Consider the following 55,737-nt stretch of genomic DNA (forward strand, 5'->3'; position numbering starts at 1 on the left):
CAGACTGACGTCTCCGCGTGCGACGGCCTCGGCCAGGACCAGCGCGGTGAACGTCTTGGTGACGGAGCCGACCTCGAACCGGGTGGCCGGGTCCACCGACCGGCTGCCGGTGCGGTCGGCGCTGCCTCGGCACAGCAGTGACTGCTCACCGCCGCGCAGCGCCGCCACTGCCACGGCGGTGGCACCCGAGGCGCTACCCAGCAGCGGGGTGAGGCGGTCGGTGAGGTCGGCGCAGTCGGGGGGAGCGGGGCTGTCGGTGACAGTGGTGTGACGGGGGATCACGTCGCCGACCAGGTGCCGCCCAGGGCACGGGAGAGGGTGAGCGTGCTGGCGATGACGGCGACGACCGCGGTGTGCTCGTGGTCCTTGAAGGCCTGCCGGGGATCGTCGGTCACCGGCTCGGCGTCCCTGGGCAGCAGCCCGCTGGGGTGTTGCACCTGGCTGAGCCGCTCCCAGATGCGCGGATCGCATACCGGTTCGGGCAGGCAGGCGTCGACGATCAGCAGTTCGCCGAGCAGATCCCACTGGGCGACCTCCTGCCAGACGTCCGCCCACACCGGCAGCCAGGTCTGCAGGTAGGCGGCGAGCGGTTGGGGCAGGCCGTCGGGGTCGGCAGCCCAGTCGGTCAGGTGGAACACGGTGTGGGTCATGTTGTAGCCGGTCATCCAGTCGATCATCCAGGGCTCCGGAGAGGCCCCCAGCCAGGTGTCGGCGGCCAGTTCGGCCCAGTTCCGGGGTCGGCCCGAGCCGATCACCCGATGGGCGTTGGCGACGCCCAGGCGCCGATTGGGCATCATCTCGACAGCGCGGGTCGACGCCAGGGCGCTCAGGTGCTCGGCGATCCGATCCAGCCCGGCGTGCCGGTGACCGCCCCTGACGAAGTGGGCGTAGGTCTCGACCGGGTCGGTGACCATGGGGTGGCGCAGCTGCCGCTCGAACAGGAAGTCTCCATGGCGCAGTTGTGCCCAGGCCTGGTCCAGCAGTTCCCGTGACCTCTGCAGCTCCGCTGGTCGGCCCACGCCCTCGCGCAGGACGAGAGAGGTGGCCAGCGCAGTCTCCCCCAGGGGTTTGTAGGCGTTGTCGGGGTCGGCGAAGTCGACTGTTGTAGCGGGAAGGGCGCCGAAGTGCGCGCTGTCGTGCAGCCAGGACAGCGCCTGTGTTCCGATTCGCTGCGCGGTGCTCAGGACAGCGCCGTTCACAGCCCCTCCTCCTGGGACAGCCGCTCGCCGACCCGCAGGTCCAGGGCGGTGCGGGCGCTGGGGCCGCCGAACAGGCGGATGTGTCGGAGCAACGGGGCCAGGTCGACCGGCGAGTGCACCCCGTGGGAGTGTCCCAGGGCGAGCCAGCGTGCGGTGCGGGCCGCTGTGCGGTAGTCGCGGCGCAGCATCGAGCGCACCGTGCCCCTGGCCAGGGCCCGGGCATGGCGCTGTGCGGCCTCGTGCACGGGGCTGTCCAGTCCTGGCAGGGCCAGTGGCGCGAGTTGGGCCATCCATCCGGACCATTCCTGCCAGTGGAAGTCGTCCTCGGGGACCAGGTGTCGATCCGGCATCGGCACGACACGCTCGGGGTCGGGTGCGCACCGGTCCAGGAGCTCGGCGGCTGCCCAGTCGCGCCAGGCCACGGCGGACGCGGCGGTCGACCCGTCGGCCCCGGAGCCGCTGGGGTCGGGTGCTGAGAAGAGTTGGAATGCCTGGGCCAGGGCCACGGCTTCCTCCAGTTCGGCGCACAGCGGGACGGCGGCCAGCTGGTAGGGGGCGAAGAGGTCTGCGCCGATCACGCGGGCCGCTGCCAGGTCGGGTTTCGAGGCGCCCACCGGGTCCGGCCGCGGCGCGTCCGTGCCCTCGACCGCTTCCAGCACGGCGAGGGCACGAACGGCCATCCGCTCGGCGGCCTGGGAAATCTCTTCCTCAGGGGTGGCGTCGTAGACGGACATCAGCGAGTCAGGCTCCGATCCCGCTGGGCGCGATCAGGGCCACGCTGTCGGTCACCGGCCCTTCGGCGGCTTGGGCGACAGCAGAAGGCCCAGGAGCAGCAGGCCCCCGCCGATGTCCTCCGGCGCGTAGAGCGGGGCGTCGCTGACCGGCGCCTCCGTCTCCACCATCAGCGCCGTCATCGCACTGTACTCCGCCGGGGTCACGCACGTTCCCTCGATGGGGTGGATCGTTTCCTGAGTAAGCATCATGCCTCCTCGAACAACAGACGCACCGCCGGATCCGGCGGTGTTCCCACAACCACCGACCATAGATTGGATACGAACAACCTGCATCATGTGCGTGTCGCTGCACAGCCACGGGTGGTCCAGATCGCTGAACCCGCGATGCACTGAGAGTCGCCGACCTTATGCGCGCGGTCCCCCTGGCGATAGCGTGCGGCCAGCACGGCTGAGCCCAGACCCCGCCCAGCCGAACCGCACATCGGGCACAGGCCTGCATTGCCGCAACGGGGTCGCTGAGCGGGGCATCGTGGAGGCTACGCCCTATGGGACAGAGCCGTTCGGGCAGCAGCCCGACTTCTGGGTATCGAGTGACGTCCTGCCGGACGGTCAGCTCGTCTGTCGCGTCTTCGGTGACCTGGACGCGGACACCGTCCGAACGGCGGAAGATGCGATAACGACGTCACTCCTGGAGAGCCCGCGCTTGCTGGTGATCGACTTCGCGCACTGCAGCTTCTTCGACTCCAGCGGCCTGGGCATGCTGATCCGCCTGCGCAATCGACCCACCGAGACCATCGACATGACCATCCGCCTCAGCGGCTTACCTCTCACCATGTCCCGGATCTTCAGCTTCACAGGCGCTGACTCGATCTTCACCACCTGGCCGACCGTCGCCGATGCACTCGCCAGCGGCACCGCACCTGACTGACCATCAGTCCGTGCTCTCCGCCGGCGCATTCGAGTTCAACCTCAGGCGGAGTGCTCCTGCTGCTCCGGCTGCGCAGCAGGGTGAACCAGGAATGGAGCGGCGCCCGATGGAAGGGAGTCAGGAGAAGGCCCGAAGCGGCACCGGGTCGGTACCGCCCTTCGGCCTGTTTGCGACTACTCGGGGCCAGCGGCGTCCTGGGTCACACTCCTCGTAAGGTCTTGGAGGTCCTTCCAGCCCAGTTCCTCGCCGTGGGCGGCCAGTTGTTTGCGCATGAACGTCTTCGGGTTGAGGTCCTCGAAGTCGAAATCCTGGAGCTCCGGGCCGAGTTCACCGCGGATGTCCTGTTTGGCCCTGTCCGAGAATTCTCTGACGGCCTGGAGGATCCTCATGGCATCGGCGATCAGCTTGGGAAGCTTGTCCGGACCGAAAATGATCACTGCCAGGATCGCCAGTGCCACCAGCTTGAAGGCACTGATGTCGAACATCGGTCATCCCAGCCCGTTGGGACGGGTGGACCGGGTCCGCGCGGCTGCCGTCAGCAGAGGGAGAAGGGCGACGATGGCGAGCCCCTGCCCGGCCAGGGCCCAGAGCTTGTCGGTGGACCAGATCGGCTCGTACATGTCCGGAAAGGGACCGAACGCGCCCAGGTCCACATAGCGGTACACCAGGATCGCACCCAGGCCCGCGACCGCGGTCAGCACCGCGAACAGATCGCCCGGGAACCGGCGCACGACCAGCACCAGAACCACCGCCAGGGCAGCGGCGCCGGCCTCGACGCGGAACAGCGTGCCCTCACTGATGGTGGCCGTCACCGCGTCGTACTGGCCGGCGAGCCGGGCGTGCACGGCCGCGTCGACGGCCAGCCCGAGAGCGGCCAGGCTGCGCAGGATCGCGTGGAATGCGGCCATGACAGCCTTCCTAACGCACGGTCAGGGTGCCGTGCATGAACTGGTGGATGGTGCAGATGTAGGGGTAGCTGCCGGGCTTGGTCGGCGCGGTGAAGCTGCCGGACTTGCCGGGAGCGATGTCGCCGGTGTCGAAGGACTTGTCGCCGGCGGTCACCGTGTGGGTGCTGGAGTCATGGTTGACCACGGTCACCGTCTGTCCCGGACTGACCGTCAGCGCGCTGGGCGCAAAAGTGAAATCGGAGATCACGATCTGCGTTCCGGTGGGACTGGACGCGGCGACCGTGTCCGTGGAACTGGCCACACCCGACGCCACGGCACCGGCAGAGGTGGAACCGCCACCGGATGACCCGGAACTGGAGCATCCGGCCAGGCCCAGCATCAGAGCGCCAACAACCACCGCCACCTGCCGCGCCACTTTTGAAACGGCCACGCTGTCACGACCTACCCTTGTCGACGGATCGGCCCGCCGTATCGCGAGCCATTGATCACTATTCGCAGCCGGGCTTCGGACGGATGGGCCCCGAGCGGCCGACAGCCGCAGGATCACCCGCACGAGTGACATCCAAGGCCGTACGGGTGCGGATGCGGCGGCCGGTCATCGGTTGAACGGCGCGAGGGTCCCCCGCGGATCGAAGAGGACCGGGATCCCGGTGATCCAGGGCAGCGCTCCGATCGGCGGTCAGCGCCTTCCGAACAGCCGGGGTGCCATAGTGCAGTTCACGCTCCGGTGATCAGGGCTGGGCCGAGACGTTCGCGGTAAGCAGGCGCAGCAGGTGACGCGCCTGTTCGAACTGGGACGGGGTCAGGCCCATGGCCTCACCGATGGCGGTGGGGACGGCCCGGGCTTGCTCGCGCAGGTCCCGACCCTGCTCCGTGAGGGTCACCAGGACGGTCCGTTCGTCTTCCGGGCGGCGCTCGCGGCTGAGCAGGCCGGCCGACTCCAGGCGCTTGATCAGCGGGGTGAGCGTGCCGTAGTCGAGGTTGAGCGCGGCGCCGATGTCCTTGATCGGCACCGTGCCGTGTTCCCACAGCACCAGCAGCACCAGGTACTGCGGATAGGTCAGCCCGAGGGCTTCGAGCAACGGCCGGTAGCGCTGGGTCACCGCGCGGGAGGCCGCGTACAGCGCGAAGCACAACTGGTCGTTGAGCAGCAGGGAGTGGGCTTGCTGCTCAGTGGGGGTCTCAAGGCTGCCCACAACGGTTCACTCCTTCGCTCGGTCCAGGTCCTCGGCAACCGTCACAGGGTATTCCGGCGACGGCAGGAGTTCAACGCATGCGATTAACTTGTGCACAAGGTAATCGTGCCATAGCCTTCTTGGTACCGGGCAGAACGCCTTCGCGATCCGACACCACAGGAGCTCGCCATGACCGACTACACGCCGACCGCTCCGGTCCTCGAGCAGGCCGCGGCCGACTTCGCCGCCGCCACCGCCAACCCGCCCTACCTGTTCGACCTCGGTCCGGCCGAGGGCCGCAAGGCCGTGGACGAGGTGCAGTCCGGCGAGATCGCCGAACCGCAGGTGGACGAGGAGTGGATCACCGTCCCGGGTGGTCCGACCGGCCAGGTCCGCGCCCGGATCGTCAAGCCCGCGGGCTCGACCGGCGCCCTCCCTGTGGTCATCTACATCCACGGCGCAGGATGGGTGTTCGGCAACGCCCACACCCACGACCGCCTGGTGCGCGAACTCGCCGTCGGCACCGGATCGGCGGTCGTCTTCCCCGAGTACGACCTCTCCCCCGAGCAGCGGTACCCGACCGCGATCGAGCAGAACTACGCCGTGGCCCGCTGGGTCGTCACCGAAGGCGCCACCAAGGGTCTGGACGCCTCACGCATCGCCGCCGCCGGCGATTCGGTCGGCGGGAACATGACCGCCGCCCTGACCCTGATGGCCAAGGAGCGCGGCGACATCCCGCTGCTCGCGCAGGTGCTGTTCTACCCGGTCACCGACGCCTCCTTCGACACCGAGTCGTACCGGCAGTTCGCCACCGGGTACTTCCTGCGCCGTGACGCGATGCAGTGGTTCTGGGACCAGTACACGACCGACCCGGACCAGCGCGCCCAGATCACCGCGAGCCCGCTGCGCGCCACCGTCGAGCAACTCGCGGGCCTGCCGCAGGCCCTGGTGATCACCGGTGAGGCGGATGTGCTGCGCGACGAGGGCGAGGGCTACGCCAACAAGCTCCGCCAGGCCGGGGTCCCGGTCACCGCCACCCGCTACCAGGGCGTCATCCATGACTTCGTGATGCTCAACGCGCTGCGCAGCACCCACGCCGCCGAGGCCGCGATCACCCAGGCCATCGGCTTCCTGCGCGCCGCGCTCGGCACGGCGTAACACGCAGGGCAGCGGACCGGGCACGCGCGGACGCGCGTGCCCGGGAGCGCCGCTGTGCAGGGGGTACCGCTGTGCAGCGGCAGAGGGATCCGCTCCGCCGTTCAGGCCCGCTCAGGCCCCTGCCGCGTAGCGCCAGAAGTCGCGCATGATCTCCGGTGGGGTCGGGCTGGCCATTCCGAGTTGGGTGAACATCAGGGCGACCGTGCCGGTGGCGGGGGTCAGGTGCGCGGTCGTGCCGGTGCCGCCGACCCAGCCGTAACGGCCCGGCACGATCCAGGGGTTGACCGGGTCGACGTCCACCGAGCCGCCGTAGCCCCAGCCCTGGCCCTCCAGGAACAGGTCGCCGGCCACGCGTTGGTCCCGCGTCAGCTGATCGGTCGTCATCCGCCGCACCGCCCCCTCCGACAGCAACCGACGGCCGCCCGCCGCCCCCTCGGCCAGCAGCATCCGGGCGAAGGCGTACCAGTCGTCCACCGTGCCGACCAGGCCGCCGCCCCCCGACGGGAAGGCCGGCGGCCTGCTCCACTGGCCGTCCGGGGCATCAGCGAGCACCGGGGAGCCGGCTGCGTCCGGCTGGTAGTAGCTGGCGAACCGGGACAGCTTGGCAGGCGGCACCTCGAAGGCGGTGTCCACCATGCCGAGCGGCTCGAACAGCCGCTCGGCCAGGAACTCGGGCAACGGACGGCCGGTGACCCTGGCGACCAGCACACCCTGCAGGTCCGAGCAGGTGTTGTAGAGCCAGGCCTCGCCCGGCTGGTGCAGCAGCGGAACCCCCGCCAGCTTCGCCATCCACACCTCCGGAGCCGGATTCGCTTGCGGGAACGGCGGCGCCGGATGCACCTCACTGAACAGCAGGGCCACCGCCGGCCGACTGAAATCGGCGGAGAAGCCGTACCCGGCACGGAAGCTGAGCAGGTCCTCCACGGTGATCGCCCGATTCGCCGGCACCACGTCGTCGACCGCACTGTCCGGGGTCCGTACGACGCAGGGGGACGCCACCTCCGGAAGCCACGGCGCGACCGGATCCTCCAGGCCGATCCGGCCCTCGTCGACCAGCATCATCACCGCCGCGGCGACGATCGGCTTGGTAATGGAGGCCAACCGAAAGATCGTGTCCCTGGCCATCGGGGCGCTGCCCTCGACATCGACCGAACCGACAGCCGCCACCTCCACCCGGTCACCACGAGCCACCAGGCCCACCGCGCCCGGGGCCCCTCCGGGGCCGACATGGTCCTGCAGCACGCCGTCCAGATCGCTCATCACTCCGCCTCGACCCTCGCCTCAGGTGTGTGGTCACACACTAGGACTCCCGCCGACACCACAACTCATCGCTCTCACCGGACACCCGTGGTCGGTTCGGGAACGGTCAACCCCGGGGCAGGATGCGGGGGAACCCGAAGCGGGCGAGCAGGCTGAGGTCCCCGAAGCGAGTGAGGGCGTGGATCCGGTCCCCCTGCAGGGTGAGCACGGTGAGGCCGCTGGCTCGCCATATCGGCGCGCTCGGGTCAGGGAGGTACAGGACCAGGGCGGGCTGGCCGTTGGCCCGGGTGGGGAGGAACTTGAGCTCCTGGCCGCCCAGGTGCTCCAGGAGGAACTCGGAGATCGCCCTCGGTCCGCGATGCTCGTCGGGTTCCGGGGGCATGGTGAGCCTGGCGTCGTCGGTCAGCAGGGCCACCAGTTCGTCGAGGTCGAAGCGCTCGAAGGCACTGACGAACCGGTCGACGACGGCAGCCTCGGCCGGGGACCTGGGCACCGGCACGTCATGCGGGTCCTGCCCGGGTCGCAGGCCGGCGCGGGCCCGGATGAGCGCGCTGTTGACGGCGGTCTGGGTGGTGCCGAGGATGTCGGCGGCCTCGGCCGCCGGGAAGCCCAGCACGTCCCGGAGCACCAGGACCGCCCGCTGCTGCGGCGGCAGGTGCTGCAGGCCGGCCACGAACGACAGGGCGATCGACTCGCGGGCGTCGTACCGCGCCTCCGGTCCCGGGGTCAGCTCGTCCGGATCATCCGGGTAGGGCTCCAGCCACCACGGTTCGTCGGACCGCACCGGCCCACTCCATCCCGAGCGCTGACCGGACAGGTCGGCCGGCTGCGGGCGGCGGGATTCGCCGCGCAGGTAGTTGAGCGAGCGGTTGGTGGCGATCCGGTACAGCCACGCCCGCAGCGAACGGCCGTCGAACCGGCCGATCGAATGCCATGCGGCCAACAGAGCCTCCTGAAGCACGTCCTCCGCGTCCTGGACCGAGCCGAGAATCCGGTAGCAGTGCGCCTGCAGCTCGCGCCGGTACGGGTCGACGAGTTCGCCGAAGGCCTCACTGTCGCCGGCCTGGGCCAGGGCGAGGGTCGCCTCGGTCATGGTGGGACCTGTCCTTTCACGCGGCCACGGGGACAACTGCTCCTGACAGTGCAACACCGCCCGCGGCCCGGATTCATCGCTGCGCGGTCGGCGAGTCGGCGCGATGGCCGGTGCTTCAACAGATGAGGACCTGACCAGTGAACACCGGAGACAGACATGACCTCAGTGGACCCCAGGAACGACATCCGCGGCCGCACACCCGGGCCGCCCGGCACCGTGCACAGGTGGCGGGCGTTCTCGCTGCTCGCCGTGGCGGGCTTCATGACAGCGGTCGACATTCTGATCGTCAACGTCGCCCTGCCGACGATCGGTGCCCAGCTGCACTTCGCCGAGTCGGACCTGCAGTGGGTGGTGACCGCGTACGCGCTCACCTTCGGCGGTTTCCTGCTGCTCGGCGGCCGGGCCGCCGACCTGCTCGGCCGCAGGCGCACGTTCACCGCCGGCCTGGCGCTGTTCACCGCGGCCTCGCTCGCCTGCGCCCTGGCCACCGGCAGCACGTTCCTGATCGTCATGCGCGGCGTCCAGGGGCTGGGATCGGCGGTGCTGCTGCCGGCCGCACTGTCGATCGTGATGAGCATGTTCCCCGAGGGCGCCGAGCGCAACAAGGCACTCGGGATCTGGGGTGCGGTCGGCGCCAGCGGGGCGACCGTCGGTGTGCTGGCCGGCGGTGCGCTGACCCGGTACGCGGGCTGGCCGTACATCTTCTACCTGAACGTCGCGGTGGGCGGGATCGCGCTGCTGCTGGTCCGGCGGCTGGTACCGGAGAGCCGGGTGCACGGTGCCCGCCGCCGCTACGACCCGCTCGGCGCCGTCACGGTGACCGGCGCACTGGTGCTCGCGGTGTACGCGATCTCGCAGGCGCCGGACGTCGGGTGGACGGCCGGCAGGACCCTGGCGCTGCTGGCGTCCGCCGCCGCGCTGCTGGCGGCGTTCGTGGTCGTCGAGGCCAGGGCGGAGGCTCCGCTGCTGCCGCTGCGGCTGTTCCGGCTGAAGACCCTGGCCGGCTCCAATGCGGTCGGCTTCCTGCTCGGGGCCGGGTTCTACGGCTACATCTTCATCGGCACCCTGTACATGCAGCAGGTGCTCGGCTACTCCCCCATGACCACGGGCCTGGCCTGGCTGACCGTCGGCCTGACCGGGGTGGTGCTCGCCGCCCCGGCACAGCTCCTGGTCACCCGCGCTTCGGTCAGGCTGGTGATGGCGGCCGGGATGACCGTGACCGGCGCCGGGATCCTGTGGGCGACCCAGGCTCCCGCGCACGGGAGCTTCTGGGCGAACCTGGCCGGCCCGTTCTTCCTGACCGGGGCCGTCACCTGGGTGTTCATTCCGGTGTCGATCGGAGCACTGGTCGGCGTCACCGAGCGTGACGCCGGCATCGCCTCCGGGCTCATCGACTCCTCCCAGCAGCTCGGCGGCGCCATCGGGATCGCCGTCGCCTCGACCGTGGCGGTCTCGCACTCGCGTCTCCTGCTCGGCCGCGGCAGCGCCGGCACCGACGCGCTCACCAGCGGATTCCACTGGGCGTTGTGGGTCTGCGGTTTCCTCGGCCTGGCCGCCGTCCCCGTCGCACTCCTCCTGGTCCGCCCTCCGAAGACCGCCCCGAGCGCCGAGGCCGCCGAACGACCGCGGGCCCAGGCACCCGCCTCGGCCGACTGAGCGGTGTCGGCGCGTCCGCGCCGGACCGGCCCGTGATCACGACATCAACCACCGGGAAAGAGAAGGACACATGCGCAGACTCATCGAATCGACCCTCGTCTCGCTGGACGGCGTTGTCGAAGCGCCCGAACAGTGGGCCGGCTTCGACGCCGAAGCCGCGGCGTTCTCCTTGACGGAACTGGCCAACTACGACGCGTTCGTCATGGGCCGGGTGACCTACGAGAAGTTCTATGCGAACTGGGGCCAGATCACCGGCAACCCCTACATCGACCTCATCAACACCATGCCCAAGTACGTCGCGTCCCGGTCGCTGACCGAGACGGCGTGGAACGCCACCCTCCTCGGACCCGACGCGTCCGAGGCGATCGCCCGACTGAAGGAGCAGCCCGGCAAGGACCTCATCAAATACGGCACCAGCCGCTTCGACGACACGCTCCTGCGGGACCACCTGATCGACGAGTTCCGCTTCTGGTTCGTCCCGGTCGTGGTCGGTGCGGGGCAGCGGCTGTTCGAGGACGTGGACACCTCCGGGCTCCGCCTCAGGCTCACCGACGAAAGGCGGCTGGAGAACGGTTCGGTCATCCTCAGCTACGAGCCCCGCTGACTCACCAGACCCACCACCCGCGCCTGGCCGACGCTCTGACGGGCAGGCGCCCAGCTCTGGTCAGTCGCCCCGGACCGCTCGGCCGCCGCCTCCTACCCGACGTCAGGTCGTGTCATCAGTGGCGAACGCAGGTGCAGTTCCAGGCTGGGACCGGTCAGCGGCACTGTGCTCCAGATCGCCGACGCGGTCCCCGCCTCGGCGTCGACGGCCAGCCGGACGCGGTGCGGGGTGGTGATGACGTAGAGATCGGCGACGAACGTGCTGCCCTGCCAGGCGCCGGCCGCGACGACGGGCCGGCCTAGCGGGGAGCTCTCCCGCCAGGTGCCGTGCCCGACTTCGACGTCGAGGAGCGACTCGAACCGTACGAGCCATCCGCCGTCGGTGGGATCGATGGTCACCGTGGTCCCGTCGGGCAGGGCCGAGCCCTCGGCGGAGGCGTCGAGCGTCGCGCCCGCCGAACGCCCCGGGTCGGCGGAACCCGGCACCGGCGACAACGACAGTCGCCGCAGCCGATCGGCGAGGATCTCGTCGTCCTGGGCGCTTCCCACCTGCTCCACTCCGGGCAGCAGGCACTCCCAGATGGCGTCGAGTACCTCTTGGGACTCCCCTTGGGCGGTCACGGCGACCACGAGATCGTGCGAGGGGACCACCACACACTGCTGTCCGAAGGAGCCGTGGCCGTGGTAGCCGTGACGCGACATCCAGAACTGGTAGCCGTAGCCGTGGGCGAAGTCCGCCTGGTCGGATCCGTCCAGGATCCACTCGCTGTCGATGTGCCGACTGGTCGCGAGCTCCACCCATGCGCGCGGGACGAGTTGCTCGTCACCGAAGCGGCCGCCGCACAGCAGTAGTTCGCCGAAGGCGGCAATGGCCTCGGTCGTGAGGTGCAGTCCGTGGAATCCGAAGGCGGCACCGCTCTTCACCCGGTCCCATTCGGCGTGGTCGACGCCCATCGGCTTGAACAGCCGCTCGTCGAGGAACTCCGGGAGACCGCGACCCGTGACCCGCTCCACCATTCGGGCCAGGATGAAGGTGGTCGAGTTGTCGTAGGTGTGCCGCGCTCCCTCGGCCGCGGCGAACGGCAGGCTCAGGAAGCCTTTCACCAGGTCGTCGGGTTCCAGCTCCCAGGCTTCGGCGAGGCTGTCCGTGGGGTGCCCGGCCGTCATGGACAGCAGGTGGTGAACGGTGATGCGGCTGCCCTGCTCGGAGATGCCGGCCGGGACGTGGTCGGGCAGCACGTCCACCACCCGGTCGTCCAGCGATAGCAGCCCGTCGGCGACCGCGAGCCCCACGGCGATCGAGGTGAACGACTTCGTCAGCGAGTAGAGGAGATGCGGACGTTCGGCCGAGTACGGCGCCCACCAGCCTTCGGCGACGACGTGACCGCGGTGCACCACCATGACGGAGTGGCACTCCCCCGAGCGTGCTTCGAGCCGGTCCAGCAGCGCGGCGATCGAACGGGACGAGATCCCCGAGGCAGCCGGTGCCGAACGTGGCAGCAGGGCGCGTTGAGCAGACATTCCGACTCCCTGACGCTGGGGGTGGATCGATGCCGGCGAAGTGCGGAGAGCAGGGGCTGCCGGCCCGGGCATGGTACGGCCAGGCCGAGTCAAGGTTCCAAGGGGTTTTCCTCCATGGGTCGACGGCGGCGTCAGTACTCGCGGGGGCGGCGCGGACCAACGCGCCTGCGCGACGGGTGATGCAGATCACTTCTGTTCAGGTCACAGAAAGGAGGGCTGTCTTGTCTCCGGTAGTAGAGGCGAAACGCATACGTCAGGAGGGTGATGGTCATGCGGGTGTTCGTAGCGGGCGGGACCGGGGTCCTGGGACAGGTTCTGGTGCCGCAGCTCGTGGCACGGGGCCACCAGGTGACAGCGACAACGACGAGCGAGGCCAAGCTCGACCTGGCGCGCCGGCTGGGCGCCACCGGTGTGGTGATGGACGGCCTGGATCCGGGCTCGGTCGGCGAGGCAGTGGCCAAGGCCCGGCCTGAGGTGATCGTGCATCAGATGACGGCGATCTCCATGGCGCACGCGGGCAAGCCCGACATCAAGCACCCCGACCGCTGGTTCGCCCTGACCAACCGGCTGCGCCGGGAGGGTACCGATCACCTGCTCGCTGCGGCCGAGGCCAGCGGGGTGTCCCATGTCGTGGCGCAGGGCTATGCCAGCTGGAACGGCATTCGCGAGGGCGGCTGGATCAAGACCGAGGAGGACCCGCTGGACCTGCTGGTCGGAACCGCGGCGCAGTTCGGGCTGGAGACCCTGCGCTACGCCGAGGACGCCGTTCTCCGGGCCGGTGGTGCGGTGCTGCGGTACGGCGCGTTCTACGGTCCGGGCGCCATCGACGACCAGGTGGTACTGCTTCGCAAGCGGCAGTACCCGCTGATGGGCCGCGGTACCGGCTTCAGCTCCTGGATCCACCTGCACGACGCGGCCGGCGCCACCGTCCTGGCTGTGGAGCAGAAGGCGCGCGGCGTGTTCAACATCGTCGACGACGAACCGGCCCCGGCAAGCGAGTGGCTTCCCTACCTCGCGGAATGCGCGGGGGCGAAGCGCCCGATGCGCGTGCCGGTGTGGCTGGGCCGACTGCTGGCCGGGGACCAGGCCGTGGTGATGATGACTCAAGGACGCGGGTTCTCCAACACCAAGGCCAAGCAGCAGTTGGGCTGGCAGCTGCGCTACCCGTCGTGGCGCCAGGGCTTCAAGGAGGAGCTGGCTTGAGCCCCAGGGCTCTCTCCCTGGACGACGACGGCACATGGCGCAGCGCGGCGGAATCTCGACGCCCACGGTCTTTTGCCGCCCCCTGGGCTCCTCGTAACCTGGGCCCCCAGGGGGGAATGACATGCCATCAGTGCGCCGGTACCGTCCGATCCGCCGGTTCCGTCCGATCCGCCGCAAGCGTCTGATGCGCGTCACCTGGCCGGGCGGCCCACGCCAGAGGGCGTACTTTTTCGCGCTGCTGCCCGCTTCGTTCATCAGTTCCGGGCTGGCCGGCGAGCTCACAAGGAACGCCGGGGCAACGGGCCTGCTGGTGTTCTTCCTTGTCCTCACGGACGTACCCACGGCCTTTCTGGTCCGCTTCGGCCTCACCGGTCTCTACGTGGGGCCCAACCACATCCGGATCCGCCGGCCGCTGCACACCCGAACGTACCTGCGCTCCATGCTGGTATCGGCCACCGCGCAGGCGCACCCCGACGGCCCCCGGCCCGACATCCGCAAGCGCCGGATCACGATCGTGCTCCACCTGGCCGACGGGAAGCAGGTCAGCAGCACATACGCAGTGGAAACATTCCACCTGGCAACCAGCAATCCAAGACCCTTGGAGCAGTACGCCGAGATCCGGGACCTCCTGGACCTCCTGTGTGAGGGGTCACCGGAACAGCGAACGTTCAGCGTGAATGGAAAACGCGGCTTCCAGTGAATTCATGGCGCAATTCTGCGCAGCACGGTGCCCGGGGCCGAAATATCCCGCGAGGTCCGGTCGACAACGACTGACTGACGCGATCATCCTGCAGCACTCCGGATCTCCGGGATACCCCCGAGCGGTGGGCACACATGCGTCGATCGGGGGGTGGACAGACCGATTGGGGGGCTGTGGTCCTGGTCGGTCCCGGACCGGGCCGGTGCTGACGGGAACTCAGTGCCAGTTGGGAGCCGTCTTCGAGGCTCCGGGGGCGACACCCCCGAATGGTGGGGCACACTCCGCGGCACGCGTCGCGAGGGGCCGGAATCCCGCCCCACTCGGCCTTTTCTGCTCCATTCGGCCGCCGGTATGCGCATTATCACAAACCACTTGCCCGGACATTCCGTCCGCGTGTACATATCAGCACGGATGTCTGAACCCGGCATTTCACCGCAGGCGGTCGGCCATCCTCGCCCTCATCGTGAACTCATCCTTGGAGTCGTCATTTCCGACGCCCTGCCCCCGCGCAATCGCCGCCGCCGGATAGCGGCCATCACCTCCGTCTCGCTCGCCATGGTCGCAGGCGCCATGGTCCTGGCCCCGTCCTCCCAGGCCGCGGTCCCCGCGCCCTCCGCACGGACCCTGGTCGGCACCAGCCCGCAGTGGGCCGCCGCCTCCGCCGACAAGGGCGCGACGCCGTCGAGCGAGCAGCTCACCGCCCGCGTCTACCTGGCCGGTCAGGACCCGGCCGGGTTGGCCGCCTACGCCAAGGCCGTCTCCACCGCGGGCACCGCACAGTACGACCGGTTCCTGACGCCCGCCCAGGTGCAGCAGCGCTTCGGTGCGACCCCGGCCCAGATCGCCGCGGTGCACGCCTGGGCGACCGGCGCGGGACTCCAGATCGCCGGCAGCAGCGCCCACTACGTCGATGTGCACGGCACCGCCGCCGCGGTGAACCGGGCCTTCGGCACCCACCTGCACGAGTACGCCGTCCAGGGCGAACTGCGCCAGGCACCCAGCAGCGACGCCGTGCTCCCCGCCTCCGTCGCCAGCGCGATCCTCGGTGTGACGGGCCTCAGCCAGAACGCCCCGCGGAACCGTCCGCAGTCCATCTCGGTGAACGCGTCCGAGGCACAGACCGCGGCCGGCACGGCGAAGCCCAAGCCGAAGCCCGGTCTGCCCACGGTGGCGACCTGCTCCGACTACTGGGGCCAGAAGACGGTCAGCGGAGCGCCCAGGGGCTACACCGCGAAGACCAGCTTCGACCAGTGCTCCTTCACCCCCGCCCAACTGCGCAAGGCCTACGGCGTGACCGCCTCCGGCCTCACCGGCAAGGGCGCCCGGGTCGCGATCGTGGACGCCTACGGCTCCTCCACCATGCTGGCCGACGCCAACCGCTTCGCCACCGCCCACGGCGACCGGGCCTTCCGCAAGGGCCAGTACACCGAGGTGGTCGACCCCGCCGCATGGACCAGGACCGGTCCCAAGGACGGTTGCGGCGGCGCAGCGGGCTGGGCCGGCGAGGAGTCGCTGGACGTCGAGATGGTGCACGGGATGGCGCCGGACGCCGATGTCGTCTACGTCGGCGCCAACTCCTGCTCGGACCAGGACCTGTTGGCGGCGCTCAGCACGATCGTCGACAAGCACCTGGCCGACGTCGTCTCCAACTCGTGGTCCGGGCTGATGCACTCGACCTCGGGTGACGAGACCCCGGCCCAGGTCGCCGCGTACGAGCAGATCTTCCAGCAGGGCGCGGTCGAGGGCATCGGGTTCGACTTCTCGTCCGGCGACTGCGGCGACGAGTCCCCGGCCGCCGCGGCCACCGGAACCAACTGCGACCCGACCAGCACCCGGGCGCAGACCGGGTTCCCGTCCTCGGACACCTGGGTGACCGATGTCGGCGGCACCGCACTGGCCGTCAGGAACAAGGCGGGGGCCTACGGCTTCGAGACCGACATGGGCACCCAGCGCTCCGTGCTGAGCGCGGACGGCAAGAGCTGGACCCCGTTCCCCGGCACCTTCTACTTCGGCGGCGGCGGCGGCACCAGCGAGGACTTCGCCCAGCCGTGGTACCAGGGCACGGTCGTCCCCAGCACTCTGTCGCACACCCTGATGACCGGCGCGACCAGCAAGACCGCCCAGCGGGTCACCCCGGACGTCGCCATGAACGGCGACCTCTACACCTCGGTCCTGGTCGGCATGTCCGACGGCGCGCCCTACAGCGAGGGCGGCTACGGCGGCACCAGCGTCTCCGCCCCGGAGTTCAGCGGCGTCCAGGCCGACGCCATCCAGGTCCGCCACGGCCGCCCGATCGGCTTCGCCAACCCGGAGCTGTACGAGCGCTTCGGCAGCAAGTCCTTCACCGATGTGGTCAACCACACGCTGGGCAAGGGCAAGCAGCCGTTGAACGCGGTTGCCGACCTGGGCGTCGTCAGCGGCAGCCTCCGGATCCGCCTGGTGGCCTTCGGCCGCGACTACGGTCTCGCCGCGACCAAGGGCTTCGACAACGCGACCGGTGTCGGCTCGCCGACCGAGGCGTACCTCAACTCCTTCCGGTAGTACCGCGGGGAGTCCCCGGAAACGGCGCTGATCCGGCGCCCGGCCCGGGTGCCGGCGGACCCGTCCCCGTCGGCACCCGGGCTACCGTGCCCTCTCACCGCGCCCCAGCGGCGGCAGGGGCAGGCCATGTGTCGGTCAGGCCGGCTACCCGCATGGTGATGTTCAGCCGCCCGCTGCGCAGTCCGGTGGCGGGGTCGCCGGTGCCGGGGCGGACCTTGGGGACGCCGTGGTAGGCGTAGCGGGAAGGACCGCCGAAGACGAAGAGGTCACCGGAGGCGAGTTCGACGTCGGTGTAGGGGCGGGTACGGGTCTCGGTGTTGCCGAAGCGGAAGACGCAGCTGTCGCCGACGGTCAGCGAGACCACGGGTGCGGACGACTCCTCGTCCTTGTCCTGGTGCATGCCCATGGTGGCCTGTCCGTCGTAGAAGTTGATCAGTGCGGTGTCCGGGGTGTAGGCGTCCGCGGCCTCCCGGTCATCGTAGGCGCGCAGGACCGCGCGGCGCCCGAGCAGCACCATCCAGTGCGGGAACGGGGCGACCCGGGCACCGTTCACGTCACCTGCGGTCCGGGTGTACCGGTACGGCTGCCAGTGCCAGCCCACGCACACCGTCTGCACCGACATGACGCCGCCGCGCGGCAGCCGGGTGTGCCGGATCGGCACCGGCCCCGCGGCCCAGCCGCGACACGCGGCCACGAGTCGGCGCTGCTCCTCAAGGGTGAGCCAGTTCGGCACGTGCACCGCGCCGGGCGCCACCTGGGTGACCGGACGCGGGATCAGAGCGCTCATCTCTGCTCCAGCAGGCGGGGTGAGTGGGGCGGGCCGGGTGGGGGTCATGACGCGTCGTGGAAGACCAGCCCCAGGGCGTGACGGCGCCCGGAGCGCACGGTGCTGACCCCGTGCCGCATCGGTCCGTTCGACCAACCCCTGCTGCCGGCCACCGGCCGGTCGCGGGTGGTGAACACCAGGCCGTGCCCCTGCGGCAGGGTCGTGGCCCAACCGCGGGTCTGCGCGCGGGCGCGCTGCTGGGTCATCAGGAACTCCCCGCCGGTGAAGTCCCTGCCCGGAGCGTCGAGTCCGACCACGACCTGCAGCGGGAAGAGCATCTCGCCGAACACGTCGCGGTGCAGCGCGTTCCAGTCGCCGGGGCCGTAGCGCAGCAGGATCTGCGCGGACCTGGCCTGGCCGGCCTCGTGGCACATCCGCAGCCATTGCTGGAGGGTGTTGGGCCAGGGGGCGGGCCTGCCCAGCCTGGCCGCCCAGTCCCGGGCGATGGGCAGCAGCCTGGGGTAGAAGGCTTCGCGCAGGTCGCGGACCAGGCCGGGCAGGTCGTGGGTGAAGTAGCGGTACTGGCCCGAGCCGAAGCGGTGACGCGCCATGTCCACCGTGGTGCGGAACCGGTCGGGCTCGTCGTAGAGGGCCGCGATGGCGGCGCACTCGTCCGGTGTCAGGAGCTGTCCGATCAGGGCGTGGCCGTGCTCGTCGAGCGCCCCGGCCAGGGCCTCCCAGTCGGTGCCGGCGACCCGGCCGGCGACCGGAGCTGCGGGCTGCGTGGTCTGCATCATGGTGGCGGTCTCTCCTTGGTCCTGTGCCGGCGCAGGGCGGTGGGCGTGGCGGCGCGTCAGATGAGGGCGGGCTGCAGGGCACCCTCGTGGGTGAGCAGCCAGACCTTGCGCTCGACGCCGGCGGCGTAGCCGCGCATCGAGCCGTCGGCGCCGATGACGCGGTGACAGGGCCGCACCAGCAGCAGCGGGTTGGCACCGATCGCCGCGCCCAGGGCCTGCACGCGCTCGCGGGACAGGCCCAGCTGCGCGGTCAGGGAACCGTAGCTGGTCGTGGTCCCGGATGCGATCGAGTCCAAGGCGCGCCACACCCGTTGCTGGAAGTCCGTGCCGACCGGGGCGAGCGGGAGCTCGAAGCGGGTGCGCTCGCCCGCGAAGTACTCCTCCAGCTGGCCGGTGGCGTCCGCGAACGGTCCGCTGTCACGTCTCCAGCCGGGCTCGGCAATCGGGGCACGGCGCTGGCCCGACATGGACAGCCCGGTCAGGACGAACCCGCTGCCGGTTTCCTCCCCGACCAGGAGCAGGTCTCCCAGCGGGCTGGTGATCGTCGTCCAGGCGGTCATCGTGGCCTCCCTCTCGTCATAGGTTCCACCTGCCACAATGCCGCTTGGCGAGCCTGGGTGCTGGCGGGAATCGGACATGGCGCTGGGCCCGTCCGAGCACCGCTCCAGGGCACCGCTCCAGGGCAAGTTACTGAGCACGGAACCGGCCTGCCTATCCCCCGTCGACCTCCTGGTCGACGGCTTCGTTGGCGCGCTCGATCTCGGACATGTGCTCCTCAGCCCAGGTCCGCAGCCCGGCAAGCGCGGCTTCCAGGGACAGCCCGAGTCCGGTGAGTCGGTAGAAGACCCGCGGCGGCACGCTCGGTTCGACCCGACGCGACACCAGCCCGTCGCGGGTCAGGCTGCGCAGCGTCACGGACAGCATCTTCTGCGAGACGCCGGGCATCCGGCGCCTCAGCTCGGCGAAGCGCACCTCGTCCGGTGCGGCATCGGCGAGCGTCTTGACGGCCATGGACGTCCACTTGGTACCGATGCGGTCCAGCAACTGCCGCGTCGGGCATTCGGGATCGAACAGATCCCCGCGAACCCCGCGACCGGCTGCCCGGGCTCCTCGGGTGGTCACCTGTGGCTCACCACCTTCCCGGAAAGTGCCGTCTAGGCAGCGGACGGACAGTTACCTATCGTTCTGTAGTAACCAATGGTAATCACCCAGGGGAACCGTCATGCCTGTCACCACCACACCCCAACTGCGCCGCATCGCGACCAACGGCGTCCAGTTGAACGTCGCGATAGCCGGGGACGGACCCGCGGTCCTCCTACTGCACGGCTTCCCGCACACCTGGCAACTCTGGAGCGGCATCATGGGCCGCCTGGCCGGGCAGCACCGGGTCATCGCCCCGGACCTGCGAGGCTTCGGTGCCAGTACCCGCGCGATCGAGGGATACGACGCAGGCACCCTCGCCACCGACATCGAAGGACTGCTCGACGCACTCGGCGAGCCCTCGGCAGCGGTGGTCGGCATCGACGCGGGCGCCGCCCCCGCCGTCCTGCTCGCTCTGCGCAGGCCCGACCTCGTCCGGCGCCTGGTCGTGATGGAGGCACTGCTCGGCCGCCTGCCCGGAGCCGAACACGTCGTCGCGGGCGGCGCCCCGTGGTGGTTCGGCTTCCACGCCGTCCCCGGCCTCGCGGAGACCGTCCTGGCCGGCAACGAGGCCCCGTACATCGACTTCTTCCTCGACTCGGGGACGCTCGGGCGAGGAGTACCCGACGAGATCCGTGCTGCCTTCGTCCACGCGTACACCGGCAGCGAGGCGCTGCGCTGCGCGTTCTCCTACTACCGGGCCCTGCCCACCAGCGCGCAGCAGATCCAGGACGCCGTCGCGACAGCTCGGCTGACCATGCCCACCATGGCCATCGGCTCCCACCCCGTCGGCACCGGACTCAAACACCAACTCCGCCCCATCGCCGACGACCTGGTCGCACACCATCTCCAGGACTGCGGCCACATCATCCCCCTCGACCGCCCCGACGCGCTGCTCGCGCTCCTTGCCCCCTTCCTGCGACGCAGTGCGTTCGGGCCTGGTCGACCGGTTGCCGGTTGCCCAGGAACCCGGGCATCCGCTGGTCCTGACCGCCGAGCCGGGGCGATACTCCGGTGCTGATCGTGGACCTGTCCTCGCCGAGGGTGACGTCCCGTTAGAACTCGTTGATGTACAGCTCACCGTCAGTGCCGATGACCAGTGCGTCAACGCGTCCGGGACCCCGGCTCCCCGTGGTTATCCCGTGGTCGGTCACACCGCCCAGACTCTCCCAACCTGACCACCCGCCGTCGAACCACTTGTGGTAGACGGCGGCGTCCTGTCCGCGGTGGAAGAGATCGATGCGTCCCGGCGCCCATGAGCAGGCGGCTACTCCCTGTTCGGTGACGCCGCCGATGTCCTCCCAGCCGGACCAGCCGGCGCCGTCGGCAGCGGTCCACTTGTGATGGATTCCGAGGTCGTCTCCGACGACGAAGACACCGACCCGGCCGCCTCCCCAGGTCTGCGCCGCGGGCGTCAGCTGCCGGGGGAAGTGGCCGCCCAGGCTTTCCCAGTCGGACCATCCGTTCCGGTATCGCTTGTGGAGCAGCGAGAAGTCGATGCCCGAGATGCAGAACACGTCAAGCCGTCCATCGCTGTCGACGCAGGCGGCCGGGGAACTGCCCAGAATCGGGCCGCCAGGTGGGCCGCCGCCCAGATCCTCCCAGTCCGACCACGGGTACGGACGCTGCATCGACCGGTGCAGCAGACCGGTCGCGGCGTTCACAAACAGATCGTGGCGGTCGCCGTCCTGCCAAGCGGTGAGCGCGGGCGATCCGATGATCGCGCGCCCCTGCGGCTGCCCGATGTCGCTGAAGGGCGACCAGTAGTCGTTCCCCAGATACGGCTGCTCCCACAGATCGCCGCTGTAGGGACTCTTGTCCTCCTGGCAGACGACGTCCAGGACGCCGCCGTAGCCGGATGCGGCAGGTGCACTGGCCGGGTGAAAGACACCTGGGCCGAAGGTGGTTCGCTTCCATCCAGACCAGCCCATGGAACGGCGTCCTTCCTTCGGCGCGGCCAAGGGTGAACGGCGCATATCCTATCCAACCAGGCGGCCCAGCATTGTGCGATCGGGATGTTCGCCACTCAAACGATGATCGTCGCGGTGTGCCTGGCGACCGGGCGGGCGCCGGTGCTGCCGTTCAGGCCCCTGCCGCGTAGCGCCAGAAGTCCCGCATGATCTCCGGTGGGGTCGGGCTGGCCATTCCGAGCACGGACGGCCGGTGACCCTGGCGACCAGCACGCCCTGCAGGTCCGAGGGACTGCCGCCGACGCCCCGACTCATCGCTCTGCGTCCGCGGCGTCGCCGATCAGTACGGCGATGCCGTCCAGCAGGCGGGCCAGGCCGAACTCGAACAACGTGTCCAGGTCGAGCGAGTGCTCGGGGACGCTGGCGAGCAGCGGCAGTGCGGCGGCAAGGCGGGGGGAGGTGAGGGCCGGGGTGCCGTGTCGGTCCATCCACTCGGTGTCGTCGATGCCGGTGTCCTGGACTGCCTCGGCCTCCGTCTCCAGGTTCGCGGCGAGCCCACGGACGTGGGCGGCCAGCACCGCGTGCACATGGATCATCGTGACCGGGTCCAGGCCCAGGCCGTCCAGAGCTCGGAGGACCCACTCGCCGTGGGCCAGCGCCCGGGGCGAGAGCAGGGGACGGGTGAACGAGGTGGCCTGGGCCAGCCAGGGATGGCGGCGGAACATAGCCCACTGCATGCGCGCCGCAGCGTCCAGCCGGGCGCGCCAACCGTGTGGCGGGGGTTCGGGCAGCGGGAACTCGGCGAAGGCCGCATCGGCCATCATCAGCAGCAGTTGTGCCTTGCCCGGGACGTGGCGGTACAGAGCCATCGTGGTCACGCCCAGGTCCGCCGCGGTCCGGCGCAGGGACAGCGCGGTCAGCCCGTCGGCGTCGGCCAGGGCGGTGGCAGTGCGGACGATGGCTGCCACGGACAGCCGCTGCGGCCCGGCCGCTGTGCGGCCCGGCCGGGGGTCGGGCGGGACGGGCCCCTCGACAACGGTGCCGACGCCCGGCACCGCGCGGGCCGACCCCTCCTGGCACAGCACTGCCAGTACCTTGCTGGCCGTGGCCATCGCCACACCGTGCTCGCGCACGATCTGACGCGTCGACGGCAGCCGCTCACCCGCGGTCAGCTCGCCGGAGACGATGCGCTCGCGCAGCTCCGCGGCGATCCGCAGATAGGGGGACGAGGTATCGGTCACACGACCTCCTCGGACGGCCGACCTAGTGCACCTCGGTCGCTGACCAGGAACCGGCAACCGACTGTACTAGTGCATGTATACGCCTGCATACCCCACTCCCTACGGTGAGGGAACCAGCCGGGGAACACCCGGCCACGAGCCCACCCAGGAGTACCGGATGAACACCACCGCCGACCACCCGACCCCCGTCCGCCGCACCCTCGACCTGGAGGGCCGCCGACTGTCCGTTCTCGACTTCGGCGGCGCCGGCCGCCCCCTGCTCGCCCTGCACGGCCACCTGGACCAGGGGGCCGCGTTCGCACCCCTCGCCCACGCACTGGGCCCCCGATGGCGGGTCATCGCACCGGACCAGCGCGGCCACGGGGCCTCGGACCGGGCCGCCGACTACACTCGCGAGGGGTACCTCGCCGACGCCCTCGCCGTGCTGGACCACCTGGGACTGGAGCGCGCCGTCGTCCTCGGCCACTCGCTCGGCGGCTTGAACGCCTATCAACTGGCGGCCCGTCACCCGCACCGCGTCGACGCCCTCGTGCTTGAGGACGCCGGCGCGGTGATGGGGGTCGACGACGGCAAGAACCCCTTCCTCTTCCTCAGCGGCAGCCCCTATCGGGCGGCCACCCGCGAGGAGCTGATCCATGGTCTCGGGCCGGCCGGGCCGATCTTCGCCGACGCCCTGATGGCCCTGCCGGACGGCACCTGGCGACTGCCGTTCCATCCCCAGGACATGATCGACTCCGAGGAGCTCAGTGAGGGCGACCACTGGGCCGACTGGCTGGCCACCGACTGCCCCGCACTGCTGGTCTATGGAGCACGCAGCCAGGTCGTCAGCCAGGCCCTGGCACAGGAGATGCTGCAGCGCAGGCCCAGCGCCCGCGCCGTCCAGCTGGACACCGACCACTTCGTACACGCCACCCGCCCCGACGAATTCGCCGACGCAGTACGCACCTTCCTCAAACAACTCCCCCAGGACGACGGGGACGCGGTCGGCGGCAACGCCGATCGGTACGACGCATGAGGGGTCGTCGGTCGTGGCACCGTCAGATACGGCGGATCGCGTAGATCGAGCCGATCTCGGACATCTTCTCGAACTTCACCACGGTGCCGGTGTGCGGGGCGTGGAACAGCAGGCCGCCCCCGGCGTAGATGCCGACATGGGAGTCGTTGTTGAAGAAGACCAGGTCGCCGACCTTGATGTCGGCGAGGCTGACCGAGGTGCCCTTGTCGATCTGATCGTAGGTGGTGCGGCCGATGGCCACCCCGGCCTGGGCGAAGGCCCACTGGGTCAGGCCCGAGCAGTCCCAGCGGTCCGGGCCGGTGCCCCCGCGCTGGTAGGGGTCGCCCTGCTGGGTCTCGGCGGCGGCCAGCGCTGCCATGCCGACCGAGCTGCCCGGCGCGCTGGGGCCGCTCGCACCGCTGGTGCTGCTACCCCCGCCGCTCGCACCGCCTGAGCCAGCGCCCGAGCCTGAGCCGTGGCCGGCCGCGATGTTCTGGGCGCTGGACTTGGCCTGGGCATCCGCCGCGTCCTGAGCGGTCTTGAGCGCGGCGGCCTGAGCGGCGGTCAGCGAATCCAGCTCGGCCTTCGCCGCGTCCAGCCGCTGCTGCATGGTGGCCCTGGCAGCCGCCAGTTGCTTGCTGGTCGCGTCCAGCTGCTTCAGTTTGGCCTCGGCGTCGGCCTTCGTCCGGTCCAGGGTCGCCTGCTCGGCCTTGAGGTCGGCGAGGATGGCGGCCTGACTGTCGGCGACCCGGCTCTGCGCGGACGCCTGGTTGAGGTAGTCCGTCGGGTCCGAGGAGAGCATCAGCTGGACCGAGGGGTCGATCGCCCCGCTGCGGTACTGCGCGCTGGCGATGGCGCCGAGGACGGAGGCCTTGGCGGTGACCGAAGCCTGCTGCCGGGCCACCTGGTCCTGCAGTGTGTTGATCTGCTTCTGCAGCGCCTGCTGGTCGGACTGGGCCTTGTCGTACTGCTGAACCGCCGCGTCCGCGTCGTTGTTCAGCTTGTCGATCTGTGCCTTGAGCTGGGCGGTGGTCTGCTTCGGCGCCGCCTGCGCCGACTGGCCGCCGGTCGCGGACAGGGCAACAGTGGTGGCCGCGGCAGCCGTGAGCACGGATATGCGGGCGCGACCGGGATTCCTGGGACGACGATGGGACGCCACGAAGGCGAGCTCCTTCTTCCTACGTCCGCCTACCGGGTGAGCTGACGGGTTCGGGCTGGAAGACGCGCCCTACAACGCCTCACCGGCGGACCGGCCTGACGTCGATTCACCCCGAGGGAACATGGTTCCCCGGCTCCGAAACTGACGGACAGCCACTGCGGTCACTCCCATGGCACGGAAGCGGCACTGCCGTACGGTCGGACTCGGCGGAAACCCCCGCGGCCCCCCGGAACGGGAGGACGACTTCGCGGTGGTTCGACCGCAGACACTAGTGACCCGACCGAGACCCGATCAATTGCCCGCGTGAAAGGCATCCGATTCCCCTGGAATGCACCCCGGAATTCCTTACGCGCGGTAACCGCAGGATGACCGCGGAACAATCACGCAGCAGTCAAACCGGACATACAATCCAGGGTTCCAGGATCACAGCGTGACAAGACGCATATCCCAACCGGCCTCCTGGCCGGCTGCTACCAAAGGTATCCGTCCACGGGAACGGGCCTGGCCGGACGCTGGTCGACGCCGACCAGTTCGAGCAGGTCCCGTTCGAGGTTGACGGCCAGGGCAGTGATGGGGACGTCCTGGGTACGGTTGGCGAAGGGCTCCTCGGTGGATGCACCGACCCGCTCGACCATGCGGAAGAACAGGGTGATCAGCAGTGCGGAGGGAATGACCAGCCAGCGGTAGGAAGTCAATGCGCTGATCGCGGCGAAGGGGAACACCACCACGTAGGAGTGCACGAACAACCGGCTCAGATAGTCGTGCGGCCGCGGGATCGGCGTGTTGCTCATCCGCTCGGCGAGCGCCTGCTGGGTGGACAGACCGGCCAGGGCGGTCTCCATCTGGAAGTTGTCCAGGCCGGACAGGATGCCGAGGCCGTATCCGCGGAAGATGGCCTGGCTCTGCAGCCGGGCCAGCACGGCGGGGCGGTTGTCCGCCGCCAGCACCAGCTCGGCCTCCTCGGGGGACAGCAGCCGGGTGAGCTCGAGGGTGGCGTCCTGCCGCCGCAGCAGTCGGGCCAGGCTGTACGCCCACGCTGCCTGCCGGTTGGCGAACTCGTGCTGCCAGGCCCGGACGGTGTCGGGGTCGATCGCGGGGTCGGCGAGTTTGGCATCGGTGACGCTGCGGGCGACCCGGATCAACGTCCGTGACTGTCCCGTCAGTTGGGCCCAGATGCCACTCGCCTCCCACCAGCGCTGGTAGGCCGTGTTGGCACGGAAGGCGAGCAGGATCGCCAACGCGGTTCCCAGCACGGTGGCGAGCAGCGAGGGCAGCGCGAGCCAGCCGATGCCGGCCTGGTCGACTAGCAGGTAGGCCGCCGTGCTGCTCACCGCCGCGAGCCCCAGATCGAACCGGACGAACGGAAGAGTTCTGCTGACGTTGAAGCTTCCCTTGACGATCACCGTGCCAGCCTAGCCGCGTCACGTCGCCACAGGCCACGGGAGACAGTTCGTTTCCAGCGAAACCCGCCCCGCGGCACGTGCGCCTTACAGCAAACCTGAATTGACATATCATCACCTGAGCGACATCCGTGGGCACGGAGATCCACCACGGCCCAGGTCAGTCACGCGGGCCGCGCAGGGCGATCAGGACGACCCCCGCCAGCAGGACCAGCACCACGAACAGTCCCGCGCCGGTGTCGTGGCCCGGCCTGGTGACCCAGATCCAGGGTGTCCGCCAGGCTGCGGCCAGAGCGAACTCCGCGACCACCGTGTAGGCCAGCGGTCCGACCCACGACACCGCGCCGCCGAGGGCAGCGGCCGACAGCAGACCGATGCCGGTCAGCCCGGCGACGCTGCGCAGCAGTTCCCAGCATCCCCCCGGAAGGTGCGCACCCGCCGCGCCCGCGGCCAGCAGGCCCACCACAGCGCCCGTCAGCGCCAGCGCACTGCCGACCCGCAGGTACGGCAGCCACCGCCCGGTGCTGCGCTCGCTCTCGCCGAAGGGGTTGCGGGCCGCCACGGCGACCACCGACGCGGCCGCCGCCTCGATCAGCAGCGGCGTCTGCTGCGCGGCCGCGCCGTCGCCGACAACCCAGTGCAGCAGCAGCACGCAGCGCAGCGCGATCCCGCAGCCGACCAGCGCCAGCAGCGCGCCGGGCACCTGACGGCTCAGCAGATGCAGTCGGACCAACCGCACGGCTGCGCCGCGGCGAAGGGCCCGGCCTCCTGCCGCCCCCATGGTCAGCGCGCTCACGGCAGCTGGTCCAGGGTGATCCGGCCGGCCCGAAGGTCCGCGAGGTGGGCCGTCAGCCAGGCGTGCCTGGTGGCGGCGGGCAGCGCGGCGAACCGCTGCCCGGCGGCCTGGACCGGGGTGCCCGGTCCCGACAGCCCGGCCGGGGCGGCCTGCACGGCCACCAGCACGGCCAGTTCGTCGGACGGCACGCCGACCGCCTGCAGCAGTCCCTCGGACACCGCCTGCTGGGCCGGCCCGGCGTGACCGACCAGGCCGTCCACCACCGGGACCGCCACCAGTGGAAGCACCTGGGCGTGCAGGTACGCGGCGCTGGACCACAGCTGCACCGCGGAGCAGCAGCCGCGGCCCTGTCCGCCCGGGCCCAGCCACACCGCGCCGTCGTAGCCGAAGTCGAAGGAGACCTGCGCGACCGGTGGCGTCCCGGTGATCCGGGCGGCGGCCACCTGCGGGAAGCGCTCCGGGGCGGCCACCTGGTCCATGCGCACCGGGGCACCCGGCAGCCCGGCGACCTCGCGCCGCAGCGGGTCCAGCGCCGCGGTGGCGGCCGGCAGATAGCGGCGGTAGACCGGGTTGAGGCAGACCGGCACCGCGCCCGACGAGCAGACCAGGACGGCGGGAATCGGGCGGTCGTCCGCGGCATCGTGCAGGGCCGGGACGACCACTCCGGTGGCGGTGGACTTCGCCGTGCCGACCAGGACGGCGGCGGTCACCGAGGCGGCCAGCCCGACGGCAACCACCGCTGCCGCGGCCCGGCGCAGCCCGATCGCGCCGCAACTGCGCTGCACGCCCAGCAGACCTAGCGCCGCCACCGCGGCGCCGCCCATGAAGAGGATCCTGGTGATCGACAGATCGGGCAGGTACGGGGTGAACACCCCGGCGTCGGGGCGCAGCGCCTCCAGCGAGTACATGGGCGAGACGGTGGGTGACAGCAACGCGAAGGTGCCGCCGCTGCGCAGGGTCTGCCGCAGCATCAGGGCGACGACGATGGCGGCCAGGGGCGCGGTGAACCGGCTGGGCAGCAGCGTTCCGGCGGCGAACCCGGCGGCGCCGAAGGCGAGCACGGCGACCTCGGTGACCGCGACCGGCCACCACAGCGGCCGACCCGCGGCGCCCTGGGCGGCGGTCACCCCGTAGAGCACTGCCACGCACAGCAGGTTGGCCAGCAGCGCCCAGCACAGCGCCGCCGTACAGGTGGTCAGCCGGGCCGCCCAGCGTGGCAGGGCGGTGGCCTCCACCTGCTCGTCGGTGCCCCGTCTGCGGTCGCGGCCGCCCGCCCAGGCGGCGGCGCCGATCACGAAGGGGGCGAAGTCGTCCGCGGCCGAGCCCTGACGGAGTATCAGCGCCCGTGAGCCCCACAGCGGGGGCAGGACCATGGTGCTGCGGTAGGTGTCCAGCCAGAAGACCAGGACCGCCAGCGGCAGGATCCACAGCATCGGGCTGCGGCGGAGCTCCAGCCGCAGCAGCCGGCCGGCGCTGGTCCTCAGCACGCCCGGCAGCGCGATCCGGCGGGGCGCCCTGGCGGGCAGCAGCACGGCGCTCATGAGCGGGCCTCCGCGAGCACCGCGCTGTAGCCGCGTTCCAGCGGGGCGTCGCCGGTGCCGTGTCCCTCACCGCGGGCGGTGAGCTGTTCCGGCGTGCCCTGGAAGGCGATGCGCCCCTGGTGCATCAGGACGACCTCGCCGCAGGCGGCCCCGACGTCCTCGACCAGGTGGGTGCTGACCACCACGGTCGCCCGGGTGCCGAGGTCGCGCAGCAGGGTGCGGAACTCGACCCGCTGCTCGGGGTCGAGCCCGGCCGTGGGCTCGTCGAAGAGCAGCAGTTCGGGATCGTTGACGATGGCCTGGGCGATCCCGGCGCGACGGAGCATGCCTCCCGACAGGGTGCGCAGTTTGGACTTGGCCTTGTCCCCCAGGCCGACCCGCTCCACGGCCGCGGCCACCGCGGCGGGTACCCGGGCCGGGGGCACCTCCTTGAGCAGGGCGAAGTACTCCACGAAATCCACCACGGTGAACCCCGGGTAGTAGCCCAGGTCCTGCGGCAGGTAGCCGAGCCGGCGCCGGATCTCGCGGCGCGGGCCCGCCGCGCCGGGATCTCGCTCCAGCAGCCGCAGGGTACCCGAGCTGGGCGGGATGACGGTGGCGATCATGCGCAGCAGCGAGGTCTTGCCGGCGCCGTTGGGCCCCAGCAGCCCCAGCACCCCGGGCCCGGTGCGCAGGTCCACGCCGTCCACCGCCCGGGTGCGGCCGAACCGCCTGGTCAGGTCGTTGATCTCGACGTTCATGAGAGTCCCTTCGGAGTTCTGGTCATCACCAGCACGACAACGGAGCAGCCGGCCGCCAGGGCCAGGCAGGGCAGGACGAAGGCGGAACCGGTGACGGCCTCGGCGACCCGCCCGGTGGCGGACTGCCCGGACAGCACCGCGATGGCCCAGGCGCCCATGCCCGCGGCGGCACCCGCGTTGGGCGAGCGCGCCGTCGTCGCCACGGCCAGCGCCAGGGCCGAGACCGCGGTCATCGGTGCCAGCCAGCCGAAGGCGACCGCGGCGGCGGCGCCCGAGACGGCGGAGGCCAGCAGTCCCAGCGCGGCGTCCAGGGCGAAGACCGCCAGCACCCGGGCCAGCAGCACGCTGCGGTCGCTCACGGCCATGCTCCGGGACAGCTCCCACGCCGGGTCGAGCCCGGGACCGTAGGCATAGGCGACGGCGACCGCGGCGAGCGCCGGCGCGGCCAGCGCCACCACCGGCTGGCCCGTGCCGACCGAGGCGACCGCACCCAGGGCGAACACCAGCACACTGGCGACCAGCCAGGGCAGCAGCAGGGACGGCGTGGTCAGCAGGGCCCTGGCGAGCCCCGGGGAGCGCAGCGCCCTGGCGGCCAGCCGCTCACACGGACCGGGCCGCCGTCGCCACACCTCGGACGCGACTCCCAGCCAGACCCGTTCGAGGTCCGGTTCCGGCCCGTCCGGAACCCGTCCTGGCGCAGAGTTCACAGCCCCTCCTCCCGCGCCGCGCGTCCGAGGAGCGCAGCCTGCATCAGCCGCCGGACCCGATGGGCCCGGCTCTTGACCGTGCCCGAGGGCACGCCCAGCCGTTGCGCCACCTCGTGCACCGGCTGGTCCTGTACGTAGTAGAGGTGCCAGACCTCACGTTCGGTGCTGGTCGCCGGCCCCAACGCCGCCACGGCCGCGGCCAGTTCGGCGCGGTTCACCACGGTGTCGGCCACGTCGCCGACCGGGTCGGGGCCGCGCAGGGCGGCGAGGACCAGGTCGTCGACCGGGCTGGGATCGCGGCCGTGCCGGCGCAACCAGGCCGCGGCCTGGCGGTGCGCTATCACCCACAGCCACCCGCCCGCTGAGCCCACCGGCCGGTAGCCGGCGGCGCTGCGCCAGACCGCCAGGAAGGTCTCCTGGAGCACGTCCTCCACATCCTGGGACGCCAGCACTCGGCCCAACCGTGCCGCCAGCCACGGGGCATGACGGTGGAACAGCTCTCGCAGCGCCCCGTCGTCGCCGCCGGCCAGGCGGGCGATCAGCTCGTCGTCGTCCATCACCACCTCTATTGCGCCGCACCGGGGTTCGGTTCACCAGATCCGGATGAATCCGCGCGCCGGGCTCGGAACCCGATCACCGGCCGGCACGTCGAAGCGGCATGACAGTACAGCGGAGGACACGCGTGTCGGGACTGCTGTTGGCCACGGCGCTGACCGTGCTGACGGGGTGCGGGAGCGCGAACGGCGGCGGCGGGAACAACGACAGGTCGGCCGACGGGACGCTGGTGCGGGTGTCCGCGGCGGCCGCCGTGGCACCGGCGGCGGACCGGCAGGCCGCGGCGGACGGCGGGACCGTCCTCGGTCTGGATCTGCTCCGGCAGTTGGCCGGCTCGAACAACCAGGCCGGCAAGCAGAACCTCGCGGTCTCCCCCGCCAGCCTGCAAGGCGCGCTGGCGCTACTGCTGCCCGGCGCGCAGGGGGCGACCGCCGACGAGATCCGCAAGCTGCTCGGCACCCGGCTCTCCGCCGCCGAGTACGCCACCGCACTGGGCACGCTGCGCAGGGACGAGCAGGCCCAGGCCGCCAAGGACCACAACCAGCTCAGCTATGCCGACGACCTCTGGGCCCAGCAGGGCCTGAAGCTGGACCAGACCTATCTGCGGACGCTGGCCACGGCCTTCGCGACAGGCGTGCACACCGCGGACTTCGCACACCACGCCGACCAGGCCACCGACGCGATCAATGCGACGGTCTCCCAGGAGACCCGAAAGATGATCACCAAGCTCTTCGACCGGGGCGCCCTGGGTTCCGACACCCGGCTGGTGCTGACCGACGCGCTCTACCTGCACGCCGACTGGGCATCGCCGTTCGACCCCCACCAGACCTCCCAGGCCGACTTCCACCTCGCGGACGGCAGCACCGTCCCGGTGGAGACCATGAGGTCGGAGCACTACGTCAGCACCGCCTCGATCCCCGGCTGGCAGGCTGCCGAACTCCCCTACCAGGGCGGACACCTGGCGATGGACCTGCTGCTTCCCGACTCCGCGACCAGCACCCGACTGCCCACCGGCGCACAGCTGGCAGCGGCCGTCGCCGCGCTGGGCAGCTCTCAGCAGCAGGCGGGGATCCGTCTGCCGAAGTTCCACTTCGAGTACGGTGGCGAGCTGAGCGGGGCGTTGCGCGCCCTGGGCATGCGGACCGCCTTCACCGGCGACGCGGACCTCGGCGCGATCACCACCGACCACACCCCCCTCCAGGTCAGCACGGTGGTCCAGCGCACCAAGGTGGACGTGGACGAGCAGGGAACCACGGCCGCTGCCGCGACCGGCGTCGGCGTGGGGATGGGCGCGGTCGCCCCGGCGCGGATCCAGCTGGACTTCGACCACCCGTTCGTCTTCGCCGTCCGCGACACCACCACCGGCCAGATCCTCTTCCTCGGCCAGGTCCTCGACCCGCTCGCGAGCTGATCCGCCTCGATCGGTCCGACGCCCGGGCATCGGCAGCGGTCCGCCGCTGACCTCGGCCTCGCCGAGGGCAGCGGCGTCCGGGCCCCTCAGCTGCTGATGATCTGCAGCACCGGCGGGTAGGCCGCGTTCTCCCGGCTGTTGAGGAGCACCGCCAGGCCCACGGCGCCCAGCGGTTCCCAGACCGCCAGCGAGGCCGTACCGTCGCCACCTGTCGCGGTGACGGCGGCGGCGACCGCGGTGGTGACGTCGAGTCCGATCCAGTCCGCGGCGGTGGAGATCTGGCCGGTGCCCAGCGCGGTGCCCAGGGCGGGAGCGGTGTTCCAGGTCACCGCCGACTCGGTCCAGGTGTCGCTCGCCGTGGCGAAGGCCTGCAGGGTGGTCTGGGTGCCGCCCGAGTCGGCGACGTTGCCGTGGGTCCACAGCACCGCCCGGGAGACCGTTCCGGTGACCGCCGAGGCGTCGAACGCGAACAGCGCCCGGCGCGAGTAGCCGCTGGCGGTGCTGTTGGTGTTCTTCACCGTCAGCGTGGTCGCGGTCCCGTAGTTGACGGTGTTGTAGGCGCTGCCGTCCCGGACGTAGGTGTCCGCGGTGGGCGCGAGCAGGGTCAGTGCGGAGGCGGTGAGGGCGGTGCCCGAGGTGCTCAGCGTCGCCGTGCGGGAGGCGCCGTGGCTGCCGCCGACCTCTGCGAGCAGCGTGATCGCCCCGCCGGACGAGGACAGCACCGAGATGCCGCTGCCCGCGGTGGCCGAGGTGTAGCCGGAGCGGGCGACGGTCACCTGCACCGTCGAGGCCAGGCGGGAGGGGTCGGCGACGGTCACCGTCAGGGTGCCGCTCTGCTCGACCATCAGCACCGAGCACGGTGCGTTCACCGTGATGGGTCCCGCGGTGCCGGCGGCGAAGAAGTTGGCGGCGGTGACGCCCGAGGCGGTGTCGGTGACGGCCTGCGCCGTGGCGCTGTTGGCCAGCACGCTGACCGTCGGCGCGGCGGCGCGGGCCGCGGTGGCCGCGGCGGTTGCGCCGGGCATCAGCAGGTAGCTGTAGGAGCCGGCCGTCGGATCGGTGCCGTGGTCGAACCAGAGGGTGAGGTAACGGCGGGTCACCTCGGTGGTCATGTCGTTGGAGTTGATGTCGGACCAGGCCCCGGTCCGAGCCTCGCGCAGGGCGTTGACGGTGGCCCCGCCGGGGAACACATAGCCGCCGAAACCCGCGATCGCGATCGAGCTCGCCGCAGTGAACTGCGAGGACCAGCCGACCGTGGTGGACTGCGAGGTGCCGTTGACGGTGAGCGCGTGGGTGCCGGTCGCACCCAGGTTGCGGTTGTCGATCACGGTCTCCACCGCGACACCGTCGGTGCAGCTGATCCCGGCGCCCAGGCACATCACCGAGTCGTCCAGGAAGAACCAGGACTTCTTCCCGGTCAGGGTGCTGGACAGGCCCCGGACGTCCTGGCCGATCGCCGCGTAGCTGCCGTCGGTGGCGCCCCCGGCCCAGACCGCGGCCGGGTGGGCCGCGCCCCAGACACCGCCCGCACCGTCCGCCAGTGCCAGCGTCGACACCGTGGTGCCGGGCAGCCGGTAGGGGTTGACGGTGGGCCAGAAGGCGTCCGAGTACTGCCCGTTGCCGTAGCCGGCGCCCCACCAGTAGAGCATGCCGTTGTTGGTGTGCCAGCCGCGGACGTTCTCCCCGTTGCCATTCTCGTAGAAGGTGGTGCGGGCCGAGCACATGCTCACCGCGGCGGCCCAGCCGCTGCGGCGGTGCACGGCGCGGTCCATGGCGAAGACCCGGTGGCCCGAGGGCTCGGCCGAGGCGGTGACCGTAGAGTCGTTCAGCAGCGTCTGGGCGCGGGCGAGCTCCGGCACTCCCTGGGTGGCGTCGGACAGGTAGGGGCTGTAGTAGTCGCGCTGCATCCAGCCCTTGACCGTCGCCAGCCACTGCGCACTCTGGGTGCTGGAGGCCACTCCCGAGTCGGCCAGGCGCAGGATGTCGGCGATCAGGGTGTGTCCGCGCCGGTGGTCGTCCTGCTGGATCTGCAGCGGGTCGGTGACGGCCAGGCCCCGGCTGATGGCCCGCCCCACCACTCCGTCCATCACCAGGCCGTTGAAGAGGAAGGGCGCATAGGCGTTGGCGACCGAGTCGAAGACGTTCTGCTGCCCGGCGTCGGTGACCGCCCAGGTGGAGCCGGACAGCAGCCAGAGCATCCGGCTCAGGCCGCCGAGCATCACCTCGCCGTAGGAGCCGGTGTAGGGGACGTAGGTGTGCTGGACGAAGGAGCCGTCGGCGTAGAGCCCGTCGCCGGTGAGCACGTAGGGGAAGACCGGGGAGAGCGCGGCAGTGGCGGTCGCCAGCTTGGCGGAGCTCTTGCCGAGGACACCGCGCAGCGCGATCACCCGGCACAGGTCCACCCGGTTGGCCCCGGTACTGGTCCCGCTGTAGGAGGAAACGGCGGAGTCCGGTACGTAGTGGTCGACGGCGGCGCAGTAGTTCGCGATCTCGGTGGAGCTCAACTGGGAGTACATCAGCACACAGGTGTCCAGCAGCGCCTCCGGACTGCCGATCTGCCAGTCCCACCAGTTGTTGTAGGTGGTCGCGGAGGCGGTGTAGGCGTTGGCGCAGAGGAAGTCCAGACCGCTGGTCACCGCCGACGCCAGGGTCGCGTCGCCGGTCAGGCCGGTGCCCGGCTGGACGTAGGCCAGGGCCATGGTCTTCAGGCGGTTGTAGCTGGAGGTGATGTTCGCCGAGACGCTGCCCAGCGGCAGATCGCTCCAGAGCGAGCTGCCGCTGGTGGTCATGGCGCCCTGGTAGGTCGAGGCCTGGGTTCCGATGGTGGACAGCGCGGAGGCGAAGGGGGCCGCCGTGGCGTCGAAGCCGGTGCCGGTCAGCAGCTCCAACCAGCGCCCGCGCAGGGTGTCGTAGGCGTCGTCGGCCCAGGCGTGCGGCGCGGACACCCACTGGGCCGTGCTCGCCAGCGCCGTGGTGGCTGCGCCCAGCTGAAGGATCCGTCGTCGGGTGAAGTGCGTACTCATGGGGGTCTCCTCGCCGATGCGTCCGCAGGCCCGGAGCCTCCCGCTCCGATTGACGAGAAGGTAAGCGCCTTCCAGCGACACGTCAACGGATTCGACGGAATGTCAGGCAATCGGTTACCAGCCGACCGCGCCGTGGATCGCTGTGAATCACCACATCTACCGGGCTTCTTCCTCGCAGGTATTGACGAACCATGAGTCGAAAAGCTTGAATCTCGCCATCTCGTGTAACCGATTGCCTGCACCGCTACCACCAAGGAGACCAGCCTCCTCGTGTCCGAGAAGCTGACCGCAATGATCGCCATGCGCCCCGATCTCGTCGCCAGCGTGCTCCCCGAGCCGCTGATGGCCCGGCTGAGTGCGACCGCACGGATCGAACGCGTGCTGGCGGCCACCGACTTCGCCGAGCCGGAGGTCCTGCACACACTCGCCGGGACCGACGTGCTGATCACCGGTTGGGGCTGCCCGGTGGTCGAGGACTGGGTCCTGGACGCCGCGCCGAAACTGCGCGCCGTGGTCCACGCGGCCGGCTCGGTCAAGGAGTTGGTCAGCCCAACAGTCTGGGACCGCGGGGTCCTGGTCTCCTCCGCGGCCGCCGTCAACGCTCTGCCGGTGGCCCAGTACACCGTCAGCGCCGTGCTGCTGGCGGGCAAGCGGGCCTTCCGGCTCGCCAACGAGTACGTCTCGACCGGCTTCAGGGACTACTCGGTCCAGCCCGACACCGGCAACCACGGCCGCACGGTCGGGGTGGTCGGCGCCTCCCGCACCGGTCGGCTGGTGCTCGCCATGCTCGCCGGACACGGGTTCCGACTGCTGGTGAGCGACCCGACCATCACCGAGGCACAGGCCGCCGCGCTGGTTCCGGACGGCCGGGTCGAACTGGTCGAGCTCGACGACCTGCTCATGCGCAGCGACGTGGTCACCGTGCACGCCCCGCTGCTCCCCGGCACCCGCGGCCTGCTGGACGCCCGCAGGCTGGCGCTGCTGCCGGACCGCGCCGTACTGGTCAACACCGCGCGCGGAGCCCTGATCGACGCCGAGGCACTGGTCGCCGAATGTGCCTCGGGCCGCATCGACGCAGTCCTCGACGTCACCGACCCCGAACCGTTGCCACACGGACACCCGCTGCTCACCCTGCCGAACGTGCTGGTCACCCCCCATGTCGCCGGTGCGATGGGGAGCGAGGTGAGCCGCCTGGGCGAATTCGCCGTGGCCGAGGTCGAGCGGCTCGCGACCGGACTGCCGCTGCTCGGCCTGGTCGCCGCCGAGGAACTGGCGACCACCGCCTGAACCCGAACCGCACCGACCCGATGCCCGACCCGATGCCCGCTCCGACCCTCACCCCGATGCTCCGCCCCTCGTGCTCCACCCCCTCGAAAGGAACAGCCATGAACAAGCCGAACCTGAACACCGTCGCCCCGCTCACCCGCAGATCCCTGCTGCGCACCACCGGCCTGCTGGGAATCGCCGCCGTCCCCGCCGTGTCCCTGCTCAGCGGCTGCGCCACCGGCGGCAGCGACGCCTCCTCCGGCACCTCCCCCGCCGCCGCCGGCGCCACCAGCGCGGCCAACCCGCTCGGTGTCGACACCTCAGCGCCGCTGGAGGTCTACGTCTTCAAGGGCGGCTACGGCGACGACTACGCCAAGTTCGACGAGGCCATCTACAAGAAGTCCTTCCCCAAGGCGACCATCACCCACAACGGCATCCAGCAGGTCCAGACCGAGCTGCAGCCGCGCTTCGTCGCCGGCAACCCGCCCGCGGTCATCGACAACAGCGGTGCCAGCGCCATGGTGCTGGGCACCCTGGTCGGCAACGGCCAGGTCACCGATCTCAGCGACCTGCTCAAGGCCCCCTCGATCGACGACCCGTCCAAGACCGTCGCCGACACCCTGCTGCCCGGGGCGCTGACCGCGACCACCTTCGACGGCAAGGTGATGGCACTGCCCTACGTCTACACCGCCTACGGCTTCTGGTACTCCCAGTCGCTGTTCCAGAAGAACGGCTGGGAGTGGCCGACCACCTGGTCCGGACTGGTCACCCTGGCCGGGAAGATCAAGGCGGCCGGGATCTCCCCCTTCGCCTACGGCGGCCAGACCGCCCCCGACTACTTCATGCAGCCGCTGATCAGCCTCGCGGTGAAGCTCGGCGGCGTGAGCACGGTCACCGACATCGACAACCTCAAGGCCGGCGCCTGGCAGTCCGAGCCCATGCAGCAGGCCGCCCAGGCGATAGCCGCGCTGGTCAAGAACGGCTGGATGATGTCCGGCAGCGCCGGTCTGACGCACACCCAGGCACAGACCTCCTGGGTCCAGGGCAAGGCGGCGATCTACCCCAGCGGCTCCTGGATCGAGGCCGAGATGAAGGGCATCACGCCCGACGGCTTCGACATGGTCCTGGGCACCCTCCCCTCGCTCACCGCCGCCGACCAGCTGCCGGTCACCGCGCTCTACACCGGCGCCAGCGAGAAGTACATCGTCCCGGCCCAGTCCAAGAACGTCCGCGGCGGCCTGGAGTTCCTGCGCATCATGCTGTCCCAGTCGGCGGCCACCCACTTCTCCGAGCTCACCCACGCGCCGACGGTGGTCAAGGGCGCGGCCTCCGGGCAGGACTTCGGCTCGACCGCGTTCGGCTCGGTCACCAAGGCGATCACCGCCGCCGGGGACAACACCTTCATGTACCTCTTCCCCAGCTGGTACCCGACCATGGCCACGGCCCTGAAGACCGAGATCGGCAACCTGCTGGCCGGGCGCAGCGACGCGGCGGGCTTCCTGAAGAAGATGCAGGCCACGGCCGACGCCGTGACCGCCGACTCCTCCATCAAGAAGTACACCCGCTGACAGTCCTGACGAAGAACGGAGTTCGCTGCCATGGGGCACGGAAAGTACCGCATCATCACGCTGTTCCTGGCAGCGCCGCTCACGCTCTACGGGGTGTTCGTGCTGTCCCCGTTCGCCCAGGCCTTCTACATCTCGCTGACCAGCTGGACCGGTTTCACCGCCGCCCAGCCCTTCGTGGGCCTGGCCAACTACCGCAAGCTGGCCTCGGATCCGGGCTTCTGGACGGCCCTGGAGCACAATGCGCTGCTGCTGGTGGCCGTCCCGCTGGTGACCATCGCGCTGGGGCTGTTCTTCGCGAGCACGCTCAACGTGGGTGCCTCGGCCGGGACGGTCAAGGGGGTGCGCGGCGCCGGGCCCTACCAGAAGCTGTTCTTCCTACCGCACATCCTGCCCGCCGTCATCACCGCGGTGCTCTGGCAGTTCCTGTACAACCCGCAGCTGGGGCCGATCAACTCGGCCCTGGACGCGGTCGGCCTGGGCAGCCTCAAGGCCACCTGGCTGGGCGACCCGGCGGTGGCCCTGTGGTCCCTGGCCGCGATCATGGTCTGGACCGGGGTCGGCTTCTACGTGGTGCTGTTCAGCGCCGCCATGCAGTCCATCCCCAAGGACATCTACGAGGCCGCCGACCTGGACGGCTCCTCCCGGGCCCAGGCCATGTGGCGGATCACCCTGCCGCTGCTGCGGGAGACCGTCCAGGTCGCCTGGATCTACCTGGGCATCGCCGCACTGGACGCCTTCGCGCTGTTCGAGGTGCTGCTGCCGGACGGCGGCCCCGACAACTCCACCAATGTGGTGGCCCAGTACCTCTACCAGGCGGCCTTCCAGAACGGGGAGTTCGGCTACGCGTCGGCCATCGGCGTGGTGCTGTGCCTGCTGACCCTGCTCATGGCCGCGGCCACCTTCGGGCTGTCGCGCCGCGAGACCATCGAATTCTGAGGAGGCCGCAATGACCGACACCACCACCCCTCCGCTGTCGGCGGAGCCCGACGCCGGCCCGCGGTCCGACTCGCCGGGTGATTCGCAGGCTGCCGGAAGCAGTCCGCACCGGCCTGCCGGGCGGCTGTCCCGCCGCCTCGGCACCGGGGCCACCCAGGGATTCCTGGGCGTCTGGGCGCTGCTGGCCGCCGTCCCGCTGCTCTGGGCCCTGGTCAGCGCCTTCAAGACCAACAACGAGCTGTTCGCCAGCCCCTGGAAGCTGCCCGCGACCTGGCACTTTGACAACTTCGTCCGGGCCTGGACCAAGGCGGACATCGGCGAGTACTTCGTCAACACCGTGATCGTGGTGGTCGGCGCGCTGGTGCTGACCATGCTGCTCGGCTCCATGGCCGCCTATGTGCTGGCCCGGTTCCGCTTCCCCGGCAACCGCGTCATCTACTACGCCTTCGTGGCCGGGATGACCTTCCCGGTGTTCCTGGCCCTGGTCCCGCTGTTCTTCGTGGTGAAGAACCTGAACCTGCTCAGCAGCTACCCGGGGCTGATCCTGGTCTACACCGCCTACGCGCTGCCGTTCACGGTCTTCTTCCTCACCGGCTTCTTCCGCACCCTGCCCACCTCGGTGGCCGAGGCCGCCGTCATCGACGGCTGCTCGCAGGAGGGCGTGTTCTTCCGGATCATGCTGCCGATGGCCAAGCCGGGGCTGGTCAGCGTCGCCATCTTCAACTTCCTCGGCATGTGGAACCAGTACCTGCTGCCGCTGGTGCTCAACTCCGACCAGCACAAGTACCTGCTCTCCCAGGGCCTGGCCGCACTCGCCGTGCAGCAGGGCTACGCCAACGACTGGAGCGCGCTGTTCGCCGGACTGGTCATCGCGGCGCTCCCGGTGGTCGCGCTCTACCTCGCCCTGGCCAAGAAGGTGCAGACCGGACTCAGCGTGGGACTGCTCAAGTGATCACTCATCCCTATACTCCCGGTATGCCGGATGCCTCTGAGCCATCGCCGACCCCCGCCCGCGCCGCCACCGTGCGCGACGTCGCCGCCAGGGCCGGGGTCTCCACCGCGACCGTCTCCCGGGTGCTCACCGGAAACCGGCCGGTCTCCGCCGAGGTGCGGCGCCGGGTCCGCAAGGCCATCGAGGACCTGGACTACGTGGTCAACGAGCAGGCCCGCTCCCTGTCGGTGGCCAACTCGCGCACGGTGGCGATCCTGCTCGCCGACATCACCTGGCCGTTCCACAACCAGGTCGCCAGGGGCGTGGAGCAGGAGGCCGTGGCCGAGGACCGGATGTGCCTGGTGTGCACCACCATGGACGACCCGGACCGGGAGATGGCACTGATCGAGCTGCTTCGGAAGCGCAACACCGAGGCCGTGGTGCTGATCGGCGGGGTGCGGGACTCCCCCGAGTACCGGACCAGGATCGGCAGGCTCGCCCAGGCCCTGGACGGCGCGGGCTCGCGACTGGTGTTCTGCGGACGCCCGACGCCGGACCCGGCGCTGCCGATCACCGTGGTCGAGTACGACAACGAGGGCGGCGCCTTCGCCGCCGTCTGCCATCTGCTGTCCCTGGGCCACCGGCGGATCGCCTTCCTCGGCGGTCCGCCCGGCTACACCACCACCGCCCCGCGGCTGGCCGGCTACCGGCGCGCACTGCGGGACTTCGGGGTCGAGCCCGACCCGGCGCTGGTGCGGCACTGCCGCCCCGACGGTGAACCCTCCCGGCAGTTCGGGTACCGCACCGTCCAGGCGCTGGTCGAGCAGGGCCCGCTGCCGTTCACCGCCCTGTTCTGCTACGACGACCTGGTCGCCGCCGGCGCCATGGCAGCTCTGCGGGAGGCCGGAGTCGACGTCCCCGGCGACATCTCGGTGGTCGGCTACAACGACGAGCCGACGGCCCTGGACGTGGTCCCCGGCCTCACCACCGTGCACGTCCCGCACCTGGAGCTCGGACGCACCGCGATGCGACTGGCCCTGCACCGGGACGACCCGATGACCATGGCGATGCGTCAGAACACCGTCCTGGGAACCCACCTGGTGATCCGCGGCACCGTTCGGCGACCCGCGTCCTGAAAGGACACCCTCCGCACCATGTCCCGACGGACGACGCCCCGACCGCAGTTGCTCCTCCCGGACCACGACCACCGGATCTCCCCCCGCACCGGCTGGACCAGGACGCACTGGGAGGCCGTCGCCGACCACTGGCTCGGCACCGCCCGGCAGTACGCCTCACCCGGCGGCGCCCGCTTCGCCCTCCCGGGCCGTGCGTCGTACTCCGGACCGGACAGCGACGCCCTGGAGGGCTTCGCCCGCACCTTCCTGCTCGCCGCCGCCCGGATCGCCGGCGCCCGGGAGGACGACCCGGCGGCGCTGCGCCTGGCCGAGCAGTACGGCCGCGGACTCGCCGCCGGAACCGACCCCACCAACCCCGAGTACTGGCTGCCCGGCGAGGACTGCATACCCCTGCAGCGACGGCGGACCCAGCCCACGGTGGAGGCGGCCAACATCGCCCTGGCCCTGCACCTGTCCCGGCGCAGACTGTGGGACCGCCTGGACCCGCCGGTCCAGCAGCGCATCGCCGACTGGCTGGACCATCATGCCCGACTCGAGGTCTGGCCCAACAACTGGCTGCTGTTCAGCGCGGTGATCGCCGCCTTCCTGGAGTCCACCGGCCGCGACGCCCCCGACCGCACCGACGCGGTGCGCCGGGTGGAGTCCTGGCACCTGGGCGAGGGCTGGTACACCGACGGCTGGCAGCGCAACGTCGACCACTACAACGCCTGGGTGATCCACCCCTTCCTGTGGGCCTGGTACGACCTGGTCGGCGCCGACCGCGATCCCTCGGCCGCCGCACTGTGGCGCGGCAGGCTGGACAGCTTCCTGCACTCCTACCCCCGACTGTTCGGCTCCGACGGCGCTCCGCTGCACCAGGGCAGGTCCCTCGCCTACCGCACGGCGACCCTGGCTCCGGTGTGGCTGGGCGCGATGCTCGACCTCGGACCGCTGGCCCCCGGCGCCGCCCGCCGGCTGGCCTCCGGCACCCTGGCCCACTTCACCGGACACGGAGTGGGGACGGCCGGGCCACTGCCGCTCGGCTGGTTCGGCGAACACCTGCCGATGACCCAGTCCTACAGCGGCCCCGGCTCCCCCTACTTCGCCGGCCTGGGCTTCCTCGGCCTCGCCCTGGACGCCGACCACCCGGTGTGGACAGCCACCGAACAGGCCCAGCCCTCGGAGACCTCCGACGCCGCCTTCTCCCTGCCCGGGCCCGGCTGGCTGGTGCACAGCTCCGTCCGCGACGGAATCGTCCGGCTGGTCAACCACGGCAGCGACCACGCCTACGAGACCCCGCCGGGCGACGACCCGGACGACCCCCACTACGCCAAGTTCGGCTACTCGACCAGCACCGCCCCCGGTACCGGCCCGGGCGCCGCCGGAGAGGAGGACAACCGCTTCGCCCTCCTGGACCACCGGGGCCGGCCCAGCCGCCGCGGCCCGATCCTGGCGCACCGGACCGCGGGCCCGATCGCCGGCTCGGTGCACCGCCCGCAGCGCGAAGGCACACCGCTGCCCGGTGCCCGGTGCGTCACCGTCTCCCTGGTCGACGGGCCCTACGAGCTGCGCTGCCACCTGCTCAGCGCCCCCCGGGCGTATCCGGTGCGCGAGGGCGGCCATGCCGTGGCCGCTGACGCACCGCCGGCCGCGGGCACCACTGCGGAGGGGCTGGCCTGGGTCCGACGGGCGGACGGCCTCACCGCAGCGCTGCTGCCGGTGCACGGCTACCCGGCCGGAGCCGCGGGCGTGGTCCGGCAGCAGAACGCCAATGCCCTCGGGCCGCACGCCGCAGTCCCGGTGCTGGTCGGCAGCCACGACGCCGGAGCCGGCAGCGATCTGTACGTCTCCGTGCATCTGCTCTCATCGATACCGGATCAATTCGATCCCGACGCCCTGGCCCTGGAGCTGCGCTCGGCGGCCGCCGTGACGGTCGACGGCACCACGGTCACCGTCGGCTGGCGCGCAGGCCGCACCGACACCGTTGACCTGGCCACCTTCTGCCCGACCCGTTCAGCGCAGGACGACCGGTCCTGACCTCGTGCAAACGTGCACCGTGGACCATCGCCGTCCACCGGACCCGATCCCACTCCCGTCTCCGACCGCTCCGATTCCCGTGCACTCCCCCGCCCTGGCCGCCGCCGGCCTGACGCTCGCAACCGGCATGCCTTGGTCGGCGGTGAAGGCTTGACGAGGTGTCAGGACGCCCAAGTGCGGGCCTGGGTCCTGAAGACCTCCGGGTCGCTGTGCACCGGCAGCACGCACAGCAGGTGTCCGCCGGGGGCGCGCAGGACGTGGCACTCCAGCCACTGCGCTACTTGGGTGGCACCGAGGGCGAGCAGGCGCGCAGTCTCGGCTTCGACGTCGTCGGTTTCGATGTCGAGGTGGAATCGAGGTGCGTCATCGACCGCCTGGATCGCGGTGACCAGCCCTGGCAGGGCGTCGTGGACCACGGTGAACTGCGGTTCGGCGGGTACTGGCTGAGCCGGCGCACCGAGGGCGGCGGACCAGAAGGAGGCCGCCCGGGCGACCTCGGCTTCGGGAGTGTCGATCAGGATGGCGTAGACGCGGCTCCGATGCATGGGCCGCACGGTATCGGCCGCGCGGTCCCGTTGCCCAGGTCGGCCCAGGGGTCCAGGGGTTCAGGGCGTCGAGGCGTCCGCGCTCAGGCGCCGGCTGACGCTGCGTCATGGACGCGCCGGAGTTCGAGCACGGGGATGGTGCGGATGCCGGCCGTCTTGCGCTCGTACTCGGCGAAGCCGGGGTAGCGGCTCGCCTGCTCGGCGTAGAGCCGGTCGCGCTCGGCGCCGGTCACCTCGTGGACGGTCACCGGGTAGGTCTCGGTGCCGCGCTCGACGCTGCCTTCGCCGGCGGCGGTCAGGTTGCGGTACCAGTCAGGATCCGTGGGCGCTCCGCCCTTGCTCGCGAAGACGTAGACGCGGTCCTGGTCGGTCTCGTGCGGCAGGTACATCATCGGGGCGATGTGCCCCTTCCCGCTCTTGCGGCCGCGGTGGTGGACCAGGACCAGCGGCGCGTCCTCGAAGGGCCCGCCGACCCTGCCCCCGTTCGCCCGGAACTCCTCGATGACCTGCTCGTTCCAGTTCACTGCTGCACTCATGTCACGTCTCCTCAGGACCGTTGCCGCACCTCGGCGACCGGGGCTTGGATCTCCATCATGACGCCGCCGCTGCGTCCCCGGTCCGCGGCGTGCCGACGTCCGCCGCCAGGCGGGTGAGCCACTCGCGCAGCAGGTGCTGCTCGGCGCCGGTGAGGACGTCGGTGTCGGCCGGGAGGGCGGCGCGCAGTGCGCGGGCTGCCGCGGCGGGGCCGGACTCGGTGGCGGGGAGCGTCGGTTCCAGGCGGGTGACGGCGGCGACCATGGCCTCGCGCAGCAGGGTCAGCAGCGCCGGATCGCGGCGTTCCGCGGGGGTGGAGTGCCAGGTGGTGACCGCGCCCAGGCCGGTGGCCTGGATGACCTGGGCGGCCATTTCCTCGTCGACCCGCAGCCACCCGCCGGCCGCCAGCCGGCGCACCCGGCCGTGGAGGATCTCCAGGCCCGCACGGTGTCCCAGGTCAGCCCCGCGGCCGGTGGCCCTGGTCATCACCGCGAACAGCTCGGGGTGGGTGACCCCGAACTCGACCACCGTGTCCCAGCCGCGGCGCAGCTCCTCCATCGGGTCCTGCCCGTCGGGGTCGAGGTGGGCGCGCTTGCTCTCCAGGAACTGTGCGTAGCCGTGCTCCGCGACGGCTTCGAGGAGCCCTTCCTTGTCGCCGAAGAGGCGGTAGATCGCCGGCGGCTGCATCCCGGCCGCGGCGGCGACCGCGCGGGTGCTCACCGCGTCGGGGCCGCCGGTCTCCAGGAGTTCGACGGCGGCCTCGACGATGCGGCGACGGGGGCTGTCGGTGGTGTCGCGCGTTGCCATGGACCGATGATACCGAGGATGTGGTTCCGCTGGTATTTCCAGTGCTACCATTTTCATGTTTCCACTGGAACCAGCATCGGGAGAACCCATGATCATCGTGACCGGAGCCACCGGACAGCTCGGCCGCCGCACCGTCGAACTGCTCCTGCAGCGCGTCCCGGCCGACCGCGTCGGCGTCAGCGTCCGCGACCCCCGCAAGGCCCAGGACCTCGCCGACCGCGGCGTCCGGGTACGGCAGGGCGACTTCGACGACCCCGACTCGCTCCGGCACGCCTTCGAGGGGGCGGAGCAACTGCTCCTGGTCTCGCTCGACCGCACCGGCGAGGAGTGCGTCACCGGCCACCGCGCCGCCGTCGACGCCGCCGTGCAGGCCGGCGTCGGCCGCATCCTCTACACCAGCCAGATGGGCGCCGCCCACGACTCCCGTTTCCAGGCCTGCCGCGACCACGCCGCCACCGAGGACCTGCTGCGCGCCACCGGCCTGCCCTGGACCGCGCTGCGCAACGGCTTCTACGCGAGCAGCGCCCTGCAGTTCCTGCGCTCCGCCCGCCACAGCGGCGACATCGCCCTGCCCGCCGACGGCCCCGTCGCCTGGACCGGCCACGACGACCTCGCCGAGGCCACGGCGGCGATCCTGCTCGACGAGGGCCGCTTCCAGGGACCCACCCCGCCGCTCACCGGCCCGGAGGCGCTCGACTTCGAAGCCATCGCCGAGATCGCGGCCCGGGCCACCGGCCGCCCCTTCAAGCGCACCGTCCTCGGCGACGACGACTTCCGCGAGCAGACCCTGGCACACGGCGCCCCAGCCCCGATCGCCGACCTGCTGCTGAGCATCTTCGCCGCGGCGCGCAACGGCGAGTTCACCGCCGTCGACCCGACGCTGGCCGAACTGATAGGCCGTCGGCCCGCCGACTTCCGCACCCTGCTGGAGCACGAATGGGCCGAGTGACTCCGCCGCCCCGTCGTGCTCAGCGCCAGGGGTCGAGGGCGTGCTTGCCGGTGGTGCGGCCTTCTTCGAGCTGCCGCAACACCTCGGGCCCCAGGGCCAGCGGGTGGATGTGCGGAGTGCCGGGCGGGTAGACGCCCTGGTCGATGAGCACATCGAGTTCGACGAGCAACTCCTCGAAGGCGGCCGGGACCGCGGCTGCCCAGTTGAAGATGTGCAGCCCCCTGACCTGGGCCTGATGGGTGAACAGAAGGTCGCGGGTGGAGATCTCCGCGTGTCCGGAAGCGGCGCCGAAGATGACGATGCGTCCGGTGAACGGCCTGGCCACCGCCAGGCTGGTGCCGAAGGTGGCCTGTCCCACGGATTCCAGGACGAGGTCGACGCCGCCGGTCAGTCGCAGGATCTCCGCGGCGAGTTCGGGGTGTCGGCTGTCCAGGACCACGTCGGCCCCCAGGGCCCGGACGGTGGCGTGCTTGGCCGGGGAGGCCGTGGCGATGACACGGGCACCGTAGTGGCGGGCGAGGCGGACCGCGGCCTGGCCCACCCCTCCGGCCGCCGCGTACACCAGCACCACCTCGCCCGGCTTGATCTCGCCGATCGGCTTCAGCGCCGCCAGCGCGGTCGCCCAGTTCAGCACCAGGCCAAGGGATGCGGCATCGCTCCAGCCGGACGGCACACGGAGCACGCCGGCGGCGTGCATGGTCATGTACTGCGCGAACGCGCCGGCACCGACCCCCACGACGTGAGTGCCGAGCGGAAGCGGGCTCCGAACGTCCGGAGCGACGGCCACGATCTCGCCGGCGGCCTCGAAGCCTGCCGGATAGGGCGCCTGCGGCCCGCCTTCGTAGCTGCCGCGACTCTGCATCACATCCGCGAAGTTGACCCCGGCGGCCCCCACCCGCACCAGGTACTCACCGGGCCCCGGAACGGGGCGGGCCCGGCCGGTCGTCAGGGTCAGGTCCCCGGGGCCCTGGTCCGACTGCTGGACCAGGGCCGTCATCGTCAACTGCTGCTCATCGGTACTCATGGGCAGACCGTAGGAGGCTGACACTTGCGTCAAGGTCAACAGGCATTCACGAACCGGCCGAACGGGCCTTGCGGAGGAAGGCGTCGAGGGCCGCCTGCTGGTCGCTGAGGACGGCGATGCGCGCGGCGAGGCGGTCACGGTGGCGCTGCACCTCGACCAGGAACTCCGGACACACCCCGCCGGGTTCGTCGGTGAGGTGCGGCAGAAGCTCCCTGATGAGCCGCACAGGCAGCCCAGAGGCCAGCAACTCCCTGATGACCAGCACCCGTTCGATGGTCGGGCGGCAGTAGTCACGGAACCCGTTGGCGCACCGGCCGGAGACGATCAGGCCCTCGGCCTCGTAGTACCGCAGCGCGCGTGCGCTGACACCGCTGACCCTGGAAGCTTCGCTGATCTGCACATCCGGCGACAACGACCAGGCACACCGGGATCTTCCAGCACCCCGTCCAGCAGCGGCATTCGCTATCGTCGAACGCCGCACGAGTCAACTCCCGAAAGGCAGGCGAATGGCGGATCTGGGCGTCGGGGACTGGGGCAACTTCTCGCTGGTCGTCGGCGGGGCGAGCGCCGCGCTGACAGGACTGCTGTTCGTCGCGGTGTCGTTCAACGCCCCGCGCATCGCGGAACACCCGGCGCTGAGGGCCTCCGCCGGTCAGACCCTGGTCCTGTTCGTGCTCCCGCTCCTGTCCTCGATCCTGCTGATGGTGCCGGGCCAGCCCAGCTGGGTGCTCGGCCTGGAGCTGACGGTGCTGGCGGCGGCGGCCGGCACGGTGCTGATCGTCGTCGGGCGCGACAAGGCCGCCGGCGCCGACCGTGCCGACCACTCCGCGACCGCCCGGTTCCTGCGCCTGCTGGACCACTCCTCGCCCAACCTGCTCACGGTTCTGTTCCTGCTCACCGGCGGTGCAACGGTGCTGGCCGGGCACGGCGGCGGCCTGTACTGGCTCGTTCCCTCAGCCGTGGTCGCCCTGGTGGGCGGCGTGATCAATGCCTGGCTCTTCCTCACCCGGCTGACCTGACACCCCCGCTACTCGCCGGTGCTGCCGTCGGCGAGTTCGCAGGCGATGTCCAGGTGGCCGCAGTGGCGTGCGTACTCCTGCAGGACGTAGCAGAGCGTCCAGGCCAGCGTCGGCGGCGGCTGCACGTCGTCGTCCTGGAAGCGGCCGCCCACCCGGGCGACATCGGTGAGCGTGCTCCGGCGGACGATGGCGCGGGTGCGGTCGCCGCCCTCGTGCAGGGCGGCCAGGAGCCCGGCGGCAGAGTCCTCGGGCCGGACCTGCCAGTGCCCGTCGTCGTCACTGTCCCCGAGCGGGTCGGACAGCGGCTCGGCCAGGAAGCCCCAGACCAGCCACCGTCGCTCCATGTACACCAGGTGCTTGAGCAGTTGCAGCGGGGACCATCCCGAAGGAAGCCGACTGCTGCGCAGCTCCTCCTCACTCAACCCCCGGACCTTGCGGGTGACCGTGGAGCGGTAGTAGTCGAGAAAGCCCAGAAGCAGCGTGGCCGAGTCGTCCTGACTGCGCTCCGGCTTGTCCACATCGGTGCTCACGCCCCGAGCATCCCACGGCGGGAGCACCGGGCCGGCGGCGCCACCGTTCAGCTCGGGGGTGCCGGGTTGTCGTAGATGTTGTCCGGGGTGACGATCTCGGTGATCGCCCGGGCGAGGAGCGTGGACGGCTCCTGGCCCCCGTAGCTGATGTCGGTGTTGAGCAGAAGCACCAGGGTGGCCTTCTGCGAGGGCAGGTGGACGGTCACGCTCTGGTAGCCGGGCGTGGAGCCGTTGTGCCCGATCCATCCGCTGGTCTCGAAGATGCCCAGACCGTAGCTGGTGCCGGGCAGGCCGGTCGGAAGCACCTTGAGCCGCTCCGCCTGGGTCTGCGCACTGAGCAGCGTTCCGGTGGCGACGATCTCGGCCCAGCGGCGCAGGTCCTGGAGGTCGGAGATCATCGCCCCGGCTGCCCAGGCCCAGCTGCCGTTCCAGTCGGTGGTGTCCGCGACGGCGCCGCTCAGCGTCTGGTTGGTGTAGCCGTGTGCGTGCGGCCAGGGGATCTCGGCACCCTGGGGCAGCAGCGTGTGGTGCAGCCCGGACGGGCGGAGCACCCGCTGGTGGATGAAGTCGGCCAGGCCCAGGCCGCTGACCTTCTCGACCACCAGGCCGAGCAGGATGAGGTTGGTGTTGGAGTACTGGAACTTCTCGCCGGGCCCGAAGGTGTTCTCGTTCTTGAAGCCGTACGCCAGCAGTTCCCTCGGGGTGAACGAGCGACTCGGATCGCTCAACAGGTCCTGCACGAAGTCCGGGTCCGCGGTGTACGGGAACAGCCCGCTGCGCATCTCGGCGAGCTGACGCAGCGTGATCAGGCCGCCGCAGGGGACGCCGTCGAGATGGGCGGAGATCGGGTCGTCGAGCCGGACCGTGCCCTGGTCGACGAGTTGGAGCAGCGCGGTGACCGTGAAGGTCTTGGTCTCGCTTCCGATCCGCATGAACAGGTCGGTGGTCATCGGTCGGCCGGTGGCGGTGTCGGCGACGCCGGTCGCGCGGGTGTAGCTTCCCCTGCCCGGCAGCCACACGCCGGCGATGACGCCGGGAATGCCGGCCTGCCGGCGGACGTCCTCGATGACCGTGTCCAGCCGAGCGGTCAGCTCCGGGCCGAGTCCGCCGGGCGGGCAGTCGTCCTCGCCGTACCGGGCGCCGCTCTTGGCGAGTGCCGCCGCGGTGGAACTCAGCCCCATGGGGGCCAGCACCGCCGCCGCGAGGAGTGCCGCCGTGAACCCACGGCGGGAGGGGGCGTTCTGCATGTGGGACGCTTCTTCCGGGTCAGGGCAGGGGCGCAGATGGCAACGTCACCATCCGGACCACGGCCGACGGTCCCCGTCCGGTACGCGTCCCGGCGAGTCCACCCGTTTGGAGCTACGCGCCCGCCCGCCTGCGCCCCGGTCCAGGAGGGCGCGGGCGGGCGGGCGGAGAACCCCTACGGCCGGGTCAGCCCAGCTTCGGGGCGGCCAGCCGGACCAACTGCAGGGCCTGTGCCGGGAACCAGGCTCCTGCAGCCGGGTCGACCTGGCCCCACAGCGGGTCGAACTGCGCCTGCGCGGTGGCGTCCGTCGGCCAGCCGGGCTGGGTGTAGGCCGTGTAGTCCCAGGCCCGTACCCCGCCGGCGGCGTCGCACTGGCCGTCGGACTGCCCCGGTGTCTTGACCCACAGGTCCGCGTCGAGCAGCGGCACGCCGGTACTGGCCGTGGGCCGCACGCCGAGCCCCGCGCCGGTCGGGTTGCACCAGTTCCCCTGCATCAGCGCGGCGACCGTGGCCGGGCTCTGGTCGTACGGTGAGGCACCGTACGCCGCCATGGTGTTGGGGCCCTGTCCGTTGCGGCTGGTGTCGACCACGTAGTGCGTGGTGGGCACCGCGCCGCCCAGGTTCTGGGTGTACCAGGCCGTGGTCTGGCTCCAGGTGCTGAAGTCGTCGACGGTGGCCGGGTAGTACTGGCTGGCGCAGTACTCCGGGTGGCCGAAGGCCCAGTGCGCGGGGTCGGTGACCATGGCGATGCAGTCGGAGATCCACGAGCCGTAGTCCTGGGACTCGGCGTTGGTACGGAAGTTGGAGACGTTCAGGAAGAACCCCTGCGTCTGCTGCACGCCCGCCGCCAGCAGCCGTGAGGTGATGTTGCCGACGGCCTGCCAGTGCGCGTTGGTTCCGTCCAGGTAGACGCTGGTGTTCGGGTCCTTCTCCAACGCGCCGGCCGCGTAGCCGACCTCCCCGGTCCGCTCGGCGTCGGTGTAGGGGTAGGCGCTGGTGGGGAGGTTGCAGTCGGACGGCTCGTTGCCCAGCGCGTCCGGCTCGACCAGCAGCACGGCGTGCGCACGGCCCACGGCCGAGGCCACCGCGTCGATCCAGCTCTGGTACGCCGCCTGGTCGGCGGCGCCGCCCGCGGAGTACTCGGAGCAGTCGCGTCCGGGGATGTCGTAGACCACGAACACCGGCTCGGCCCGTTCCAGCGCGGCTTCGGCCAGGGTGGTCCGTACCTGCCGGCCGACCTGCGCGGGTGTGCCTCCGGTGAGCCACACGGCGGACGGAACGGTCTCCATCTCGGTCAGCAGCTTGGCGTCCTTGAGGTCGCCGGACTTCACCAGCCCGGCGATCTGCTGCACCGAGCCGTCCGCGGGCGGCGGCACGAAGAACCGGGTGCCCGGGCTGATCGTGTGTCCGGTGGACACGGCCGTGGAGGCCGAGGCCGAGCCCGGCGCGAGCACCGTCAGACCGAGGCCCAGGACGAGCGCCGCAGCAGCGGCCACACGCCTTCGCACACTGCGAGGTTGCACGATGACTCCTAGGGTGGGAGAGGTGAACTGGAAGCGCTTCCAGTCATGACAGGCCTTCAGAATCTGCACGAGATAGTGCTTGCCCACCCATCTGCTGTCAATGACTTGAACAAAGAACTGGAAGCGCTTCCAGTACCGTGGCCGCCGCGGGTAAGATCCCCCTGTGTCCACACCGCCCAAGCGCCGCCCCACACTCGACGAGGTCGCGCAGACCGCCGGGGTCTCCCGTGCGGCCGCCTCCCGTGCCATCAACAGCAGCGGGAACGTCAGCCCGGCGACCCGCCAGGCCGTGGAGCGCGCGGTGCGCGAACTGGACTACGTCCCCAACCGCAGCGCCCGCGCCCTGGCCACCCAGCAGGCTGGCGCGGTGGTCCTGGCCGTCTCCCACCACGACCCGGAGCTGTTCGCCGACCCCTTCTTCGCCCAGGTCATCGTCGGCGTCAGCGCCGAGCTGGAGCGCACCGACCTGGTGCTGATGCTGGTCCTCGCAGCCTCCGAGCACGGCCGCACCCGGCTCGAACGCATCCTCCGCTCCCGCCGTGCGGACGGACTGATGCTGCTCTCCCTCCACGGTGACGACCCGCTGCACCGCCTCGCCGGCAAGCTGGACCTGCCCGTCGTCTACGGCGGACGCCCGTTGGACGCCGAACCGCAGTGGTACGTGGACGCCGACAACCGCGGCGGTGCCCGGCTCGCGACCGAGCACCTGATCGCCCTCGGCCGCCGCCGCATCGCCACCGTCACCGGCCTGCTGGACACCGACGCCGCCGTGCAACGCCGCCGCGGTTACCGCGAGGCCCTGGCCGTCGCCGGCCTGGACACCACCCGCACCGTGGAAGCCGATTTCACCGAGGCCGGCGGCTACGCCGCGACCAGGCACCTGCTTGACCGGCACCCCGACCTGGACGCCGTCTTCGCCGCCTCCGACAACATGGCCGCCGGCGCCCTGCGCGCCCTGCACGAGAGCGGACGCAGGGTCCCCGAGGACGTGGCGGTGGTCGGCTTCGACGACGCGCCGGTCTCCCGACTCACCACCCCGCAGCTGTCCACGGTCCAGCAGCCGATCCGCCAACTGGGCCGCGAGATGGCCCGCATGCTGGTGACCCTCATCGAGGGCGAGGAGCCCACCCCCCTCATCCTGCCCACGAAGCTGCTGGTACGAGGAAGCTCCCTCCCCGCCCACGCTCCCACGCGGACGCTCGATGCGACGGACGTGCCGCAGGCCTAGAATCGCCACTGTGGCGGAACCATCTGCGTTCTCGCGGGTGCGGCTGGCGGAACTGCTCGCGGTGCTGTCGCTCGGCGCGGACCTGGGCATGGGCCAGCCCATGGAGCATGTGCTGCGGCAGTGCCTGGTGGCGCTTCGGCTGGCGGGCGAGCTGGGTCTCGACGAGGAGGACCGGGAGGTCGTCTACTACGGTTCGCTGGTCTCCTGGGTCGGCTGCCATGTGGACGCCTACGAGCAGGCCAAGTGGTTCGGCGACGACACCGTGCTGAAGGCCGACTTCCGACGCACCGACTTCTCCGGGCCCGTCGCCGAGGCACGGTTCATGCTGCGGCACCTCGGCGGGGGTGGTCCGACCCTGGGGCCGACATTCACTTCGGCCGCAGAGCGGGCCCGGCTCGGACTGGCCTTCCTGCGGGTCGGCCGCCGCGACGCCGCCGCGATCCTCAGCAACCACTGGCAGGCCGCCGACGCCCTCGCCGCCCAGCTGGGCCTCACGCCAGGGGTTCGGGCCTGCGTGGAGCAGACCTTCGAGCGTTGGGACGGCCGCGGCGCCCCGAAGGGGGCCCGGGGCGAGCAGATCCTGCTCACCGCCAGGCTGGTGAACCTGGCCGACGTGGTGGTGGCCTACCACCGTTCGGCGGGCACTCAGGCTGCAGTCGCGGTGGCGCGCGAGCGGCGCGGCACCCAGTTCGACCCGGCGGTGGTGGACGCCTTCACCGCGTGCGCCGAGGAGCTGATGGCGGATCTCGACGGCGGCTGGGACCAGGTGCAGCGTGCCGCCCCGGCCCCCGGCACACCGCTCACCGAGGCCGAGCTGGACGCGGCCCTGCTCGCCGTCGCCGATTTCGTCGACGTCAAGTCCCCTTGGACGATCGGCCATTCGCGCGGGGTGGCGGAACTGGCGCAAGCTGCCGCTTGGATCGTCGGTCTGCCCGACCCGGCACGCGACACCCTGCGCCGCGCCGCGCTGGTGCACGACCTGGGACGGCTGGGTGTGCCCAACTCGGTCTGGGACAAGCCCGGACCGCTCTCCCTCGCCGAGACCGAGCGGGTCCGACTGCACCCGTACCTGACCGAGCGGATGCTGGCGTGCTCGCCCGCGCTGGCACCGATCGCGGCCGTCGCGGTGCAGCACCACGAGCGGCTGGACGGCTCCGGCTATCCGCGCGGCCTGTCCGGCGCGGCGCTGACCCCGGAGGGCCGGCTGCTGGCCGCGGCCGACCTGTACCAGGCGCACACCGAAGAGCGTGCGTACCGGCGCGCGGGCACTCCGGAGGAGGCCGCCGCGCTGCTGCGCGCCGAGGTGCGTGCGGGCCGGATCGACGCCGGCGCGGCCGAGGCGGTGCTGGGCGCAGCGGGCCACCGCAGGCCGCGGCGCGGCACCTGGCCCGCCGGGCTGACCACCCGCGAGGTGGAGGTGCTGCGGCTGCTCGCCCGCGGCCTGTCCACCCGTCGGGTCGCCGAGGTGCTGCACATCTCCCCGCGCACCGCCGGGCACCACATCGAGCACATCTACGCCAAGACCGGCGCCACCAACCGGGCCCTGGCGGGCCTGTTCGCCGCCCGCCACGGGCTCGGCCCGAGCACGGACCCGGCCACGGAGCCGGGCTCAGCCCGCGACGACGGCCTCGGCGCCGGCGCCCGCGACGACTGACGGCGCGAGCACGGCCGACGGCTCGACGGTGGCCGGCGGTTCGGGCTGGTAACCGGCGCACAGCAGCCGCACCCAGCCGATCCGGCCCTCGGCCGCCAGCTCGTAGTAGACCTGCTGCTCGACCAGGTAGTCCGCGCCCTCGCGTCGTACCCGCAGCTGGTAGGCGACGTGGCGGCGCCGGGCGACGTCGCGGTCGGCCAGCATCCGCAGTCCCCGGATCTCGGCGGCCGGACCGAACCAGTGGCCCAGTACGAACTGGTCGACCACCTCGGCCGGGTCCCCGGACTGCCAGTGGCGGCCCGGTGTCAGCGCCTGGAAGTCCACCGCGGGGTCCAGCAGCGCGGTCAGCGCCTCCCGGTCCTTGGCGGCCAGTGCCTGGGCGAAGCGTTCTCCTGCGGTACCGGTCATGGCGTCGGCTCCTCTTCGTGTCGGTCCACTCGTCCCCGTGCTGGTTCGAGAATCCGCCGCGAAGCCGCCCGGCACATGGGGCGAGTTCCCCATCTTCGGCAGCGGTGGGGGCAGCGGTGCGCTGCTGCTGCACCGGGGCTCGCGGGAGTCGCCCTGTTTACCCCGCGGGGTTTCGGGTTACCCGTACGTGTGCCGCGCGAGCGTCCCCGGCTCCGCTGCCGGCAGCGGATGCTGCGCGGCCCCAGGGGTGGCATCGCGCCAGCCCCCAGCACCACTCTGCGAGGTCGATCGCATGACTGATGTCCCGGCCACTACTACCGACTCCGGCGCTCCGGTCGAGAGCGACGAGCATTCGCTGACCGTCGGGCCCGACGGTCCACTGCTGTTGCAGGACGGATACCTGATCGAACAGATGGCCCAGTTCAACCGGGAGCGCATCCCGGAGCGCCAGCCCCATGCCAAGGGCAGCGGCGCCTTCGGCCACTTCGAGGTCACCGCTGACGTGAGCGCCCACACCAAGGCCGCCGTCTTCCAGCCGGGTGTGCGCACCGAGGTGCTGGCCCGGTTCTCGACCGTGGCCGGCGAGCGCGGAAGCCCGGACACCTGGCGCGACCCGCGCGGATTCGCCCTGAAGTTCTACACGACACAGGGCAACTACGACATGGTCGGAAACGACACCCCGGTCTTCTTCATCAAGGACCCGATGAAGTTCCAGCACTTCATCCGCTCCCAGAAGCGGCGGGCCGACAACAACCTGCGCGACCACGACATGCAGTGGGACTTCTGGACCCTCTCCCCCGAGACCGCCCACCAGGTGACCTGGCTCATGGGCGACCGCGGGATCCCGCGCACCTGGCGCCACATGAACGGCTACAGCTCGCACACCTACATGTGGATCAACGAACAGGGCCGACGGTCCTGGGTCAAGTACCACTTCAAGACCGACCAGGGCATCGAGTGCTTCACCCAGGACGAGGCCGACCAGATGGCGGCCGCCGACACCGACTACCACACCCGTGACCTGTTCGAGCACATCCGCGACGGCGAGTACCCCAGCTGGACGCTCCACGTCCAGGTCATGCCCGAGCAAGACGCCGCGGCCTACCGCTTCAACCCGTTCGACCTCACCAAGGTGTGGCCGCACGCGGACTACCCGCTGATTGAGGTCGGTCGGCTGACGCTGGACCGCAACCCCACCGACCACCACGCCGAGATCGAACAGGCGGCCTTCCAGCCCAACAACCTCGTCCCCGGCATCGGGCCCAGCCCGGACCGCATGCTGCTGGCCCGGCTGTTCTCCTACGCCGACGCCCACCGCCACCGCATCGGCACCAACTACCAGCAGCTGCCGGTCAACGCGCCGACCGTCCCGGTCCACAGCTACTCCAAGGACGGCGCGATGGCGTACCGCAAGAGCACCGACCCGGTGTACGCGCCCAACTCCAAGGGCGGTCCGGCGGCGGACACCGCCCGGTTCGGCGCCCCGCCGAGCTGGCAGGTCAGCGGTGAGATCACCCGGGCGGCCTACGTCGACCACGCCGAGGACGACGACTGGAGC

General features: G+C 71.1%; 56 protein-coding genes and 1 riboswitch (2 of these 57 only partly in view). Of the genes, 22 read left to right on the plus strand and 34 right to left on the minus strand.

Annotated elements, in window-relative coordinates; genetic code table 11:
* The 4 genes in view from IF29_RS0129900 to IF29_RS0129915 are tightly spaced (at most 51 nt apart) and all read right to left on the minus strand, a layout consistent with a single transcriptional unit that may run on beyond the window.
* Window positions 1–282: the 5' portion of a serine hydrolase domain-containing protein gene (locus IF29_RS0129900; protein ID WP_232242658.1), read on the minus strand. Its footprint begins 804 nt before the window's first position; the window shows 282 of its 1,086 coding nt (coding positions 1–282); its start codon is at window positions 280–282; its stop codon lies beyond the left edge, outside the window.
* Window positions 279–1,199 (minus strand): DUF6895 family protein, encoded by a 921-nt coding sequence (locus tag IF29_RS0129905; protein ID WP_030261398.1) that lies wholly within the window; start codon window positions 1,197–1,199, stop codon window positions 279–281. The genes IF29_RS0129900 and IF29_RS0129905 overlap by 4 nt, the downstream gene beginning before the upstream one ends.
* Entirely contained in the window at window positions 1,196–1,933 is a 738-nt protein-coding gene (locus IF29_RS0129910) for a hypothetical protein (protein ID WP_030261400.1), read from the minus strand. Before IF29_RS0129910 ends, IF29_RS0129905 begins: the two co-directional genes overlap by 4 nt.
* 51 nt (window positions 1,934–1,984) lie before the next feature.
* On the minus strand, window positions 1,985–2,179 hold the full coding sequence (locus IF29_RS0129915; protein WP_030261402.1) for a hypothetical protein: 195 nt from the start codon (window positions 2,177–2,179) through the stop codon (window positions 1,985–1,987).
* A gap of 283 nt (window positions 2,180–2,462) precedes the next feature.
* Between IF29_RS0129915 and IF29_RS47045 the strand changes: the two genes are divergently transcribed.
* Window positions 2,463–2,861, plus strand: coding sequence for an STAS domain-containing protein (locus IF29_RS47045; RefSeq protein WP_051726202.1), 399 nt, complete (start codon window positions 2,463–2,465; stop codon window positions 2,859–2,861).
* 173 nt (window positions 2,862–3,034) lie between these two features.
* On the opposite strand, the gene IF29_RS0129930 is transcribed toward IF29_RS47045, so the two are convergent.
* The 3 genes from IF29_RS0129930 to IF29_RS47980 are packed head-to-tail and all read right to left on the minus strand — an operon-like array spanning window position 3,035 to window position 4,016.
* Window positions 3,035–3,346 (minus strand): sec-independent translocase, encoded by a 312-nt coding sequence (locus IF29_RS0129930; RefSeq protein WP_030261405.1) that lies wholly within the window; start codon window positions 3,344–3,346, stop codon window positions 3,035–3,037.
* A 3-nt stretch (window positions 3,347–3,349) separates the two neighbouring features.
* Complete coding sequence (locus tag IF29_RS0129935; protein ID WP_030261407.1) at window positions 3,350–3,769, minus strand: hypothetical protein; 420 nt, start codon at window positions 3,767–3,769, stop codon at window positions 3,350–3,352.
* 10 nt (window positions 3,770–3,779) lie between these two features.
* A complete protein-coding gene (locus IF29_RS47980; RefSeq protein WP_232242661.1) occupies window positions 3,780–4,016 on the minus strand; it encodes a cupredoxin domain-containing protein in 237 nt (78 codons plus the stop codon).
* Here IF29_RS47980 and IF29_RS47985 point away from each other — a divergent pair.
* The gene (locus IF29_RS47985) at window positions 3,946–4,254 is read left to right on the plus strand and encodes a hypothetical protein (protein WP_232242663.1); all 309 of its coding nucleotides are present in this window, start codon (window positions 3,946–3,948) and stop codon (window positions 4,252–4,254) included. The two genes, IF29_RS47980 and IF29_RS47985, sit on opposite strands and share 71 nt — an antisense overlap.
* Window positions 4,255–4,500: 246 nt before the next feature.
* Here IF29_RS47985 and IF29_RS0129945 read toward each other — a convergent pair whose 3' ends face one another.
* Window positions 4,501–4,965: a MarR family winged helix-turn-helix transcriptional regulator gene (locus tag IF29_RS0129945; protein WP_232242659.1), complete on the minus strand. Its 465-nt coding sequence runs from the start codon at window positions 4,963–4,965 to the stop codon at window positions 4,501–4,503.
* Between the two features lie 168 nt (window positions 4,966–5,133).
* On the opposite strand from IF29_RS0129945, the gene IF29_RS0129950 reads away from it, so the two are divergent.
* Entirely contained in the window at window positions 5,134–6,102 is a 969-nt protein-coding gene (locus IF29_RS0129950; RefSeq protein ID WP_030261412.1) for an alpha/beta hydrolase, read from the plus strand.
* Between the two features lie 111 nt (window positions 6,103–6,213).
* On the opposite strand, the gene IF29_RS0129955 is transcribed toward IF29_RS0129950, so the two are convergent.
* Both IF29_RS0129955 and IF29_RS0129960 read right to left on the minus strand, forming a co-directional pair.
* Window positions 6,214–7,362, minus strand: coding sequence for a serine hydrolase domain-containing protein (locus IF29_RS0129955; protein WP_030261413.1), 1,149 nt, complete (start codon window positions 7,360–7,362; stop codon window positions 6,214–6,216).
* Window positions 7,363–7,468: 106 nt separating this feature from the next.
* Window positions 7,469–8,455 (minus strand): sigma-70 family RNA polymerase sigma factor, encoded by a 987-nt coding sequence (locus tag IF29_RS0129960; RefSeq protein ID WP_030261415.1) that lies wholly within the window; start codon window positions 8,453–8,455, stop codon window positions 7,469–7,471.
* A 156-nt stretch (window positions 8,456–8,611) separates the two neighbouring features.
* Here IF29_RS0129960 and IF29_RS0129965 point away from each other — a divergent pair, with 156 nt between their 5' ends.
* A complete protein-coding gene (locus IF29_RS0129965; protein ID WP_084715203.1) occupies window positions 8,612–10,111 on the plus strand; it encodes an MFS transporter in 1,500 nt (499 codons plus the stop codon).
* 70 nt (window positions 10,112–10,181) lie between these two features.
* Window positions 10,182–10,715 carry a dihydrofolate reductase family protein gene (locus tag IF29_RS0129970; RefSeq protein WP_030261419.1) on the plus strand — a complete coding sequence of 178 codons (534 nt, stop codon included), beginning with the start codon at window positions 10,182–10,184 and terminating at the stop codon, window positions 10,713–10,715.
* A gap of 92 nt (window positions 10,716–10,807) precedes the next feature.
* On the opposite strand, the gene IF29_RS0129975 is transcribed toward IF29_RS0129970, so the two are convergent.
* Window positions 10,808–12,235 (minus strand): serine hydrolase domain-containing protein, encoded by a 1,428-nt coding sequence (locus IF29_RS0129975; RefSeq protein WP_030261420.1) that lies wholly within the window; start codon window positions 12,233–12,235, stop codon window positions 10,808–10,810.
* A 264-nt stretch (window positions 12,236–12,499) separates the two neighbouring features.
* Between IF29_RS0129975 and IF29_RS0129980 the strand changes: the two genes are divergently transcribed.
* From IF29_RS0129980 to IF29_RS0129990, 3 genes are all read left to right on the plus strand, one after another.
* Entirely contained in the window at window positions 12,500–13,438 is a 939-nt protein-coding gene (locus IF29_RS0129980; protein WP_198037589.1) for an NAD-dependent epimerase/dehydratase family protein, read from the plus strand.
* Between the two features lie 121 nt (window positions 13,439–13,559).
* Window positions 13,560–14,138, plus strand: a complete 579-nt coding sequence (locus IF29_RS0129985; protein ID WP_157623994.1) for a hypothetical protein — start codon at window positions 13,560–13,562, stop codon at window positions 14,136–14,138.
* Window positions 14,139–14,693: 555 nt separating this feature from the next.
* On the plus strand, window positions 14,694–16,679 hold the full coding sequence (locus IF29_RS0129990; RefSeq protein ID WP_030261425.1) for a S53 family peptidase: 1,986 nt from the start codon (window positions 14,694–14,696) through the stop codon (window positions 16,677–16,679).
* A 94-nt stretch (window positions 16,680–16,773) separates the two neighbouring features.
* Here the strand turns inward: IF29_RS0129990 and IF29_RS0129995 are convergent, their stop codons facing one another.
* From IF29_RS0129995 to IF29_RS0130010, 4 genes are all read right to left on the minus strand, one after another.
* Window positions 16,774–17,466 carry an alpha-ketoglutarate-dependent dioxygenase AlkB family protein gene (locus tag IF29_RS0129995; protein ID WP_030261427.1) on the minus strand — a complete coding sequence of 231 codons (693 nt, stop codon included), beginning with the start codon at window positions 17,464–17,466 and terminating at the stop codon, window positions 16,774–16,776.
* A 44-nt stretch (window positions 17,467–17,510) separates the two neighbouring features.
* On the minus strand, window positions 17,511–18,242 hold the full coding sequence (locus IF29_RS0130000; RefSeq protein ID WP_030261429.1) for a 2OG-Fe(II) oxygenase: 732 nt from the start codon (window positions 18,240–18,242) through the stop codon (window positions 17,511–17,513).
* Between the two features lie 56 nt (window positions 18,243–18,298).
* Window positions 18,299–18,802: a methylated-DNA--[protein]-cysteine S-methyltransferase gene (locus IF29_RS0130005; protein ID WP_030261431.1), complete on the minus strand. Its 504-nt coding sequence runs from the start codon at window positions 18,800–18,802 to the stop codon at window positions 18,299–18,301.
* 151 nt (window positions 18,803–18,953) lie between these two features.
* Window positions 18,954–19,364 (minus strand): winged helix-turn-helix transcriptional regulator, encoded by a 411-nt coding sequence (locus tag IF29_RS0130010; RefSeq protein WP_030261432.1) that lies wholly within the window; start codon window positions 19,362–19,364, stop codon window positions 18,954–18,956.
* A 100-nt stretch (window positions 19,365–19,464) separates the two neighbouring features.
* Here IF29_RS0130010 and IF29_RS0130015 point away from each other — a divergent pair, with 100 nt between their 5' ends.
* Window positions 19,465–20,403, plus strand: coding sequence for an alpha/beta hydrolase (locus IF29_RS0130015; RefSeq protein ID WP_051726203.1), 939 nt, complete (start codon window positions 19,465–19,467; stop codon window positions 20,401–20,403).
* 34 nt (window positions 20,404–20,437) lie between these two features.
* Here IF29_RS0130015 and IF29_RS42480 read toward each other — a convergent pair whose 3' ends face one another.
* On the minus strand, window positions 20,438–21,343 hold the full coding sequence (locus IF29_RS42480; RefSeq protein ID WP_157623995.1) for a DUF8189 domain-containing protein: 906 nt from the start codon (window positions 21,341–21,343) through the stop codon (window positions 20,438–20,440).
* 260 nt (window positions 21,344–21,603) lie between these two features.
* Window positions 21,604–22,533, minus strand: coding sequence for a TetR/AcrR family transcriptional regulator C-terminal domain-containing protein (locus IF29_RS0130025; RefSeq protein ID WP_030261437.1), 930 nt, complete (start codon window positions 22,531–22,533; stop codon window positions 21,604–21,606).
* A 157-nt stretch (window positions 22,534–22,690) separates the two neighbouring features.
* Here IF29_RS0130025 and IF29_RS0130030 point away from each other — a divergent pair, with 157 nt between their 5' ends.
* Window positions 22,691–23,548 (plus strand): alpha/beta fold hydrolase, encoded by an 858-nt coding sequence (locus IF29_RS0130030; protein ID WP_051726205.1) that lies wholly within the window; start codon window positions 22,691–22,693, stop codon window positions 23,546–23,548.
* Window positions 23,549–23,570: 22 nt separating this feature from the next.
* Here IF29_RS0130030 and IF29_RS0130035 read toward each other — a convergent pair whose 3' ends face one another.
* The 7 genes from IF29_RS0130035 to IF29_RS0130065 all read right to left on the minus strand — a co-directional run bounded on the left by IF29_RS0130035 (window position 23,571) and on the right by IF29_RS0130065 (window position 30,427).
* Window positions 23,571–24,686 (minus strand): C40 family peptidase, encoded by a 1,116-nt coding sequence (locus IF29_RS0130035; protein ID WP_030261440.1) that lies wholly within the window; start codon window positions 24,684–24,686, stop codon window positions 23,571–23,573.
* 10 nt (window positions 24,687–24,696) lie between these two features.
* Window positions 24,697–24,850, minus strand: a riboswitch (cyclic di-AMP (ydaO/yuaA leader).
* Between the two features lie 306 nt (window positions 24,851–25,156).
* Entirely contained in the window at window positions 25,157–26,089 is a 933-nt protein-coding gene (locus IF29_RS43975) for a bestrophin family protein (protein WP_030261446.1), read from the minus strand.
* A 157-nt stretch (window positions 26,090–26,246) separates the two neighbouring features.
* Window positions 26,247–26,882 (minus strand): hypothetical protein, encoded by a 636-nt coding sequence (locus IF29_RS45350; RefSeq protein ID WP_157623996.1) that lies wholly within the window; start codon window positions 26,880–26,882, stop codon window positions 26,247–26,249.
* Window positions 26,879–28,423 carry a hypothetical protein gene (locus tag IF29_RS46345; protein ID WP_030261449.1) on the minus strand — a complete coding sequence of 515 codons (1,545 nt, stop codon included), beginning with the start codon at window positions 28,421–28,423 and terminating at the stop codon, window positions 26,879–26,881. Before IF29_RS46345 ends, IF29_RS45350 begins: the two co-directional genes overlap by 4 nt.
* Window positions 28,420–29,163, minus strand: coding sequence for an ATP-binding cassette domain-containing protein (locus IF29_RS0130055; protein WP_030261451.1), 744 nt, complete (start codon window positions 29,161–29,163; stop codon window positions 28,420–28,422). The genes IF29_RS46345 and IF29_RS0130055 overlap by 4 nt, the downstream gene beginning before the upstream one ends.
* Window positions 29,160–29,870: a hypothetical protein gene (locus IF29_RS0130060; protein WP_051726207.1), complete on the minus strand. Its 711-nt coding sequence runs from the start codon at window positions 29,868–29,870 to the stop codon at window positions 29,160–29,162. Before IF29_RS0130060 ends, IF29_RS0130055 begins: the two co-directional genes overlap by 4 nt.
* Window positions 29,867–30,427, minus strand: coding sequence for an RNA polymerase sigma factor (locus tag IF29_RS0130065; protein WP_037597144.1), 561 nt, complete (start codon window positions 30,425–30,427; stop codon window positions 29,867–29,869). The genes IF29_RS0130060 and IF29_RS0130065 overlap by 4 nt, the downstream gene beginning before the upstream one ends.
* Window positions 30,428–30,552: 125 nt before the next feature.
* Here IF29_RS0130065 and IF29_RS0130070 point away from each other — a divergent pair, with 125 nt between their 5' ends.
* Window positions 30,553–31,836 (plus strand): serpin family protein, encoded by a 1,284-nt coding sequence (locus IF29_RS0130070; RefSeq protein ID WP_030261456.1) that lies wholly within the window; start codon window positions 30,553–30,555, stop codon window positions 31,834–31,836.
* Between the two features lie 86 nt (window positions 31,837–31,922).
* On the opposite strand, the gene IF29_RS0130075 is transcribed toward IF29_RS0130070, so the two are convergent.
* Complete coding sequence (locus IF29_RS0130075) at window positions 31,923–34,859, minus strand: polysaccharide lyase family 8 super-sandwich domain-containing protein (RefSeq protein WP_063757647.1); 2,937 nt, start codon at window positions 34,857–34,859, stop codon at window positions 31,923–31,925.
* A gap of 270 nt (window positions 34,860–35,129) precedes the next feature.
* On the opposite strand from IF29_RS0130075, the gene IF29_RS0130080 reads away from it, so the two are divergent.
* From IF29_RS0130080 to IF29_RS0130105, 6 genes are all read left to right on the plus strand, one after another.
* Window positions 35,130–36,146 (plus strand): hydroxyacid dehydrogenase, encoded by a 1,017-nt coding sequence (locus IF29_RS0130080; RefSeq protein WP_030261459.1) that lies wholly within the window; start codon window positions 35,130–35,132, stop codon window positions 36,144–36,146.
* A 98-nt stretch (window positions 36,147–36,244) separates the two neighbouring features.
* Window positions 36,245–37,693, plus strand: coding sequence for an N-acetylglucosamine/diacetylchitobiose ABC transporter substrate-binding protein (gene ngcE, locus IF29_RS0130085; protein ID WP_030261461.1), 1,449 nt, complete (start codon window positions 36,245–36,247; stop codon window positions 37,691–37,693).
* Between the two features lie 30 nt (window positions 37,694–37,723).
* Complete coding sequence (locus tag IF29_RS0130090) at window positions 37,724–38,629, plus strand: carbohydrate ABC transporter permease (RefSeq protein WP_030261463.1); 906 nt, start codon at window positions 37,724–37,726, stop codon at window positions 38,627–38,629.
* Window positions 38,630–38,639: 10 nt separating this feature from the next.
* Window positions 38,640–39,581 (plus strand): carbohydrate ABC transporter permease, encoded by a 942-nt coding sequence (locus IF29_RS0130095; RefSeq protein WP_030261465.1) that lies wholly within the window; start codon window positions 38,640–38,642, stop codon window positions 39,579–39,581.
* Between the two features lie 23 nt (window positions 39,582–39,604).
* Entirely contained in the window at window positions 39,605–40,696 is a 1,092-nt protein-coding gene (locus tag IF29_RS0130100; RefSeq protein ID WP_030261466.1) for a LacI family DNA-binding transcriptional regulator, read from the plus strand.
* Window positions 40,697–40,714: 18 nt separating this feature from the next.
* Window positions 40,715–42,712 (plus strand): DUF2264 domain-containing protein, encoded by a 1,998-nt coding sequence (locus IF29_RS0130105; protein ID WP_063757648.1) that lies wholly within the window; start codon window positions 40,715–40,717, stop codon window positions 42,710–42,712.
* 161 nt (window positions 42,713–42,873) lie between these two features.
* On the opposite strand, the gene IF29_RS0130110 is transcribed toward IF29_RS0130105, so the two are convergent.
* The 3 genes from IF29_RS0130110 to IF29_RS0130120 all read right to left on the minus strand — a co-directional run bounded on the left by IF29_RS0130110 (window position 42,874) and on the right by IF29_RS0130120 (window position 44,598).
* The gene (locus IF29_RS0130110) at window positions 42,874–43,257 is read right to left on the minus strand and encodes a VOC family protein (protein WP_030261470.1); all 384 of its coding nucleotides are present in this window, start codon (window positions 43,255–43,257) and stop codon (window positions 42,874–42,876) included.
* Between the two features lie 83 nt (window positions 43,258–43,340).
* Window positions 43,341–43,793 (minus strand): nitroreductase family deazaflavin-dependent oxidoreductase, encoded by a 453-nt coding sequence (locus IF29_RS0130115; protein WP_030261472.1) that lies wholly within the window; start codon window positions 43,791–43,793, stop codon window positions 43,341–43,343.
* Between the two features lie 55 nt (window positions 43,794–43,848).
* Window positions 43,849–44,598, minus strand: a complete 750-nt coding sequence (locus IF29_RS0130120; RefSeq protein ID WP_030261474.1) for a TetR/AcrR family transcriptional regulator — start codon at window positions 44,596–44,598, stop codon at window positions 43,849–43,851.
* Between the two features lie 88 nt (window positions 44,599–44,686).
* On the opposite strand from IF29_RS0130120, the gene IF29_RS0130125 reads away from it, so the two are divergent.
* Window positions 44,687–45,547, plus strand: coding sequence for an SDR family oxidoreductase (locus IF29_RS0130125; RefSeq protein ID WP_030261475.1), 861 nt, complete (start codon window positions 44,687–44,689; stop codon window positions 45,545–45,547).
* Between the two features lie 19 nt (window positions 45,548–45,566).
* Here IF29_RS0130125 and IF29_RS0130130 read toward each other — a convergent pair whose 3' ends face one another.
* Together IF29_RS0130130 and IF29_RS0130135 are read right to left on the minus strand one after the other, a co-directional pair.
* Window positions 45,567–46,571 (minus strand): zinc-binding dehydrogenase, encoded by a 1,005-nt coding sequence (locus IF29_RS0130130; RefSeq protein ID WP_030261477.1) that lies wholly within the window; start codon window positions 46,569–46,571, stop codon window positions 45,567–45,569.
* A 46-nt stretch (window positions 46,572–46,617) separates the two neighbouring features.
* On the minus strand, window positions 46,618–46,971 hold the full coding sequence (locus IF29_RS0130135) for a MerR family transcriptional regulator (RefSeq protein WP_030261479.1): 354 nt from the start codon (window positions 46,969–46,971) through the stop codon (window positions 46,618–46,620).
* A gap of 106 nt (window positions 46,972–47,077) precedes the next feature.
* On the opposite strand from IF29_RS0130135, the gene IF29_RS0130140 reads away from it, so the two are divergent.
* Window positions 47,078–47,590: a hypothetical protein gene (locus IF29_RS0130140; protein WP_030261482.1), complete on the plus strand. Its 513-nt coding sequence runs from the start codon at window positions 47,078–47,080 to the stop codon at window positions 47,588–47,590.
* An 8-nt stretch (window positions 47,591–47,598) separates the two neighbouring features.
* Here IF29_RS0130140 and IF29_RS0130145 read toward each other — a convergent pair whose 3' ends face one another.
* The 3 genes from IF29_RS0130145 to IF29_RS0130155 all read right to left on the minus strand — a co-directional run bounded on the left by IF29_RS0130145 (window position 47,599) and on the right by IF29_RS0130155 (window position 50,862).
* Window positions 47,599–48,120, minus strand: coding sequence for a DinB family protein (locus tag IF29_RS0130145; protein WP_030261483.1), 522 nt, complete (start codon window positions 48,118–48,120; stop codon window positions 47,599–47,601).
* 47 nt (window positions 48,121–48,167) lie between these two features.
* Window positions 48,168–49,367, minus strand: a complete 1,200-nt coding sequence (locus tag IF29_RS0130150; RefSeq protein WP_030261485.1) for a serine hydrolase domain-containing protein — start codon at window positions 49,365–49,367, stop codon at window positions 48,168–48,170.
* A 184-nt stretch (window positions 49,368–49,551) separates the two neighbouring features.
* Window positions 49,552–50,862 (minus strand): glycoside hydrolase family 6 protein, encoded by a 1,311-nt coding sequence (locus IF29_RS0130155; RefSeq protein ID WP_198037590.1) that lies wholly within the window; start codon window positions 50,860–50,862, stop codon window positions 49,552–49,554.
* Window positions 50,863–51,052: 190 nt separating this feature from the next.
* On the opposite strand from IF29_RS0130155, the gene IF29_RS0130160 reads away from it, so the two are divergent.
* The gene (locus tag IF29_RS0130160; protein ID WP_051726209.1) at window positions 51,053–52,117 is read left to right on the plus strand and encodes a LacI family DNA-binding transcriptional regulator; all 1,065 of its coding nucleotides are present in this window, start codon (window positions 51,053–51,055) and stop codon (window positions 52,115–52,117) included.
* A gap of 10 nt (window positions 52,118–52,127) precedes the next feature.
* A complete protein-coding gene (locus tag IF29_RS0130165) occupies window positions 52,128–53,771 on the plus strand; it encodes an HD domain-containing phosphohydrolase (protein ID WP_232242660.1) in 1,644 nt (547 codons plus the stop codon).
* On the opposite strand, the gene IF29_RS0130170 is transcribed toward IF29_RS0130165, so the two are convergent.
* Window positions 53,727–54,179: a hypothetical protein gene (locus tag IF29_RS0130170; protein ID WP_051726211.1), complete on the minus strand. Its 453-nt coding sequence runs from the start codon at window positions 54,177–54,179 to the stop codon at window positions 53,727–53,729. The two genes, IF29_RS0130165 and IF29_RS0130170, sit on opposite strands and share 45 nt — an antisense overlap.
* A gap of 292 nt (window positions 54,180–54,471) precedes the next feature.
* Here IF29_RS0130170 and IF29_RS0130175 point away from each other — a divergent pair, with 292 nt between their 5' ends.
* Window positions 54,472–55,737, plus strand: the 5' portion of a protein-coding gene (locus IF29_RS0130175; RefSeq protein ID WP_030261493.1) for a catalase. The gene runs 252 nt beyond the window's last position; only the first 1,266 of its 1,518 coding nucleotides appear in the window; it begins with the start codon at window positions 54,472–54,474; its stop codon lies off the right edge, out of view.

It is taken from the genome of Streptacidiphilus jeojiense (genome assembly GCF_000719095.1).
GTDB lineage: Bacteria > Actinomycetota > Actinomycetes > Streptomycetales > Streptomycetaceae > Streptacidiphilus > Streptacidiphilus jeojiensis.

Excerpts from the sequence above, each read along its gene's own strand:
- IF29_RS0129910 (WP_030261400.1), bottom strand. The coding sequence starts at position 1,933 with ATGTCCGTCTACGACGCCACCCCTGAGGAAGAGATTTCCCAGGCCGCC.
- IF29_RS0129915 (WP_030261402.1), bottom strand. The coding sequence starts at position 2,179 with ATGCTTACTCAGGAAACGATCCACCCCATCGAGGGAACGTGCGTGACC.
- IF29_RS0129930 (WP_030261405.1), bottom strand. The coding sequence starts at position 3,346 with ATGTTCGACATCAGTGCCTTCAAGCTGGTGGCACTGGCGATCCTGGCA.
- IF29_RS0129935 (WP_030261407.1), bottom strand. The coding sequence starts at position 3,769 with ATGGCCGCATTCCACGCGATCCTGCGCAGCCTGGCCGCTCTCGGGCTG.
- IF29_RS0129950 (WP_030261412.1), top strand. The coding sequence starts at position 5,134 with ATGACCGACTACACGCCGACCGCTCCGGTCCTCGAGCAGGCCGCGGCC.
- IF29_RS0129955 (WP_030261413.1), bottom strand. The coding sequence starts at position 7,362 with ATGAGCGATCTGGACGGCGTGCTGCAGGACCATGTCGGCCCCGGAGGG.
- IF29_RS0129960 (WP_030261415.1), bottom strand. The coding sequence starts at position 8,455 with ATGACCGAGGCGACCCTCGCCCTGGCCCAGGCCGGCGACAGTGAGGCC.
- IF29_RS0129965 (WP_084715203.1), top strand. The coding sequence starts at position 8,612 with ATGACCTCAGTGGACCCCAGGAACGACATCCGCGGCCGCACACCCGGG.
- IF29_RS0129970 (WP_030261419.1), top strand. The coding sequence starts at position 10,182 with ATGCGCAGACTCATCGAATCGACCCTCGTCTCGCTGGACGGCGTTGTC.
- IF29_RS0129975 (WP_030261420.1), bottom strand. The coding sequence starts at position 12,235 with ATGTCTGCTCAACGCGCCCTGCTGCCACGTTCGGCACCGGCTGCCTCG.
- IF29_RS0129980 (WP_198037589.1), top strand. The coding sequence starts at position 12,500 with ATGGTCATGCGGGTGTTCGTAGCGGGCGGGACCGGGGTCCTGGGACAG.
- IF29_RS0129985 (WP_157623994.1), top strand. The coding sequence starts at position 13,560 with ATGCCATCAGTGCGCCGGTACCGTCCGATCCGCCGGTTCCGTCCGATC.
- IF29_RS0129990 (WP_030261425.1), top strand. The coding sequence starts at position 14,694 with ATGGTCGCAGGCGCCATGGTCCTGGCCCCGTCCTCCCAGGCCGCGGTC.
- IF29_RS0129995 (WP_030261427.1), bottom strand. The coding sequence starts at position 17,466 with ATGAGCGCTCTGATCCCGCGTCCGGTCACCCAGGTGGCGCCCGGCGCG.
- IF29_RS0130000 (WP_030261429.1), bottom strand. The coding sequence starts at position 18,242 with ATGATGCAGACCACGCAGCCCGCAGCTCCGGTCGCCGGCCGGGTCGCC.
- IF29_RS0130005 (WP_030261431.1), bottom strand. The coding sequence starts at position 18,802 with ATGACCGCCTGGACGACGATCACCAGCCCGCTGGGAGACCTGCTCCTG.
- IF29_RS0130015 (WP_051726203.1), top strand. The coding sequence starts at position 19,465 with ATGCCTGTCACCACCACACCCCAACTGCGCCGCATCGCGACCAACGGC.
- IF29_RS0130030 (WP_051726205.1), top strand. The coding sequence starts at position 22,691 with ATGAACACCACCGCCGACCACCCGACCCCCGTCCGCCGCACCCTCGAC.
- IF29_RS46345 (WP_030261449.1), bottom strand. The coding sequence starts at position 28,423 with ATGAGCGCCGTGCTGCTGCCCGCCAGGGCGCCCCGCCGGATCGCGCTG.
- IF29_RS0130055 (WP_030261451.1), bottom strand. The coding sequence starts at position 29,163 with ATGAACGTCGAGATCAACGACCTGACCAGGCGGTTCGGCCGCACCCGG.
- IF29_RS0130065 (WP_037597144.1), bottom strand. The coding sequence starts at position 30,427 with ATGGACGACGACGAGCTGATCGCCCGCCTGGCCGGCGGCGACGACGGG.
- IF29_RS0130075 (WP_063757647.1), bottom strand. The coding sequence starts at position 34,859 with ATGAGTACGCACTTCACCCGACGACGGATCCTTCAGCTGGGCGCAGCC.
- ngcE (WP_030261461.1), top strand. The coding sequence starts at position 36,245 with ATGAACAAGCCGAACCTGAACACCGTCGCCCCGCTCACCCGCAGATCC.
- IF29_RS0130090 (WP_030261463.1), top strand. The coding sequence starts at position 37,724 with ATGGGGCACGGAAAGTACCGCATCATCACGCTGTTCCTGGCAGCGCCG.
- IF29_RS0130095 (WP_030261465.1), top strand. The coding sequence starts at position 38,640 with ATGACCGACACCACCACCCCTCCGCTGTCGGCGGAGCCCGACGCCGGC.
- IF29_RS0130100 (WP_030261466.1), top strand. The coding sequence starts at position 39,605 with ATGCCGGATGCCTCTGAGCCATCGCCGACCCCCGCCCGCGCCGCCACC.
- IF29_RS0130105 (WP_063757648.1), top strand. The coding sequence starts at position 40,715 with ATGTCCCGACGGACGACGCCCCGACCGCAGTTGCTCCTCCCGGACCAC.
- IF29_RS0130110 (WP_030261470.1), bottom strand. The coding sequence starts at position 43,257 with ATGCATCGGAGCCGCGTCTACGCCATCCTGATCGACACTCCCGAAGCC.
- IF29_RS0130115 (WP_030261472.1), bottom strand. The coding sequence starts at position 43,793 with ATGAGTGCAGCAGTGAACTGGAACGAGCAGGTCATCGAGGAGTTCCGG.
- IF29_RS0130120 (WP_030261474.1), bottom strand. The coding sequence starts at position 44,598 with ATGGCAACGCGCGACACCACCGACAGCCCCCGTCGCCGCATCGTCGAG.
- IF29_RS0130125 (WP_030261475.1), top strand. The coding sequence starts at position 44,687 with ATGATCATCGTGACCGGAGCCACCGGACAGCTCGGCCGCCGCACCGTC.
- IF29_RS0130130 (WP_030261477.1), bottom strand. The coding sequence starts at position 46,571 with ATGAGTACCGATGAGCAGCAGTTGACGATGACGGCCCTGGTCCAGCAG.
- IF29_RS0130140 (WP_030261482.1), top strand. The coding sequence starts at position 47,078 with ATGGCGGATCTGGGCGTCGGGGACTGGGGCAACTTCTCGCTGGTCGTC.
- IF29_RS0130150 (WP_030261485.1), bottom strand. The coding sequence starts at position 49,367 with ATGCAGAACGCCCCCTCCCGCCGTGGGTTCACGGCGGCACTCCTCGCG.
- IF29_RS0130170 (WP_051726211.1), bottom strand. The coding sequence starts at position 54,179 with ATGACCGGTACCGCAGGAGAACGCTTCGCCCAGGCACTGGCCGCCAAG.